General features: G+C 58.9%; 66 protein-coding genes (1 of these 66 running past the window's edge). 41 read left to right on the top strand and 25 right to left on the bottom strand.

From position 1 onward, the window contains the following. A protein-coding gene (locus VHB22_RS12680; RefSeq protein WP_325457343.1) for an N-acyl amino acid synthase FeeM domain-containing protein crosses the window boundary here: on the bottom strand, positions 1-433 show its 5' portion. It extends 320 nt beyond the left edge of the window; the window shows 433 of its 753 coding nt (coding positions 1-433); its start codon is at positions 431-433; the stop codon falls past the left edge of the window. 176 nt (positions 434-609) lie between these two features. Between VHB22_RS12680 and VHB22_RS12675 the strand changes: the two genes are divergently transcribed. The 3 genes from VHB22_RS12675 (at position 610) to VHB22_RS12665 (ending at position 2582) form a co-directional block, all read left to right on the top strand. Beyond that, complete coding sequence (locus VHB22_RS12675; RefSeq protein WP_325457342.1) at positions 610-1422, top strand: class I SAM-dependent methyltransferase; 813 nt, start codon at positions 610-612, stop codon at positions 1420-1422. A 66-nt stretch (positions 1423-1488) separates the two neighbouring features. After that, a complete protein-coding gene (locus VHB22_RS12670) occupies positions 1489-1899 on the top strand; it encodes a metallopeptidase family protein (RefSeq protein ID WP_325457341.1) in 411 nt (136 codons plus the stop codon). A gap of 137 nt (positions 1900-2036) precedes the next feature. Continuing rightward, on the top strand, positions 2037-2582 hold the full coding sequence (locus VHB22_RS12665) for a hypothetical protein (protein WP_325457340.1): 546 nt from the start codon (positions 2037-2039) through the stop codon (positions 2580-2582). A gap of 43 nt (positions 2583-2625) precedes the next feature. Here the strand turns inward: VHB22_RS12665 and nth are convergent, their stop codons facing one another. Further along, on the bottom strand, positions 2626-3393 hold the full coding sequence (gene nth, locus VHB22_RS12660; RefSeq protein WP_325457339.1) for an endonuclease III: 768 nt from the start codon (positions 3391-3393) through the stop codon (positions 2626-2628). Between the two features lie 61 nt (positions 3394-3454). Here nth and VHB22_RS12655 point away from each other — a divergent pair, with 61 nt between their 5' ends. After that, positions 3455-3952, top strand: a complete 498-nt coding sequence (locus VHB22_RS12655; RefSeq protein WP_325457338.1) for a DUF2244 domain-containing protein — start codon at positions 3455-3457, stop codon at positions 3950-3952. Here the strand turns inward: VHB22_RS12655 and VHB22_RS12650 are convergent. The 5 genes from VHB22_RS12650 to hisF all read right to left on the bottom strand — a co-directional run bounded on the left by VHB22_RS12650 (position 3949) and on the right by hisF (position 6663). Further along, entirely contained in the window at positions 3949-4161 is a 213-nt protein-coding gene (locus VHB22_RS12650; RefSeq protein ID WP_325457337.1) for a hypothetical protein, read from the bottom strand. The two genes, VHB22_RS12655 and VHB22_RS12650, sit on opposite strands and share 4 nt — an antisense overlap. A gap of 18 nt (positions 4162-4179) precedes the next feature. Next, positions 4180-4575 carry a VOC family protein gene (locus VHB22_RS12645; RefSeq protein ID WP_325457336.1) on the bottom strand — a complete coding sequence of 132 codons (396 nt, stop codon included), beginning with the start codon at positions 4573-4575 and terminating at the stop codon, positions 4180-4182. 141 nt (positions 4576-4716) lie between these two features. Beyond that, on the bottom strand, positions 4717-5325 hold the full coding sequence (gene leuD / locus VHB22_RS12640; RefSeq protein ID WP_325457335.1) for a 3-isopropylmalate dehydratase small subunit: 609 nt from the start codon (positions 5323-5325) through the stop codon (positions 4717-4719). 18 nt (positions 5326-5343) lie between these two features. Further along, entirely contained in the window at positions 5344-5775 is a 432-nt protein-coding gene (locus tag VHB22_RS12635; RefSeq protein WP_325457334.1) for a hypothetical protein, read from the bottom strand. 111 nt (positions 5776-5886) lie between these two features. Further along, the gene (gene hisF / locus VHB22_RS12630) at positions 5887-6663 is read right to left on the bottom strand and encodes an imidazole glycerol phosphate synthase subunit HisF (RefSeq protein WP_325457333.1); all 777 of its coding nucleotides are present in this window, start codon (positions 6661-6663) and stop codon (positions 5887-5889) included. A gap of 177 nt (positions 6664-6840) precedes the next feature. On the opposite strand from hisF, the gene VHB22_RS12625 reads away from it, so the two are divergent. Beyond that, positions 6841-7152, top strand: coding sequence for a hypothetical protein (locus VHB22_RS12625; RefSeq protein WP_325457332.1), 312 nt, complete (start codon positions 6841-6843; stop codon positions 7150-7152). 5 nt (positions 7153-7157) lie between these two features. Here the strand turns inward: VHB22_RS12625 and VHB22_RS12620 are convergent, their stop codons facing one another. Genes VHB22_RS12620 through hisA form a run of 3 tightly spaced genes read right to left on the bottom strand, consistent with a single transcriptional unit; the run spans position 7158 to position 9733 of the window. Further along, the gene (locus tag VHB22_RS12620; RefSeq protein WP_325457405.1) at positions 7158-8771 is read right to left on the bottom strand and encodes a peptide chain release factor 3; all 1614 of its coding nucleotides are present in this window, start codon (positions 8769-8771) and stop codon (positions 7158-7160) included. Positions 8772-8783: 12 nt separating this feature from the next. Further along, entirely contained in the window at positions 8784-9008 is a 225-nt protein-coding gene (locus VHB22_RS12615; protein ID WP_325457331.1) for a hypothetical protein, read from the bottom strand. After that, positions 9005-9733 (bottom strand): 1-(5-phosphoribosyl)-5-[(5-phosphoribosylamino)methylideneamino]imidazole-4-carboxamide isomerase, encoded by a 729-nt coding sequence (gene hisA, locus VHB22_RS12610; RefSeq protein WP_325457330.1) that lies wholly within the window; start codon positions 9731-9733, stop codon positions 9005-9007. Before hisA ends, VHB22_RS12615 begins: the two co-directional genes overlap by 4 nt. A 222-nt stretch (positions 9734-9955) precedes the next feature. Here hisA and VHB22_RS12605 point away from each other — a divergent pair, with 222 nt between their 5' ends. From VHB22_RS12605 to VHB22_RS12595, 3 genes are all read left to right on the top strand, one after another. Next, on the top strand, positions 9956-10270 hold the full coding sequence (locus VHB22_RS12605) for a hypothetical protein (RefSeq protein WP_325457329.1): 315 nt from the start codon (positions 9956-9958) through the stop codon (positions 10268-10270). Between the two features lie 179 nt (positions 10271-10449). Continuing rightward, entirely contained in the window at positions 10450-10818 is a 369-nt protein-coding gene (locus tag VHB22_RS12600; RefSeq protein ID WP_325457328.1) for a hypothetical protein, read from the top strand. A 223-nt stretch (positions 10819-11041) separates the two neighbouring features. Beyond that, the gene (locus VHB22_RS12595; RefSeq protein ID WP_325457327.1) at positions 11042-11398 is read left to right on the top strand and encodes a hypothetical protein; all 357 of its coding nucleotides are present in this window, start codon (positions 11042-11044) and stop codon (positions 11396-11398) included. Between the two features lie 57 nt (positions 11399-11455). On the opposite strand, the gene hisH is transcribed toward VHB22_RS12595, so the two are convergent. From hisH to hisB, 3 genes are read right to left on the bottom strand one after another with little or no spacing between them, the layout of a single operon-like run. After that, positions 11456-12109 carry an imidazole glycerol phosphate synthase subunit HisH gene (hisH, locus tag VHB22_RS12590; protein WP_325457326.1) on the bottom strand — a complete coding sequence of 218 codons (654 nt, stop codon included), beginning with the start codon at positions 12107-12109 and terminating at the stop codon, positions 11456-11458. A gap of 12 nt (positions 12110-12121) precedes the next feature. Then, positions 12122-12601: a DUF2628 domain-containing protein gene (locus tag VHB22_RS12585; protein ID WP_325457325.1), complete on the bottom strand. Its 480-nt coding sequence runs from the start codon at positions 12599-12601 to the stop codon at positions 12122-12124. A gap of 50 nt (positions 12602-12651) precedes the next feature. Next, complete coding sequence (hisB, locus tag VHB22_RS12580) at positions 12652-13248, bottom strand: imidazoleglycerol-phosphate dehydratase HisB (RefSeq protein ID WP_325457324.1); 597 nt, start codon at positions 13246-13248, stop codon at positions 12652-12654. A gap of 154 nt (positions 13249-13402) precedes the next feature. Between hisB and hslV the strand changes: the two genes are divergently transcribed. From hslV to VHB22_RS12550, 6 genes are all read left to right on the top strand, one after another. Beyond that, positions 13403-13975, top strand: coding sequence for an ATP-dependent protease subunit HslV (gene hslV / locus VHB22_RS12575; protein WP_325457323.1), 573 nt, complete (start codon positions 13403-13405; stop codon positions 13973-13975). Between the two features lie 23 nt (positions 13976-13998). Next, positions 13999-15075 (top strand): hypothetical protein, encoded by a 1077-nt coding sequence (locus tag VHB22_RS12570; protein ID WP_325457322.1) that lies wholly within the window; start codon positions 13999-14001, stop codon positions 15073-15075. Further along, the gene (hslU, locus tag VHB22_RS12565) at positions 15072-16379 is read left to right on the top strand and encodes an ATP-dependent protease ATPase subunit HslU (RefSeq protein WP_325457321.1); all 1308 of its coding nucleotides are present in this window, start codon (positions 15072-15074) and stop codon (positions 16377-16379) included. Before VHB22_RS12570 ends, hslU begins: the two co-directional genes overlap by 4 nt. Before the next feature lie 201 nt (positions 16380-16580). Then, entirely contained in the window at positions 16581-17774 is a 1194-nt protein-coding gene (rlmN, locus tag VHB22_RS12560) for a 23S rRNA (adenine(2503)-C(2))-methyltransferase RlmN (protein WP_325457320.1), read from the top strand. Positions 17775-17874: 100 nt separating this feature from the next. Continuing rightward, on the top strand, positions 17875-18567 hold the full coding sequence (locus tag VHB22_RS12555) for a hypothetical protein (protein ID WP_325457319.1): 693 nt from the start codon (positions 17875-17877) through the stop codon (positions 18565-18567). A 314-nt stretch (positions 18568-18881) separates the two neighbouring features. Further along, positions 18882-19190, top strand: a complete 309-nt coding sequence (locus tag VHB22_RS12550) for a hypothetical protein (RefSeq protein WP_325457318.1) — start codon at positions 18882-18884, stop codon at positions 19188-19190. Positions 19191-19242: 52 nt separating this feature from the next. On the opposite strand, the gene VHB22_RS12545 is transcribed toward VHB22_RS12550, so the two are convergent. Further along, positions 19243-20013, bottom strand: a complete 771-nt coding sequence (locus VHB22_RS12545; protein WP_325457317.1) for a hypothetical protein — start codon at positions 20011-20013, stop codon at positions 19243-19245. Between the two features lie 175 nt (positions 20014-20188). Then, entirely contained in the window at positions 20189-20821 is a 633-nt protein-coding gene (locus VHB22_RS12540) for a 2-hydroxychromene-2-carboxylate isomerase (protein WP_325457316.1), read from the bottom strand. A gap of 147 nt (positions 20822-20968) precedes the next feature. Between VHB22_RS12540 and VHB22_RS12535 the strand changes: the two genes are divergently transcribed. The 18 genes from VHB22_RS12535 to VHB22_RS12450 all read left to right on the top strand — a co-directional run bounded on the left by VHB22_RS12535 (position 20969) and on the right by VHB22_RS12450 (position 37697). Continuing rightward, positions 20969-22198: an argininosuccinate synthase gene (locus VHB22_RS12535; RefSeq protein ID WP_325457315.1), complete on the top strand. Its 1230-nt coding sequence runs from the start codon at positions 20969-20971 to the stop codon at positions 22196-22198. A 47-nt stretch (positions 22199-22245) separates the two neighbouring features. Continuing rightward, positions 22246-22461, top strand: coding sequence for a hypothetical protein (locus VHB22_RS12530; RefSeq protein WP_325457314.1), 216 nt, complete (start codon positions 22246-22248; stop codon positions 22459-22461). A 137-nt stretch (positions 22462-22598) separates the two neighbouring features. After that, on the top strand, positions 22599-23627 hold the full coding sequence (locus tag VHB22_RS12525; RefSeq protein ID WP_325457313.1) for an agmatine deiminase family protein: 1029 nt from the start codon (positions 22599-22601) through the stop codon (positions 23625-23627). Beyond that, complete coding sequence (aguB, locus tag VHB22_RS12520) at positions 23627-24493, top strand: N-carbamoylputrescine amidase (protein WP_325457312.1); 867 nt, start codon at positions 23627-23629, stop codon at positions 24491-24493. Before VHB22_RS12525 ends, aguB begins: the two co-directional genes overlap by 1 nt. A gap of 190 nt (positions 24494-24683) precedes the next feature. After that, a complete protein-coding gene (locus VHB22_RS12515) occupies positions 24684-27092 on the top strand; it encodes a TonB-dependent receptor plug domain-containing protein (RefSeq protein ID WP_325457311.1) in 2409 nt (802 codons plus the stop codon). Between the two features lie 17 nt (positions 27093-27109). Next, entirely contained in the window at positions 27110-27316 is a 207-nt protein-coding gene (locus VHB22_RS12510) for a TOBE domain-containing protein (protein ID WP_325457310.1), read from the top strand. A 1-nt stretch (position 27317) separates the two neighbouring features. After that, positions 27318-27845, top strand: a complete 528-nt coding sequence (locus VHB22_RS12505) for a hypothetical protein (protein ID WP_325457309.1) — start codon at positions 27318-27320, stop codon at positions 27843-27845. A 55-nt stretch (positions 27846-27900) separates the two neighbouring features. Then, positions 27901-28644 (top strand): site-2 protease family protein, encoded by a 744-nt coding sequence (locus VHB22_RS12500; RefSeq protein WP_325457308.1) that lies wholly within the window; start codon positions 27901-27903, stop codon positions 28642-28644. A 168-nt stretch (positions 28645-28812) separates the two neighbouring features. After that, the gene (locus tag VHB22_RS12495; protein WP_325457307.1) at positions 28813-29604 is read left to right on the top strand and encodes a hypothetical protein; all 792 of its coding nucleotides are present in this window, start codon (positions 28813-28815) and stop codon (positions 29602-29604) included. Positions 29605-29733: 129 nt separating this feature from the next. After that, entirely contained in the window at positions 29734-31572 is a 1839-nt protein-coding gene (gene typA / locus VHB22_RS12490) for a translational GTPase TypA (protein ID WP_325457306.1), read from the top strand. Between the two features lie 103 nt (positions 31573-31675). Further along, a complete protein-coding gene (locus VHB22_RS12485; RefSeq protein WP_325457305.1) occupies positions 31676-31933 on the top strand; it encodes a hypothetical protein in 258 nt (85 codons plus the stop codon). Positions 31934-32040: 107 nt separating this feature from the next. Next, positions 32041-33369, top strand: a complete 1329-nt coding sequence (locus VHB22_RS12480; protein WP_325457304.1) for an ATP-dependent DNA helicase — start codon at positions 32041-32043, stop codon at positions 33367-33369. A gap of 259 nt (positions 33370-33628) precedes the next feature. Beyond that, a complete protein-coding gene (locus VHB22_RS12475) occupies positions 33629-34105 on the top strand; it encodes a phasin family protein (RefSeq protein ID WP_325457303.1) in 477 nt (158 codons plus the stop codon). Between the two features lie 149 nt (positions 34106-34254). Continuing rightward, complete coding sequence (locus tag VHB22_RS12470; RefSeq protein ID WP_325457302.1) at positions 34255-34761, top strand: GNAT family N-acetyltransferase; 507 nt, start codon at positions 34255-34257, stop codon at positions 34759-34761. Positions 34762-34898: 137 nt separating this feature from the next. Beyond that, on the top strand, positions 34899-35429 hold the full coding sequence (gene ppa / locus VHB22_RS12465) for an inorganic diphosphatase (RefSeq protein ID WP_325457301.1): 531 nt from the start codon (positions 34899-34901) through the stop codon (positions 35427-35429). Positions 35430-35552: 123 nt separating this feature from the next. Next, positions 35553-36359, top strand: coding sequence for a 4-hydroxy-tetrahydrodipicolinate reductase (gene dapB, locus VHB22_RS12460; RefSeq protein WP_325457300.1), 807 nt, complete (start codon positions 35553-35555; stop codon positions 36357-36359). 49 nt (positions 36360-36408) lie between these two features. Next, the gene (locus VHB22_RS12455; protein WP_325457404.1) at positions 36409-37071 is read left to right on the top strand and encodes a 2,3-bisphosphoglycerate-dependent phosphoglycerate mutase; all 663 of its coding nucleotides are present in this window, start codon (positions 36409-36411) and stop codon (positions 37069-37071) included. 29 nt (positions 37072-37100) lie between these two features. Then, the gene (locus VHB22_RS12450; protein WP_325457299.1) at positions 37101-37697 is read left to right on the top strand and encodes a DUF4337 domain-containing protein; all 597 of its coding nucleotides are present in this window, start codon (positions 37101-37103) and stop codon (positions 37695-37697) included. A gap of 3 nt (positions 37698-37700) precedes the next feature. Here the strand turns inward: VHB22_RS12450 and VHB22_RS12445 are convergent, their stop codons facing one another. Beyond that, entirely contained in the window at positions 37701-38783 is a 1083-nt protein-coding gene (locus VHB22_RS12445) for a M23 family metallopeptidase (RefSeq protein WP_325457298.1), read from the bottom strand. A gap of 46 nt (positions 38784-38829) precedes the next feature. Between VHB22_RS12445 and leuB the strand changes: the two genes are divergently transcribed. Continuing rightward, entirely contained in the window at positions 38830-39945 is a 1116-nt protein-coding gene (leuB, locus tag VHB22_RS12440) for a 3-isopropylmalate dehydrogenase (RefSeq protein ID WP_325457297.1), read from the top strand. 93 nt (positions 39946-40038) lie between these two features. Here the strand turns inward: leuB and VHB22_RS12435 are convergent, their stop codons facing one another. Then, positions 40039-40485 carry a hypothetical protein gene (locus VHB22_RS12435; protein ID WP_325457296.1) on the bottom strand — a complete coding sequence of 149 codons (447 nt, stop codon included), beginning with the start codon at positions 40483-40485 and terminating at the stop codon, positions 40039-40041. 195 nt (positions 40486-40680) lie between these two features. Here VHB22_RS12435 and VHB22_RS12430 point away from each other — a divergent pair, with 195 nt between their 5' ends. Further along, positions 40681-41709, top strand: a complete 1029-nt coding sequence (locus VHB22_RS12430; protein WP_325457295.1) for an aspartate-semialdehyde dehydrogenase — start codon at positions 40681-40683, stop codon at positions 41707-41709. Between the two features lie 56 nt (positions 41710-41765). Here VHB22_RS12430 and VHB22_RS12425 read toward each other — a convergent pair whose 3' ends face one another. From VHB22_RS12425 to dapF, 6 genes are all read right to left on the bottom strand, one after another. After that, entirely contained in the window at positions 41766-42242 is a 477-nt protein-coding gene (locus tag VHB22_RS12425; RefSeq protein WP_325457294.1) for a MarR family transcriptional regulator, read from the bottom strand. Between the two features lie 246 nt (positions 42243-42488). Continuing rightward, positions 42489-43094 (bottom strand): septation protein A, encoded by a 606-nt coding sequence (locus tag VHB22_RS12420; RefSeq protein WP_325457293.1) that lies wholly within the window; start codon positions 43092-43094, stop codon positions 42489-42491. 8 nt (positions 43095-43102) lie between these two features. Then, positions 43103-43765: an inner membrane-spanning protein YciB gene (locus tag VHB22_RS12415; protein ID WP_325457292.1), complete on the bottom strand. Its 663-nt coding sequence runs from the start codon at positions 43763-43765 to the stop codon at positions 43103-43105. Between the two features lie 23 nt (positions 43766-43788). Further along, positions 43789-44856 carry a signal recognition particle-docking protein FtsY gene (ftsY, locus tag VHB22_RS12410; protein ID WP_325457291.1) on the bottom strand — a complete coding sequence of 356 codons (1068 nt, stop codon included), beginning with the start codon at positions 44854-44856 and terminating at the stop codon, positions 43789-43791. Continuing rightward, positions 44853-46121, bottom strand: coding sequence for a tRNA (N(6)-L-threonylcarbamoyladenosine(37)-C(2))-methylthiotransferase MtaB (mtaB, locus tag VHB22_RS12405; protein ID WP_325457290.1), 1269 nt, complete (start codon positions 46119-46121; stop codon positions 44853-44855). Before mtaB ends, ftsY begins: the two co-directional genes overlap by 4 nt. Positions 46122-46169: 48 nt before the next feature. Beyond that, positions 46170-47039, bottom strand: coding sequence for a diaminopimelate epimerase (dapF, locus tag VHB22_RS12400; RefSeq protein ID WP_325457289.1), 870 nt, complete (start codon positions 47037-47039; stop codon positions 46170-46172). 529 nt (positions 47040-47568) lie between these two features. On the opposite strand from dapF, the gene VHB22_RS12395 reads away from it, so the two are divergent. Next, positions 47569-48129 carry an acyloxyacyl hydrolase gene (locus VHB22_RS12395; RefSeq protein ID WP_325457288.1) on the top strand — a complete coding sequence of 187 codons (561 nt, stop codon included), beginning with the start codon at positions 47569-47571 and terminating at the stop codon, positions 48127-48129. 33 nt (positions 48130-48162) lie between these two features. Here the strand turns inward: VHB22_RS12395 and VHB22_RS12390 are convergent, their stop codons facing one another. Continuing rightward, positions 48163-49455, bottom strand: a complete 1293-nt coding sequence (locus tag VHB22_RS12390; RefSeq protein ID WP_325457287.1) for a DUF2130 domain-containing protein — start codon at positions 49453-49455, stop codon at positions 48163-48165. Positions 49456-49974: 519 nt separating this feature from the next. Between VHB22_RS12390 and ffh the strand changes: the two genes are divergently transcribed. The 4 genes from ffh (at position 49975) to rimM (ending at position 53053) form a co-directional block, all read left to right on the top strand. Further along, the gene (gene ffh / locus VHB22_RS12385; protein WP_325457286.1) at positions 49975-51570 is read left to right on the top strand and encodes a signal recognition particle protein; all 1596 of its coding nucleotides are present in this window, start codon (positions 49975-49977) and stop codon (positions 51568-51570) included. Positions 51571-51612: 42 nt separating this feature from the next. Next, entirely contained in the window at positions 51613-51981 is a 369-nt protein-coding gene (gene rpsP, locus VHB22_RS12380; RefSeq protein ID WP_325457285.1) for a 30S ribosomal protein S16, read from the top strand. Positions 51982-52342: 361 nt separating this feature from the next. Beyond that, positions 52343-52480 carry a hypothetical protein gene (locus VHB22_RS12375; RefSeq protein WP_325457284.1) on the top strand — a complete coding sequence of 46 codons (138 nt, stop codon included), beginning with the start codon at positions 52343-52345 and terminating at the stop codon, positions 52478-52480. Between the two features lie 24 nt (positions 52481-52504). Then, complete coding sequence (rimM, locus tag VHB22_RS12370; protein WP_325457283.1) at positions 52505-53053, top strand: ribosome maturation factor RimM; 549 nt, start codon at positions 52505-52507, stop codon at positions 53051-53053. On the opposite strand, the gene VHB22_RS12365 is transcribed toward rimM, so the two are convergent. After that, entirely contained in the window at positions 53050-54291 is a 1242-nt protein-coding gene (locus VHB22_RS12365) for an FAD-dependent monooxygenase (protein ID WP_325457282.1), read from the bottom strand. The genes rimM and VHB22_RS12365 overlap by 4 nt on opposite strands. A gap of 107 nt (positions 54292-54398) precedes the next feature. Between VHB22_RS12365 and tesB the strand changes: the two genes are divergently transcribed. Beyond that, positions 54399-55295 carry an acyl-CoA thioesterase II gene (gene tesB / locus VHB22_RS12360; protein ID WP_325457281.1) on the top strand — a complete coding sequence of 299 codons (897 nt, stop codon included), beginning with the start codon at positions 54399-54401 and terminating at the stop codon, positions 55293-55295. A gap of 226 nt (positions 55296-55521) precedes the next feature. After that, a partial coding sequence (locus tag VHB22_RS12355; protein ID WP_325457403.1) for a P-II family nitrogen regulator occupies positions 55522-55661 on the top strand: 140 nt, incomplete at its 3' end.

Below are 55661 nucleotides of genomic sequence, written 5' to 3'. Positions count from 1 at the left end.
AAAGCGTCGTCCGATAAGATATATTGCTGAGACTCGGCTCGATCGAGAGCCGCGAAATTTCGACCAGACCGTGACTCTGCTGGCGATGGATCTCCTTCAACGCCGGATAGTAGGGCGCACATGGGAGCGTAGAAAGCGGTTGATGCGGCTGGGCGAAGCAGAGACGAACGCAACCGACGAGCCGGTCCTGATCGTAGGCACCCAAGAGGACCGTCGTCGGCAGGCTGTCGAAGCGGTCGGTATATTCTCCGTCGACGGGATCGATATCGTATCCGATGGCCTTGTAAGCTCGCCCGCGCAGACGAAGCGCCTCGCGCACCTCGTTTTCGCCATCAAGAATGCGGAGTTCGAACGACTTGGTGTTGCCGTACCAAGAACCCTCTTCCGTCGGCAATGAGTCTTGCCGAGGACGAAACGCCAATGTCTGCGACATCTATCAACTGCTCGACTGAATTGTGGGAAGTGCCCGTAAAACGTCGGTGACACATAAGGAATGCACCGCCCGAGAACGATGCGGCAAATGCTCTTGCCGGACCTTAAGATCGCCCAGCGAGCCGCTGAGTACAAACGGAATTTTAGGAAACCGTTAAGCAGAAAAACGAGGTTAGAGTGACGAAAGATCAGACCCGACTCGTGCAATCACAGTTTGGTGTTGCAGCTGCCGACTATGCGACCTCCGACGTCCATGCGAAGGGCGAAAGCTTGGGCCGGATCGTGGAGCTTGCTGCGCCGCAAAAAGGCTGGCGTGCGCTCGATGTAGCGACCGGCGCAGGCCACATGGCGGCGGCCTTCGCACCGTTTGTAGAAAGCGTCATCGCCAGCGACATCACCGATCCGATGCTCGCGGAAGCCGCAAAGCTCGCAGCTTCCCGCAACCTTACCAACATGACCACTGCGAGGGCCGAAGCAGGCGCGCTTCCCTTTCCCGATCAAACATTCGATCTCGTCTGCTGCCGCTTGGCAGCCCACCATTTTCCGGACCTGAACGCCTTCGTTTCAGAGGTCCGTCGTGTTTTGAAATCCGGCGGACGCTTCGCACTCGTCGACAACGTAGCACCGGATGCCCAACAACTCCGCGATGCAACGGCAGCCGAACGCGAAGAGGCAACGGCTGCATACAACGCATTCGAAAAGCTGCGCGATCCAAGCCACGGCTTTGCACCGCCGCCGAAGGCCTGGGCCGATTTGCTGCAAAAGACGGGCTTTACGATCGTCGCTCGCGAGCAGTTCGGCAAGGAGCTTGATTTCGAATCGTGGGTCACGCGCATGCGTTGCACACCCGATACGGTTGCGGAACTCGACCGCATCCTGACCGCTGGACCGTCGCATCTGAGGACATTCCTTCAGCCGCGGCGCGACGGCACAGGCGCCTTGCACTTCACGCTGCAGGAACTGCTGCTCGTTGCCGCCAAAACGGCCTAGGCCTTTTGTTTTCGACAGGTCCGGACACTATCTCAGTCCTTTGCGGAACCTGAGGAGCGCCGGCACATGTCAAAGAATTGGAAAAACGCAACCGCGCCGACGCTCGCCGATTTCGAAGCGTTGGCGATGGAGGCCTGGGAGAAGCTGCCCGCCGAATTTCGCTCGCTGGCCGGCGATCTCCTGATCCGCGTCGAGGATTTCGCAACCGATGAGGTCCTTGATAGCCTGGATATTGACGATCCGTTCGAACTGACCGGCCTCTATCAGGGCATCAGCCTCGATCGGCAAAGCGTGACAGATACGGTGCGGGAACCGGACATGGTTTTCCTATACCGGCGCGCCATCCTGGATGAATGGGCTGAGAGCGAGGAAGAATTGGGCCATCTGGTCGCGCATGTGCTCATCCATGAAATCGGCCATCATTTCGGCTTTTCGGACGAGGATATGCACGCTGTCGAGGCCGAGGCTATGGGTTGATCCATATGTCAGCGACACGCCAGATTAACCTCCTTGGTGCCACAAGTTAGCTATGGTTGAGACATAAGGCGTTTCGCGCCATGTTGTAGTGACAGGTGCGAACCAGTTGGGGCAGTTCTGGAAAACGGATGCGGGGGATGGCAGCGCGACGATTGTTTCATCGATTCGTCCTGAGCTTCGGACTGGGCACGGCGCTGATCGTTGCTCCCGGCGCTGATGCACAGGATGCCAAAAACCTCGGCGACGGTATCCCGACGCCCGAGCAATATGTCCAGTCGGCCGGGGGTGACAGCCGCGTGCTTCCGCCTGGCCAGTTCAAGCTCGATGGGCGCCGCCAGCTCTGCGGTCAGCGCCCGACCGTCATCGACAACAAGCTCGACGATTACGGCGCAGCATATCCCGGGTTCATCATCATGAATCCGCGTTATCTGTCCAAAGTTTCGACGCCGGTGAAGCAGTGGATTTATGCCCACGAATGCGGTCATCAGTTCCGCGGGCCGGATGAAGAAACCGCCGACTGCTTCGCCGTGCAGCGCGGCCGTCGCCAGGGCTGGCTGACGCATGAAGGCCTCGACGAGGTTTGTTCATTCATCTCGCCTGCCAAAGGCGATGCGATGCACTTCTCGGGTTCGTATCGCTGTGCCTACATGCGCAAATGCTACGAAGACCCAACGATCAAGTAGCGGTCCCGGTCGAAGGCTCGCCGCGGCGCGGCCTGAACCGATCCTAGGTGGTCGGCGCCGGCGTTTTATCGGGATAGAGGCAAATGTCGTTGATGAGGCAGCGCCAGCACTCGGGCTTTCGCGCCTTGCAGACATAGCGCCCGTGCAGGATCAGCCAATGATGCGCGTGCAGGGCATATTCCGGCGGAATGACGCGCAAGAGATCAGCCTCGACCGCCAGCGGTGTCGTTCCTTGTGATAATCCGGTTCGGTTCGCAACGCGAAGAACGTGGGTATCGACGGCCATCGTCGGCTGCCCGAAGGCGATGTTCATCACGACGTTCGCCGTCTTGCGGCCGACGCCCGGAAGCGTTTCCAGCACGTCGCGATCATCGGGAACCTTGCCGCCGAATTCTTCGACAAGACGTTTCGACAACGCGATAACGTTCTTCGCCTTCGTACGATAAAGCCCGATCGTCCTTATATAATCGCGCAACTTGTCCTCGCCGAGCGCCACCATTTTCGCGGGCGTATGCACGACTTTGAAAAGTGCGCGGGTCGCTTTATTGACGCCCGCGTCCGTTGCCTGGGCCGAAAGCACAACCGCAATCAAAAGGGTATAAGGATTAACGTACTCCAGTTCGCCTTTGGGCTCCGGGCTTTCGGCATGAAAGCGGCGGAAGATCTCGCGGATTTGAGAGTCAGACAGTCTTGAAAGACCGACGGTTTTTGGCCGGGGCTTTGCGACACTTTCTGCCTTTTTTCTGGGCTTGCGATTCAACCTGGAACTGCGGATGCTTGACGGGCTTATATCGTGGGAAGCTTTGACCATCGGAAGTCCGTATCTGCAGAATCAGGAAGTGTGAGTAAAGGCGGGATCAAGAAGCCAACAGATGAGCGACACTCTGACAGAAAAGCAATCGGCAAAAGAAACGCGGTTCGTGTTGCACCCTTATCGCTCCTTGCAGCCGCGCGGCTTTCTCATTTTGATGGTTGCCATCAGTCTGATCAGCTTTATCGTCGGCATCGTCTTCATGCTGATGGGGGCCTGGCCGGTGTTCGGGTTCTTCGGCCTCGACGTGGCGCTGATCTATTATGCATTCAAGAGCAATTATCGGTCGGGCAGGCTCTATGAAACGATCGAGCTCTCACCGGAGCTTTTGAAGCTGACGCGCGTGCACCCCTCGGGCGAGCGCGAGGAATTCGAGTTCAATCCCTATTGGGCAAGGGTTCGTGTTTCTGTAGACCACCCAGATGGGCGGACGTCCATGCGGCTTGCTGCAAGGGGCAAGGAAGTTTTGTTCGGGCAGTTCTTGACGGATGACGAGCGGCGCGATTTCGCCGATGCCTTGACCGGCGCGCTCGTCACAACGCGCGGGTCGCGATTTTAATCGTTCAGCATCGTCAGCGCAGCGCGGCGGTCGCCGGGTTTCAAGCGCAAAAAATGCGTGCGCGCGGCTTTGATGTCTTTTTCCAAGCCCGTTTCCGACGCGGCCTTCAAAGCCTTCGTCGCCGGATGGTCGGCACCGACAATAAATGCTAGGGCGCCGGCCAAGCGACCCATCATGGCCGCATCGAACTTGAAATCGTCGTCGGCCACCTGCGCTGCACTCCGTCGCTATTGGAACCGGCCGCCGCGCTGCAGGACCTCGATCTTGTAGCCGTCTGGATCATCGATGAAGAAGAATTTGCCGAACGGTTTGCCGTCGTGGCTCATAGTCTTGATGTCTTTCGGCTGATAACCGGCGGCCGCAATCTTGGTGCGCATTGCTTCGAGATCATCGACGACGAACGCAATATGGCCGTAGCCGTTGCCGAGATCGTAGGGTTCGGCGCGTCCCTTATTGACGGTCAGCTCAATCTCGAAATCGTTCTCCGGATTCTTCATGTAAATGAGCGTGAAGTCCGGCCAATCGCGGCGATCGGAAACTTTGAGGCCGAAGCAGTCTTCATAGAACTTCACCGAGCGCGCTTCGTCCTGCACGCGCACCATCATGTGAATTGCCTTGGCCATCGTTACTCCTTCCCGTTTCTATTCTTCTACCCTCAACGCCATGGCCGGGCCTGACCCGGCCATCCAGAGCCGCACGACCGAGGGCATTGCTTGTGGCCCTGGATGGCCGGATCGGAGGGCGGCGATGACGTCACGTAGATCTTAAAGCCAAGGGCGCGATGAGGCGGTCGAGGTTTCGAACGACGAGATCGCGTTCGCCTTCTCAAGCGTCAGGCCGATGTTGTCGAGACCGTTTAGCAGGCAGTGCTTGCGGAACGGATCGATGTCGAATGTGATGACACCACCGTCGGGACCGCGAATTTCCTGCTTTTCGAGATCGACCGTGATCGTCGCATTGGCGCCGCGGCTTGCATCATCCATCAGCTTGTCGACATCGCTCTGCGGAAGCTTGATTGGCAGAATGCCGTTCTGAAAGCAGTTGTTGTAGAAAATGTCGGCGAAGTCCGGCGCGATCACGCAGCGTATGCCGAAGTCGAGCAATGCCCATGGTGCGTGCTCGCGCGAGGAGCCGCAGCCGAAATTTTCACCCGCGACGAGGATCGTTGCGTTGCGATACTGCGGCTTATTCAGCACAAAATCGGAAATTTCTTTGCCGGTCGCCGGATCATAACGCATCTCGTAGAACAGCGACTTTCCAAGCCCGGTCCGCTTGATCGTTTTCAGAAACTGCTTCGGAATGATCATATCGGTATCGACGTTGCGGATCGGCAGAGGTGCCGCAACACCGGTCAAAACCGTGAACTTATCCATGCTTTCGTCTCCAATCGGTCAGGCGCGCAGCGTATCGGCCAGCGCCCGGAAATAGCCCTCCGCCGAGGTCAGACGCCGCGCGTGGCGGAAGGCGCCGAATTCCCGGATGGCGGCTTCGAGATCGAAGGGCTTTAGATACTCTAGCCGCCGTTTAACGCCAGCCCGCTTGCGTCCGTCAAGATGAACATCGAGCGCAGCCATGATCGTTTCGAGATAGCCTGAGATACGTCCGAGCTCGCGGGTGGCCGTCAGGAGGGCGGTGCGGTCGCCAGGAGCAGCCTCCAGCGTACCGAGCGCGATGGCCGCTCTTGAGAGCGTGGCGGCGATTTCCTCGGCATAAAGAGCGACCTTCTCGCGCCTGAGGCTGTCCAGCCGGGCGGCGAGCGTCAGCCAGCGCTGGATCGTCTCAGCGAGAGCGGAAAGACGTTGTACATAGGCGGCGAACCGCATGGCAAAATCCCAGACAAACAATCCGGGATTTTACGGCCGCCGCAGGTGCCGGGGATAAGATTTTCGTTATTCGGAGCTCTCGGCTTTCCGCAAGCGGAACGACGAAGCGACCTACTTATCCAACCGCATCGCAAGTCCGGCATTGGCCATGTAAGCTTTGGCCTCCGGGATCGAATACGTCCCGAAGTGAAAGATCGAGGCCGCAAGCACCGCGCTCGCATGGCCGTTGCGCACGCCATCGACCAGATGCTCAAGCGTACCGACGCCCCCGGAGGCTATGACCGGTATAGAAACGGCGTCCGCAATCGCGCGCGTCAACGCAACGTCAAATCCCGACTTCGTCCCATCGCGATCCATCGACGTCAGCAAAATCTCACCCGCACCGAGATCGGCAACTTCGCGCGCATACGCGATAGCATCGATGCCCGTCGGCTTCCGCCCACCGTGCGTAAAAATCTCCCAACGCGGCGTCTCGCCTTCAGCTGAAACTTTCTTCGCATCGATCGCAACGACAATGCACTGCGCGCCGAACTTCTCGCTCGCCTCCCTGACGAAAGCGCGATTGGCGACGGCCGCGGTATTGATCGACACCTTGTCGGCGCCAGCTTCAAGCAGCTTGCGGATATCTTCGACCGTCCTGACACCGCCGCCGACCGTCAGCGGCATGAAACAGCGATTCGCCGTTCGCTCGACGACATCGAAAATCGTATCGCGATTCTCGTTGCTGGCGGTGATATCGAGAAAGCAAAGCTCGTCCGCTCCTGCCGCGTCATATGCCGCCGCCGCTTCGACCGGATCGCCTGCATCGATCAGATCGACGAAGTTCACGCCCTTGACGACGCGGCCGTCCTTAACGTCAAGACAGGAGATGATGCGGACCTTCAGCATGTCAATCTGGAGCTAAATTCACTAAGGGATGTAGGAAATTGCCGCTATCATGTTGCAGCAGGCTCCGTCGAGGCATAAACCAAGTCTGCGGGGAACTCTTTACGACAGATAGTGTTTCGGGATTTTGCGTAGCTACGTAAACTCTCGAGTTGCACTTGCATAAAGGAATATCTTTCGATGGCCGACGAATTCGCCCCATTGAACCTCCGCGCCCGCTTGTCAGCCTTGCAGGATCGGATTGCTCAGGCACGCACGCAACTCGAAGCCAACGGCATGATGGACGAGCATTCGGACGCGTTGAGCCAATTCATCGAACAGCACGAAGCGATCCGCGGATCGCTCGACAGCGAAGCGACAATCACCGAGCTGCAGCACAGCAAGGTTTCCGCCCAGACGGATGCCCTCGAAAAGTCGTTGCACAGCTGGCTTGAGAAGATTGAAGGCCGCTTCAATGACCCTCGGCCGCGCGGACCGAACATTTCGGTCTGATACCGTCATTCGCCGCGTTCTCTGAGCGCGGCGAACTTGATGTCGGGAAACTTCTCGCTTTTGTATTTCAGCATCCAGGCGCTCTCCGCAAGGAACACCATCGCGCCGTCGCGGTCGGTTGCAATCTCGCCGCGGTGAGCGTTGACGAACTTTTGCAGCACCGCCGGATCGTCAGCGGAAATCCAACGCGCCAGTTCAAACGGCGACTGCTCCAGCGTGACCGGTACGCTGTACTCGTTCGCAACACGCGATTGCAGAACCTCGAACTGCAGCTGACCGACCACGCCGAGAATTTGCCGTCCCCCCGCGATCGGCGTGAACACCTGCACGATGCCTTCCTCCGCAAGATCGTCGAGCGCACGATTAAGTTGCTTCGCTTTCATCGCGTCTTGAATGACGACGCGGCGCAAAAGCTCTGGCGCGAAATTCGGGATGCCTGTGAATTTCAACGCCTCTTTTTCGGTCAGCGTGTCGCCGACCCGCAGCGTGCCATGGTTCGGAACGCCGATAATGTCGCCTGCCCACGCCTCATCCGCCGTCTCGCGACCCTGCCCGAAAAAGAATGTCGGCGATGAAATCGTCAGCGGCTTGTTATCGCGAACGTGCAGCATCTTCATACCGCGCTTGAAGCGTCCCGAGCAAAGCCGCATGAACGCAATCCGATCGCGGTGGTTCGGGTCCATGTTGGCCTGCACCTTGAAGATGAAGCCAGTGACCTGATCTTCGCCGGGCTGAACCGTCCGCTGTGTCGCCTTTCGGGCCAGCGGTCCTGGCGCCCATTGCGCCAAAGCATCCAGCAATTGCTCGACGCCAAAGTTTTTCAGCGCGCTGCCAAAGAACACCGGCGACAAATGTCCTTCACGAAACGCTTCGAGATCGAACGACGGCAACGCTCCTTGCGCGAGTTCGACGCCTTCAAGCGCCCGGTCGGCGATCCGCTCGTCGATACCGTCGATTTTGCGGATGTCGGAAAGCTCTGAAAGCTGCTCGGTGCGTCCGAACGAAGCTCCGCGTTCGGCGCTCTCAGGCAACAAAATCCTGTTCTGCATCAGATCGAGAACGCCGCGAAAATCCGATCCCATGCCGACCGGCCACGCCATCGGCACCAGATCGAGCGCAAGATCGGCCGCGATCTGATCGAGCAGCGTCAGTGGGTCTTCCGCTTCCCGGTCGATCTTGTTGATGAACGTAATGATCGGAATATCGCGCAGCCGGCAAACCTCGAACAGTTTACGCGTCTGGCTCTCGATGCCCTTCGCGGCGTCCATCACCATGACCGCCGCGTCGACCGCCGACAGCGTGCGATAGGTATCTTCGCTGAAGTCGGAGTGACCAGGCGTATCGAGCAGATTGTAGACGACACCGTTGCGTTCGAATGTCATCACCGACGACGTTACCGAGATCCCGCGCTGCTGCTCGATCTGCATCCAGTCGGAACGCGTGCGCCGCCGTTCGCCGCGCGCCTTGACCGCGCCCGCCATTTGGATTGCTCCGCCGAACAGCAGAAGCTTTTCCGTCAATGTCGTCTTACCGGCGTCGGGATGCGAGATGATCGCGAACGTGCGGCGCCGCGCAATCTCAGGGGGCACCCTCGGTTCCGCCGCCATGTCTTGCGTCATGACGTTCAAGGTTCAGACCTCGACCAATTTCACCTGGCTCGGTTCGAGCCAGATTTGATGATGCTCGGCGGGCTTGCCGAAGACTTCGCCGACGTGTAGTTCGACAAGATCGCCGTCGAACGCGACGATCGGAAAAGTCTTGCCGACGCAGCCGCCAAACAGCGTCTGCAATTGTTTGTTGTCGGGCGGTAGCCCATCCGGCATCCGCTCCACGCGAACCTTGTCACCGATTTTCATGCTGTTTCCAGAAGTTGGAGTGCCTCTCTCGGATCGAGTCGCCCATCATAGAGGGCGCGCCCCGTAATTGCGCCTTCAAGCATCCGATATTCGGGCTTCGTCAGTTCGCGCACGTCGGCAATCGACGCCAATCCACCCGACGCAATGACGGGAATACCAGTTGCTCGTGCCAAAGCTGCCGTCGCCGGCAAATTGAGACCCTTCAGCACCCCGTCGCGCTCGATGTCCGTATAAATGATCGCCGCGACGCCTGCATCCTCAAAGCGCTTTGCGAGCTCGACGGCTGTGAGTTCAGAGCTCTCGGCCCAACCTTCAACCGCAACCTTACCCCCCTTCGCGTCAATACCGACAGCGATGCGGCCCGGAAAGCGCTTCGCCGCCTCGCGCACCAGCGCCGGGTCGCGCACCGCGACCGTACCGAGGATGACGCGCCGAATGCCCTTGTCGAGCCACATCTCGATCGTCGCCAGATCGCGAATACCGCCGCCGAGCTGTGCCGGCATCTTGATCGCCTTCAGGATCGCGTCGACCGCCGCGCCGTTCACCGGCCTGCCCGCGAATGCCCCATTCAAATCGACGATGTGCAAATATTTGAAGCCTTGGCGCTCGAACGCAAGCGCCTGCGCCGCCGGATCGTCGTTGAACACCGTCGCGGCATCCATCTCGCCGAGCTTCAGCCTTACGCACTGCCCGTCTTTGAGATCAATGGCTGGGAATAGGATCAATGCAGTCTCTCGTGCTATTCGGAGCGTCGGTTGCCGATGTCTTGGCCTTGCTCCCTTGCGCCGATGATTCGACGGGGCGGCCATCAGTTTGCTATGTTCGATCTCTATGTGTTCTGGGCGCGATCAATCGCGTATCGCAAGCTACGTCAAGCGCGCATTGCTGCCGGCTCTGCGAAGGGGAGTCGCAATGCGTAAACAAATGCGCAAACATAAGAGACTTCCATGGCCGTCGCGTTTCTCGTAGAGCCTCCGCCAGCCGTGGCTCGGCGCCCCCTGACCGAGAACGACGCCATCGATATCTGGATTGCCCGCTGGCTCCGAATCCGGCCGGTCGACCTCAAGCGCCGCTACGCCTGCGACCCTCGGCGCCTCTATGAAATCTGGGAAGAAACGCGCTTTCCGGGTAGCCGAGCGCGCGCGCTCGAAGAATTCCGTGCCCGGTTTCCGGGCCTTGAAGCCCGTTTCGACCCCGGTCCCCACCGGCGCATCCCGACCGCCCCGGATCCCGCCCAATTGAGCCTCTTTTCCGATGCCTGACGGTACGTTGCGCGTACCACAACGTTAAGAACCTCACAAGAACATTTTTAGAACAATAGCTGGACAACGGCGATGAGTCGTGGCATGTTCTTCCTATGTTCACGGCGCCCTAAATCAGTCGCCGTCCCGGGTCAATGTAGCGTACCGACCTTCCCCCCTTGAATGCCTAGGAGAGCCCGATGCGCACTTACCTGATCTCGTACGATCTCGCCAAGCCGAACCGCAATCAGCACGTTCTCGCTCAACTTATTATGGGGCTGGGCGACAAGTGGGCACGGCCGCTCGTAAATACCTGGTACGTCATGTCCGATCGCGACGAGGTCGAACTCGAAGCCGACCTCCGGGAACTCCTGACGGAAGAGGACGGGCTGCTGATCCAGGCGACCAAGCGCGATGCCGTTATGACCAACACCTCGCTGCGCTGGTTCCGCCAGCGCCGCCCCGGCCTCGATCTCGCGCCGGACGGCAACATCATCGCTTTCCCCTCGCCACAGGCAACGGTAAGCGAGCCGCTGGAACCTGAATTGCCGTTCGCAAAGGCCGGCTGATTTGGCCAGATGTTCGGGTCTTTGGGCGGGACGGGCCGTCTCCCCCTTCGTTCCACTCAGTCCGTCCTGCTCAAAGACCATGACGGAGCGCCTGCGGATCACCCCCTTGATCCCAGGCCTCCTTTTCTAAAGCCCGGTCCATTTGCCCTCAGGCGATCAGGCTTTTGCGTTTGTAACCAGTAGCGTTCCGCGTACCCCTCCCCCCATCGCCGGAATGTCCGCCATGAAAACGTTTCTCGTCCATCACACACCGAAATCCCCCGACCAAGACACCTGGGCCGTTTCTTTTTCACTCCCCTATATCGCCTTCGAATACGCACCCATCAGCAATGGCATCTGGTACGTGCGCACCTGGCTCAGCGCCGAGCAGATAAAACGCCGCCTCGCGATCCTGTTCGATCATCCCGACGAGCTTGCCGTGCACGAGCTTAGCCGCGCCGATCAAGCCATCGCCGCACGGACGCGTTGGCTGCGGGGGCGTCTCGAAGACGAGGAACCGGAAGCGTCGTGGCAACTGCCGCGCGGCGTCTGGACAGCGTTTCAATCGGCGATGAGTGCCGTCGCCCGCCCTTCTCATTGAAACGCTGATCGTAAATCGCCATCCAGATCGATGTGGGAATGGCGCCGGAAAAAACGGCTACGGCTTCCAGCTCAAGAAATTCGAGATGAGCTTGAGGCCGAGCTTCTGGCTCTTTTCGGGATGAAACTGCGTCCCCGCGATATTGCCATCCGCGACCAAAGCCGTGAGCGGACCGCCGTAGTCCGTCTCGGCAATAACCACGCGGCGCTCTTTCGGCGCCAGCTGAAACGAGTGCACGAAATACGCGTGCCACCCCTCCGGGCCTGTCGGGATTTCATCAAGCAGGGCGTGCTCGTTGACAACATTTAGAGTATTCCAGCCCATGTGCGGAATTTTGAGCGCGGGATCGTTCGGACGAATTGCGCGCACCTCGCCCTTGATCCACCCGAGCCCAGGCGTCTCGACGAATTCGAGCCCGCGTTCGCTCAAAAGCTGCATCCCAACGCAAATACCGAGAAACGGTCGTCCCTTACGCCGGACACCATCTTCCAAAGCCTCAATCAATCCCGGCACGCGTTCAAGTCCCGCCTTGCAATCGGCATAGGCGCCGACGCCCGGCAATACCACTCTGTCGGCAACCGACACGTCCTCCGGACGCGGACTGACAACGATCTTCGAAGGCGTCGAACTCTGCCGCGCTGCGCTCTCGAAGGCTTTGGCGGCAGAATGAAGATTCCCCGACCCATAATCGATGATGACGACGGTCTGCATCAGGCGTTCGGCTTAGCTCCGCTGGCCGAACGGCCAGAACCGCGATCCGCGCCGCGGAAAAGCGGATTTGCCGCCTGGAACATCAGCCGTCTCGCTTGCGATGATCGGTTGACCGGGAAGCCAACCCTCGAAGAACCGCCGCTCGCAATCCGCGATCGACTTACCAGTCACGACGCCGAGCGCCCGCCATCCGGTCTGCTCCAGCATCCACCGCTTCAGCGTCGAAATTTCAAATCCGAAGTAGATATTGATCGCGAGGAAAATCCAACCGATCCACTGCGGAGCGACCTTTGCCGCGCTCAGCGCCCAGCCGAGCGCCCCCGCACCGACGAGATAGGCGAGTGCGAAAAGCCAAAGGCCGTTCGCGGCAAAACCCAAAGGCGGGCAGATCGCGGTCAGCCACGAAAAGCCGTCTTTGATGAATTCGAGCTCGACGCCGCGATCGACGCGATCGGAACCGGGGTCCGGCGGTTCATGAACGGTGTAGGTCACCACGACCGTAAAACTCCTCCACACGCTTCAACGAAAACTTCAGCCCGCAACTAACCTTGCAGCATGCCCTTCGTCGAGGGAATGCGGCCCGCTTGACGCGGATCAAGCGCGATGGCCGCCCGAAGCGCCCGCGCCAGCCCTTTATAGCAAGTCTCCGCAATATGGTGATTGTTCTCACCATAGAGGTTTTCGACGTGCAGCGTGATTCCGGCATTCTGCGCAAATGCCTGGAACCACTCGCGGAAGAGCTCGGTGTCCATCTCGCCGACCTTGGGCCGGGAAAATTCAGCTTTCCAGATCAGAAACGGCCGCCCGGAAACGTCGACCGCAACGCGCGTCAGCGTTTCGTCCATCGGCAGATGGACGTCGGCATAACGAACGATACCCGCCTTATCGCCAAGCGCTTTCGCCAGTGCCTGCCCAAGGACGATACCGGTATCTTCCGCTGTATGATGAAAATCGATGTGGAGGTCGCCCTTCGCCCGGAGCGTGATGTCGATCAGCGAATGCCGTGCCAATTGCTCCAGCATATGGTCGAGAAAGCCGATTCCGGTCGAAATGTCATAAGCTCCGCTGCCGTCAAGATTGACGGTCGCCGAGATTTCGGTCTCCTTCGTCTTGCGCGTTATCGTCGCTTGGCGCTTCACGTGAATCAATCTCCGCCGGCTATCGTTGCGGCCTGCCGCTGCGAGGCTTTATCAGCTACCTCTCCGCCGGACCAGATGGCCTGAGGGCCGGAAAGCCGCACAACCTTCCGTTATGCTTGCAACTTAATGGCAAAAGCTTAACTGACGCGTACCCATGACCCAAAACAACCCAAATGCCCCCGATTCGTCCTGGCACGCCACCACAATCCTGACCGTCCGCAAGGGCGGCCGCGTTGTCGTCGCCGGAGACGGCCAGGTCAGCCTCGGCCAGACAATCATCAAATCCAACGCCCGCAAGGTGCGGCGGCTCGGCAAAGGCGACGTCATCGGCGGCTTTGCAGGCGCCACGGCCGACGCCTTCACCCTGTTCGAGCGTCTCGAAGCCAAGCTCGAACAATATCCGGGGCAGTTAACCAGAGCCGCCGTCGAGCTTGCCAAGGATTGGCGCACGGATCGCTTTCTGCGCCGCCTTGAAGCGATGATGATCGTCGCTGACGCGACAACCACTCTGGTTCTGACGGGAACAGGCGACGTGCTCGAACCGGAAAACGCCATCGCCGGAATCGGCTCGGGCGGAAATTATGCGCTCGCCGCCGCACGCGCCTTGATCGATCAGCCGCTCGACGCCGAGGCGATTGCACGCAAGGCAATGGCCATCGCCGCCGAAATCTGTGTCTACACAAACGCCAACATCGTCGTCGAATCCATCGACGCGAAAACGTTATAACGGCGCACCCGATGCCAAGCCCCATGTCGCCCGACGACCTGCAAGCCGCCGTTGAAGCGGGCGTCATCGACGCCGCTCAGGCCGAAAAACTGCGAGCGATGCGCGCCGCCGCGAAACCCGTAGTCGGTCCTGACGGCGAACCCGCACTCGCGGATGAGGAACGCTTCCGCTTCCTCAACGGTTTCAACGACGTCTTCCTGACGATCGGCGTGCTGCTCGTTGCCGGAGCGTTCCTCGCGGCAACATCGACAACGTTTTTCGGACTCGGATGGGCCGCGACACTTGCCGCCGGCTCGGCTGTCTTTTGGGTACTGAGCAAAATACTTGTCAGCCGTCTCCGCGCCGTGCTGCCAGGCATGGTGCTGTCTCTGCTGTTCGTTGTTTTCGCTGCCTCCGCTGCCGTGGTCGAGCTTCATTGGGATAATTTGAAATCGTCGAATTGGGATGTCGCCCAGGAGCTGGCCTTCTGGCGAAATCCGACGCTGGTTTTCGCCGTCCCGGCACTTATCGCCTCGCTGATCTATTATCTACGGTTTCGGTTACCTTTCGTCCTCACGCTGATCGCCTGCTTCGGTTACGTCGTCGCTGCAAGGACCCTTTTTAATATCGGGATCGGTCCGTCGTTAGTCGCACTCGGCTACGGTCTTCTCGTGCTGATCGTTGCGCTGGTCTACGATTCGCGCGACACCCGGCGCGTCACGCGCCTCTCCGACTGCGCTTTTTGGCTGCATCTCGTTGCAGCACCCATGATCGTCTCGCCGGTCTTTATGTTGATCAAATACTCGATCGGCGGCGTTGCGACATCGGCCGTGATCCTGCTGACGGTTTTTCTGCTCGCACTTTTCGCACTGGCCATCGACCGCCGCGCGTTACTTGTCTCGTCGCTCGCCTCGTTCACCATTGCCGTCTACAATCTGCTGAGCGGCGGAGTTCGCCTTCCGAATAGCGGTGGCGCGCCGATGTCGTTCATTCTGACCCTTGCCCTCGTCGGCGGCTTCGTTTTGGTTCTCGGAGTCTTCTGGCATCCGCTGCGCAATCGCCTGATGCCCATCCTGCAATCGACCGCAATCGGCCCTTATCTTCCACAAGCGAGATCATGACTAACTTTTCTCCCCGCGAAATCGTCTCCGAGCTCGACCGCTACATCGTTGGCCAGCACGATGCCAAACGCGCCGTCGCGATCGCACTCCGCAACCGCTGGCGCCGTCAGCAGCTGACGGGCGAGCTGCGCGACGAGGTCCTGCCGAAAAACATCCTGATGATCGGACCGACCGGCGTCGGAAAAACAGAAATCTCGCGGCGCTTGGCGAAGCTCGCGGGCGCGCCATTCCTGAAAGTCGAAGCCACGAAATTCACCGAGGTCGGTTATGTCGGGCGTGACGTTGAAAGCATCATTCGCGATCTCGTCGAGGTCGGCATCGCCCTCGTCAAGGACGTTAAGCGCCAGGAAGTACGCGCCCGCGCCGAGAAGGCCGCCGAAGAACGCGTCATCGATGCGCTCGTCGGCAGCGCCTCGTCGCCTGCCACGCGCGAAAGTTTCCGCAAAAAACTGCGCAACAACGAGCTGAACGACAAAGAGATCGACATCCTCGTCGCCGATACGACGCCGCAGATGCCGATGTTCGAGCTGCCGGGCGGCGGCTCGATGTCGACGATCAATCTCGGAGAAATGTTGGGCAAGGCGCTCGGGCAACGCACCAAGCCGCGCCGCGTGACAGTAAAGGACAGCTTCGAAATCCTCATCGCTGACGAAAGCGACAAGTTGATCGACGGCGATCAGATAATCGCTGAGGCGGTAACCGCGGTCGAGAACAACGGCATCGTCTTCCTCGACGAGATCGACAAGATTTGCTCGCGAGGCGACGGCACGCGCGGCAGCGCCGAAGTTTCACGCGAAGGCGTGCAGCGCGATCTCCTGCCCCTGATAGAGGGCACCACAGTCGCAACAAAGCATGGTCCGGTAAAAACCGACCACATTCTGTTCATCGCCTCCGGCGCCTTTCACGTTTCGAAGCCGTCCGATCTTTTGCCGGAACTGCAAGGACGCTTGCCGATCCGCGTCGAGCTCAGCGCGCTGACGCGCGATGACATGAAGCGCATCCTGACCGAGCCGCAGGCAAGCCTTATCAAGCAGTACATCGCTTTAATGCAAACCGAAGGCGTCACACTAGACTTCACGCCCGACGCGATCGATGCCGTCGCCGACGCGGCTGTCGAGGTGAACTCGAACGTCGAAAACATCGGCGCGCGCCGGTTACAGACCGTCCTCGAACGCGTCCTCGACGACATCTCGTTCGAAGCTTCGGATCGCGGCGGCCAGACACTTTCAATCGATGGAAAGTATGTAACCGAGCGTGTCGGCCAGCTCTCGAAAAACGCCGACCTAAGCCGGTTTATATTGTAGTTCGTCCCCTCGCCGCCTTGTATGAGGAGAGGGCTAGGGTGAAGGGCAGCCGCTTATATTGTCGTCTATTGCGGCCGCACACCCCGATCCATTCCCGCTTGCGGGGAGAGGGAACCGCTAGCGCGGCATCCCGCGGCTATCCATCGGACTCAAACGCCTGTAGAAGTGCGCATTCCCGAAGCTCGAAGCCATTTTTTGATTATGACCGCCGCGCCCTTAGTTAAAATCGACCTGCAATCGCCAGCCGCGAAACCGTCTCTCGCAGGTATGACGCGCGCCGGCTTGAAAACGGCGCTCGCAGATGCCGGCGTTCCCGAAAAACAGCTCAATATGCGCGTCGCCCAGCTGTGGAGCTGGATCTACGCACGCGGGCTGACACGCTTCGAAGACATGACGGACGTCTCGAAGGATCTGCGCCGTCAGCTCGATGATCGTTTCACGCTCGACCGCCCGGAGATCGTTTCGGAGCAAGTTTCTGTCGACGGGACATGCAAGTGGCTTCTGCGGCTGCCGAAACGTGGCCACGAAGCCCGCCCGCCCGAAATTGAAACCGTCTACATTCCCGAGAGCGACCGCGGCACGCTTTGCATTTCAAGCCAGGTCGGCTGCACGCTGACGTGTTCGTTTTGCCATACCGGCACCCAGCGCCTCGTCCGCAATCTGGAAGCCGAAGAGATCGCCGGCCAGATCCTTCTCGCGCGCGACCGCATCGGCGATTGGCCGGGCGCCAAGGGGCCGGAGGACGGCCGTTTGCTTCCCTCAAGCGAACGCAAGATCACCAACGTCGTCCTGATGGGCATGGGCGAGCCGCTCTACAATTTCGACAACGTTAAAGCCGCGATGGACGTCGCCTCCGACGGCGATGGATTAGCGCTTTCGAGACGCCGCATCACGCTTTCGACGTCCGGTGTCGTTCCGGAAATTCCGCGTTGGGGCGAACAAGCCGACACGATGCTCGCAATCTCGCTGCACGCAACCAACGATGATCTGCGCAACGAGCTCGTGCCGATCAATCGCAAATACCCAATCGCCGAATTGATGGAAGCCTGCCGCAACTATCCCGGCCTTTCGAACGCGCGCCGCATCACCTTCGAATACGTGATGCTGAAAGACATAAACGACAGCCTCGCCGAAGCGCGTGCTCTGGTAAAACTGCTCTCCGGTATTCCTGCCAAGATCAATTTGATCCCATTCAACCCGTGGCCGAATTCCCGCTATGAATGCTCCGATTGGGAAACCATTGAGCGCTTTGCCGAAGTCGTAAATCGCGCCGGCTACGCGAGCCCCGTGCGCACCCCTCGCGGACGTGACATCCTCGCCGCCTGCGGGCAATTACGCTCCGAAAGCCTGCGCCTGAGCGCCAGCGAGCGCCGGGCTGGTGCCGAGAAGGCATAGCCAGCCTTGTCGCGTGGCCTCAATCTGACAATCCTGTTGAGGCCAACGGCTTAGGCCCTATAGATTGCAGCACGAACATAAGACGGGTAGGGGCGGAGACGTGCTGAAGTTCCTGGGGACATTGGCCCGGGTGGCCTTCGGGTTTGCACTGGCAAGCATTGCGGCGGGCTTCGTCACGGTGCTGTTCGTCAACACGCCGACGGACGTTCTGACCCAACCCGTCAGCCGCTTGCCGCGGACGGCCGACGAAACATTCGAGCTTGCCATGCTGACGGCTACACACGCCGCCATTTTTGGCATCGTCTTCACGTTGATCGTGGCAACCATCGGCGAAATCTTTTCAATCCGCAGCATAGCGTTTTATTTGCTTGGTGGCATCTTGATCGCACTGCTCGGCTTCGTCGCCCAGTACGCCAGCGAGGTTTCGGGCGAACCGACGATTTTCAACAATTACGCACTGAAGGCGTTCCTAACGACCGGCTTTTTCGGAGGTTTTGTCTATTGGCTGGCTGCTGGTCAGTTCGCGGGCCGCGCCCCGCCGCCGGCGGCAGAACCATTCGAAACCCCAACCGAGACGACGACACCCTCCGCGAAGCGTAACGAAGAAACGAGCGTTGTCATTCGCAAGTCCATTCCCGTTGCGGAGCCCAAACCTACCCACCGCACCTTGCTCAACCGGCTGAGTTTCAGATCGCGCCCCAAAACACTCACGCTGGAATCGGAAAATAATAATTCGGCCTCATCACTCGATAACGCCCTGTCGGCGGACAGAGAAAGCGATCCCAAGGGCTAAGCTCACCTGCCCTCGCACGCCGTCTTACGATTGCTGCGACGCAGCACATCTGCTACAATGGGGTTTTTCGGGGGCCACCCGTGTTCGATGTTGCTTTGCATTTTCGTTGCCTGCAAAAGGCGACCGAGGCCTATTTCGAGTTGGCGCAGGCAACGCTTGCAGCCAGCCTTGCATGCCAAACCCGTCTGAACGACGAATGGTCGGATACCGTCCGCTCCGCAGGTCATGATGACTGGAGCGCAATAGATCCTTCCCTGCTTTGGCAACGCTGGGCCCAGTACTGGAGCCTCCCTCCTGCTCCACGCCGAAGTCCAATGGACGCATGGCAGGCGGCATGGACGTCCCCCGCCGCGGCCGCATCGGCCCTCGCATCCGGAGCATCGAACTGGCCGGCGGTCATGTTTTGGAACGCATCGCCTTGGACCCTTTATCAGGGCCCCCTAATAGCAATGATGCTGACCTATGGCGTACCCTATTCCGTCGCTGCGCCGACAGCACGGGCAAGCACATGTGCCATGGATGCCGCCGACGCCGCCTGTACGCAGTGGCGCTTACTCTTCGCGAGCGAAGATCAACCGCAAACGGCAGTGCAGTGGCCGGGCCGGTCAGCCTACCTCCACTGATCGCACGCGACGCCAGGTCTACATAAACGCCAGACCCAAGCCGCCTTTTAGTTTAATTCCCTGGCTTAGGCTTTGATGCAGGTTGCGCTGCGGCTGCACTCGTGCTGCCCGTCGTCGTTGGCTTGGCCCAGGGAAGAACCTCCGGCTTATCGGACTTGTGCGCTTTGCGAGCCTTTGCGGTCTCTCTTTTGAGAACTGCAAGCGAGCGGCAACGAGGTTTTGTCGCCTTGTTCGTCGCATCGGCGACCGTTCCGACCACCCAAATGCATGCGCTGTTGGCGCCGCACTTATTTTCGTCGAGCCCCTTGCACGACGCCGTCTTTTTTTTCTTTTTGGCCGTGTGCTTTGCTGCCGCCGTCTCTTTTGTAGCTGCCGGCTTCTCGGCGGACGCCGCCGAAGGTTTCGCAGCCGGCACTGCCTTTTTAGCCGTCGCGGTGTGCTTCTTCGCCGAGTGGGCTTTTGCAGGAGCGGTCGTTTTCTCGACGGCCGTCGAAGCCGCAGGCGGAGCTTCGCTTGCCGGACTTGGCGCCGGAGCGGCGGCGGGAGCAGCAGGAGGCGGCGGGGGCGCTGCTTCCTGTTGCGGAGCTTGATCGCCGGTAGGAGACGTCGTGTCCTGCGCGACGGGAGTCTTTGTAGTCTCTTTCCCAGCCACGGGCGGCACGGGCTGAGCCGGAGGAAGAGATGGCGGCTGTGGAGGCGCTGCGTTCGGATCGAGCACTTGATCGGGCGGCACGGTAACCGTGATTTCCTCGGCCGAAAGAGGCAACGCTAGAGCCCCGCTCGCCAAAAAAAGCAAAGCTAACAATCGATTCGATTTGGCCACGTCCGTTCTCCCCCGAACAGAATAGTTCCCGACTCCTTACCATCCCCGGCCGAGACGAAACACGCCAAATAGCGCCCATGTGCCTTTTTTATGTTTATGGAATTGATGCGCTGCGAAAGCCAATTCGGCGTGGCTCAAATGCACGGAATTTGAATGCGATAGAGTCGATTAACGCCTATCCGGGCGAGTCTGCAGAATTAGGTAAAGCCATGGGCGCAGAGGCCCAGCGAAGCGCTTCGGCGAGGCGATCGTCTCCCCAGAAAAGCTCATTATCTGCCGTCGTAAAGCTCGGCGCCCCGAAAATGCCGAGCCCTTGCGCCATTTCGGTATTGCGTTTGAGCGCTGCTTTCACGCTATCGTCCATGATCCGTGGCCAGACTGATGCCGGATCGAGGCCGACGCGCGTCAGGCACGCAGCCAGCACGTCATCGTCGGAAATATCCTCGCCACCGGCGAATTGGGCCTCGAAGACCGCACGCGAGAATGCAGCCGTCGCCCCCCAACCGCGCGCCGCGATCGCGAGCCGGGCAGCCTTGAGCCCATTTGCCGGAAAGGTCTCGGGCATCCGGAAGGGTAAACCGCGTTCCGACGCAATGCGCGTAATATCCCGAACCATATACCGGCCTTTGGCGGGATAGACGTTGAAGGGCGATGTGGTCCAACCTTGCGACTTGAAGATCGGCCCGAGCAGGAATGGGCGCCATTCGATCGCGACGCCGGCGCGCGCTCCTTCGGCATCGATCCGCATAGCCGTCAGATACGAATAAGTCGAAGCAAACTCATACCAGAAAATGAGTGTAGGTTTCATTCCGGCTCCCGCTTTTATTAAAGCGTCATATTCGGAGGGAAGCAGCGTGTCGCGTTGCCGCTTCGACTGCCCTTGCGAGGCGCGCCGTCCCCCCTATAGTGCCGCGCGTTTCCGATCTGAACCACAATTCTCGAAAGTCAGCCCTGCATGAGCGCCGCGCCCAAATCCGTGAAGAAAGTCGTCCTCGCCTATTCCGGCGGCCTCGACACCTCAATCATTCTGAAGTGGCTGCAGGAAACCTACGGCGCCGAAGTCGTGACGTTCACCGCCGATCTCGGCCAAGGCGAAGAGTTGGAACCGGCGCGCAAAAAGGCGCTGATGCTCGGCATCAAGCCCGAGAACATCTTCATCGAAGATCTGCGCGAAGAATTCGTGCGCGATTACGTCTTCCCGATGTTTCGGGCCAATACCGTCTACGAAGGCGTCTATCTGCTCGGCACCTCGATTGCGCGTCCGTTGATTGCGAAAAAGCAAATCGAGATTGCAAAGAAAGTCGGAGCCGATGCCGTCTGTCATGGCGCGACGGGCAAAGGCAACGACCAGGTCCGCTTCGAACTTGGCTACTATGCTTGTGAGCCCGGCATCAAGATCATCGCGCCCTGGCGCGAATGGACGTTCAAGGGCCGCGAGGAACTGCTGAAATTCGCGCGCGATCATCAGATTCCAGTCGCCAAGGACAAGGAAGGCGAATCGCCGTTCTCGGTCGACGCCAACCTGCTGCATTCGTCGTCCGAGGGCAAAGTCCTCGAAGACCCTGCAAAGAAAGCTCCCGAAATCGTTTATCAGCGTACGATTTCGCCGATGGCCGCGCCGGATAAGGTGACGACGATCAAAATCGGCTTCGAAAAAGGCGATGCTATTTCCATCGACGGCAAGAAGCTGTCGCCCGCAACGCTGCTCAAAGCCCTGAACGATCTTGGCCGCGACAACGGCATCGGCCGCATCGACCTCGTCGAGAACCGCTTCGTCGGCATGAAATCGCGCGGCGTCTACGAAACACCCGGCGGCACGATCCTCCTTGCCGCGCATCGCGCGATGGAAAGCATCACGCTTGATCGCGGCGCCGCACATCTGAAAGACGAGATCATGCCGCGCTACGCTGAGCTGATCTATAATGGTTTCTGGTTCGCCCCCGAACGCGAGATGCTGCAGGCGCTGATCGACAAGAGCCAGGAGCACGTCGAAGGAGAGGTGACGCTCGAACTCTACAAGGGCAATGTTATCGTCGCGGGCCGCGAGAGCCCGAAATCGCTCTATTCCCCGACCCTCGTTACCTTCGAGGACGACAAGGGCGCCTACGACCAGAAGGACGCGCAGGGTTTCATCAAACTCAACGCACTCCGCCTCCGGACACTTGGACGGCGGAACAACTCTTAAACTGGGAGCTTGAGTCGCGTCAAAGAGCGGACATTCAGGAGCAGTCCATGATCGTCATCACCAGGAATGGACGGACAACCGTCATCACCGGATGGCGCGAGTGGCTGCTCCGCGCCATCGTATTCGTCGTGGCTATCCTCGTGCTGGGAATCGTATTTTTCTTCATGCTTGGATTAGCCGTGACGCTCGGGGCAATCGCAATGATCGTCATTCCAGCAGCTATTATCGTGGCGCTATTAAGCTCGATGTTTTCGCGTCATTAACGGTTTACCCGCGGACGTTACATCACCGGGCGGGCGTAAGATAATCTCGCCCTTGACTTCAAAGGGGCCGTCCACGACATGGCGGTTTCGCGGAATAGTCGCGTATAGCGTTTTGATTGAGCAAAACTCGGAAAATAATGACAACTGCATCCGCCAGCATCGCGATCTCGATACCCGCTGAATGGGCTCCGCAGAAAGCGATCTGGACCGCCTGGCCGGCCGATCCCGCTGAGTGGAATGGCGACCTCGAAACGCCGCGTCGCGACGTTGCGGCGCTCGTGCGCGCATTGAGCATGGCCGGCAATAAAGTCCGCCTGCTCGCCAATGGCGCAGAAGCCGAGGCCTCCGCCCGCGCCGCGTTACCGATAGACGTCGCCGAAGTCATTCCGGCGAAGTATGGCGATATCTGGCTGCGCGATACCGGACCAATCTTCGCCAGAATGGACTCCGATGCTGTCGCGCTGCGCTTTAAGACCAACAGCTGGGGCGGCAAGTACGATCTGCCCGACGACGCAACCGTCGGCGACGTCGTTGCCGATCTCGCCAAGACGCCGGTCCGCCGCTTCGATTTCGTGCTCGAAGGCGGCGCCGTCGATCATGACGGCGAAGGCACGATCCTGACCACACGTCAGACGTTGCTCAATCCGAACCGCAACGGCTGGACGAAGGAAGCTGCCGAGGCCGCGCTTCGCCAGGCCCTCGGCGCGCGAAAAATCATCTGGATCGATGAAGGCCTGAAGAACGATCACACTGATGGCCACATCGACAACATTGCGCGCTTCGTCGGACCGGGCCATGTCGTCTGTCAGGCTCCGGCCGGACCCGACGATCCGAACGCCGCGACCCTCGACGCGATCGCCGCGACATTGGCGCGCGAGACGGACGCCGCAGGCCGCAAGCTCGAAGTGATCCGCATTCCAGGCGTCGGCCTCTATCACAACGCCTTGGGCGAGGTTTCGCCCGCATCGCATATGAATTTCATAATCGCAAACGGCGTCGTGGTCGTTCCGATTTACGGCACGCCGACGGAAGCCGCTGCATTGCAAGCCTTGCAGAACGTTTTTGCCGATCGCGCCGTCGTCGGCGTATCATCGCGCGGATTGCTCGGCTGCGGCGACGCGGGCGGCGGATCGTTTCACTGCATCACCCAGCAGGAGCCCGTCTGATGTCCAAGCCGAAACGAGAGATCACCGTCGGCGCCATCCAGACGTCCTACGGACACGACCTCAAATCGAACATTGCCAAAACCGAAGCATTCGTGCGCGAAGCGGCGAGAAAAGGCGCGCAAATCATCCTGCCATCGGAGCTGTTCCAAGGCATCTATTTTTGCACCCGCCAAGATCCGAAGTGGTTCGAGACGGCGCATCCTGCAAGCGCGCATCCGGCTGTGTTGGCGCTCAAGAAAGTTGCGAAAGAGCTAGGCGTCGTGATTCCGATCTCGTTCTTCGAGAAAGACGGCCCGCGCTATTATAATAGCGTCGCGATTGCCGACGCCGATGGCGAAATTCTCGGCGTCTATCGCAAAAGTCACATTCCCGACGGCCCGGGCTATCAGGAGAAATACTATTTCCGTCCCGGCGATACCGGCTTCAAAGCCTGGACGACGAAGCACGGGCGCATCGGCGTCGGCATCTGCTGGGATCAGTGGTATCCCGAGAGCGCGCGCGCCATGGTTCTGCAAGGCGCCGAAATTCTATTTTATCCGACCGCGATTGGATCGGAGCCCTACGATGCGACGCTCGACACGCATCTACAATGGCAACGCGCGATGCAAGGTCACGCCGTATCCAATGCCGTCCCGATCGTCGCCGCCAATCGTATCGGCCTCGAAGACAACGACGGCGCCAAACAGAAGTTCTACGGGCATTCCTTTATCGCCGATCATCGTGGAGAACTCGTTGAGCAATTCGGCGCTGGCGACGAAGGCGTGCTGGTGCATTCCTTCGATCTCGATCTGATTGAAATCTATCGTGCCGATTGGGGATTTTTCCGCGATCGCCGCACGGACCTTTACGCCAAAAGCATCGTCTGAATTCATCGCATCCGCTTCTTAGCAAATTCCACGCGAATGCTCGCTTTTCGCCGCGCCCAAATGCGCGATCAATTAGCCACACTCCCGACATGAATCTTAATATGCGGTTGCCTTACGATATAGTCATGTGAATATATCGATATCGAGTTAAGGCGCGGGGGGCGCCTGCTAGGGAAGTTGGGGCATATCGATGACGAAATTGGTTGTGGTCGCGACAGCGGCCGCGTGCGCTGTGTGCTGGCAATATGCGGACGCCGTCGCTCAGGAACCGCCGACGCCCGGCGGCAACGTCACGGCAGAGGAAGCGGCGGTGTTGCCGCCGGTCGTTGTATCCTCGCCGAACGAACCGATTGGCCGCCGCTCCGGCGTCCATAAGGGCTCCACGACGAAGGTAAAGGCGTCAGGCACTGCTAAAAACACGACAGCCGAGCCCGACGGCTCTGATCTGTCCGTGAACAGCACTGATCTCGCTGCGTCCTCGGCCGGCGAGGGCGTGGGCAGCGGTGTACCGAGTAGTGTCGGCGTTTTCTCGCTGGGCCAGCTGGATATGATCGGCGGCAGCACCGTCACCAACGAAGCCATGTGGACCTTCAATAAGAAATCGTTGGGCCAGGCCGTCAATCTCTTACCAGGCGTCTCATCGACGAACAGCGGCGGCGCCCGCAATGAGGGCGACATTCTCGTCCGCGGCTTCAACCGCCTCGAAGTGCCGTTATCGATCGACGGCGTGCGGGTTTATCTCCCCGCGGACAACCGCATCGATATGAACCGCTTCCTAACCGACGACCTCGCCGAAATTCAGGTCGCGAAGGGCTACGTCTCGGTTCTGAACGGACCCGGCGCGATGGGCGGCGCCATCAACCTCGTCAGCCGCAAGCCGACCAAGGAAATCGAACTTGAAGGTCGCGCCGGCATCGTCGTCAACGGCGACGTCGATGATCTGAATTCCTGGAACAGCTATGCCTATGCGGGTACACGGCAGAAAGGCTGGTACGCTCAGGTCAGCGCCAACATCGTCGACCAGTATCATTTCAACCTGTCGCACGACTTCACGCCGTTTGACACATCTTCGGCGAGCTATTTGCCGGGCTTTCCTTATCAGGACTCCGGCAACCGCGACCGTTCGGATTTCCGCGATTGGCGCATCAACACAAAGGTCGGCGTCACGCCTAACGCCACCGACGAATACAGCATCAACTACACCAATCAGGAAGGCCAGAAAGGCGCGCCGCTGCATGTCGATCGCCAGATCGTGCAAGGCTATTTCAACGGCAGCAATATTCGTTACTGGGATTGGCCGGAATGGAATACGTCATCACTGTCGTGGTTATCGAAAACCAAACTCGGCAGCGCATCATACATCAAGACGAACGCCTATTATAATACCTTCGACAACGCGATCTCGTTTTATCCGGACGGCACCTACACCAATCAGGATACGGACAGCATTTACGAGGATCATTCCGTCGGCGGCTTCGTCGAAATGGGCACGGATCTCATTCCGATGAACACGCTGAAAGGCGCCATCCATTACCGCGAGGACGTGCATTCGGAATACGACATCGATTACACTTACGGGCCCTACACCAGCACACACGGGCCTAAATCGACGGAATCGGAACAAACCACATCGTTCGCCATCGAGAACACATTCCACGCGACTCCGTTCCTCGATATCGTTGGCGGCCTCAGCTACGACATGAACGAGGTCTTGAAAGCCGACCCCGGGGTCGAAAAGCCGTTCTCCGATGCCTGGAATTGGCAGACGGCAGCGATTTACAGCTATAGCAAGACAGGCAAGATTCACGCCGACGTTTCGAGCCGCACGCGCTTCCCGACCTTGTTCGATCGCTACAGCACGCGGTTCGGATCAAAGGATCAAGATCCCGATATCGCACCGGAACGTGCTACCAACTATGAGATCGGAATCAGCGATACGGTTTTCCGCAACGTCCGCGTCTCGTCGTCGGTCTTTTATTCCGATATCGAAGACAGCATTCAGAACGCCTTCACCGCCGCAAACGGCAAAAGCTCGATCGTCGGCTTCAACGCCAACGGCCACAACTACGGCTTCGAGCTTTCGGCCGACTGGGACGTTTCCCCGACGGTGCGCATCGGCGGCAACTATACTTATCTCGAACGCCATCTGAACTTCACGGGTGCGGCTGCAGACCTGGCAGGAGCGACCGAACCTCAGCAAGATGCAATCGCCGCATCTCAGATTGAAGGCTCGCCGCGCAACAAGGCATTCGTTTATCTCGCCTGGCGCGTCAACGATAAGCTGACGTTCACGCCAAGCCTGGAACTCGCCACGGACCGCACCGCGCTTGTCACTGGATGCAGCTCTACGCTGGTGGCGATCACCGGAAAGACCACGGCAACCGGCAACTGCAACAAGACAGGCGGCTACACGGGCAAGCCGAACTACGTCGACATCGGCGCCTATGCGCTGGTAAACTTTCAGGCCGAATACGCCTTCAACCCAAACACGTCTCTGACGATCGGCGGCATCAATCTGGCCGACGAAAATTATTCCTTCGCCGAAGGCTTTCCTGAGCCAGGACGTCAATTCTTTGCTAATCTGAGGGCCCGCTTCTAAGTTGCGAAGGAGGTCCCGTGAAAATCAGCGCGAGAAACGTCCTCAAGGGCAAGGTCGTCGATATCGTCAAAGGCGCAACGACAGCACACGTTATGATCGACGTCGGTGGCACGATCGTCACCGCGTCGATCACCAATGAATCGGTGGACGATCTGGGTCTGGTGAAGGGAATGACGGCATCAGCCGTGATCAAATCCTCCGACGTTATGGTGGCAGTCGAATAAAATGAAACTCAAAAAATCGATTTGGGCAGCAACCGGAATAGCGGCACTTCTGGTGCCGCTAGGCGCTTATGCCGATGAAACCGGAGGCTGCCAGAGTTTCGCATGGTCAGTAACGAAGGAACTGCAATGGCTGAAGTCCGCCGATAGCGAACCCGTCGCCTCTGGCTCGACGCTCAAGGAGCCGCCGGCTAAGGCAATTGCACTGTCCTTGCTGCCGATGGACAAGGTTTCCTTTCCGGTCGCAGCGACAAGCCGTTTAAAAAAAACCAACAGTGATCGGCATGGCGGCTTCGTGACCTTCGATACAATCGGGGAACCCGGAATCTATCAGGTCTCCCTGCCGATGGCAGGATGGGTCGACGTCATCCAGGACGGCAAGGCCATCAAATCGGCGGCCCACACCGGGAAAATGGACTGCGACGGCGTTCGCAAGAGCGTACGCTTCAACATCGGCCCGGGCCCTGTCACAATCGAAATCAGCGGCATTCCGAAAGACACCGTCAAATTCGCAATTCGGCGCGGCGAGTAAGCGCAAAATCACTTCGGCATTGACGAACGACATCGTCTTGCCGAAGGCTGCTCCGATGAACTTCATCGATGATACGCCTCGGCTGGAGCTGTTTCGCATTGCGGGCATACCGGTCAAAATCGACGCGACCTTCATTCTTGTCCCGCTCTTCCTGATTAGTATCCTGCAGCAGGCGCCGCTTGCTGCGGCGATCCCCATCTTTGCAACCATCGTCCTCGGGGTATTCCTCTCGGTTCTGTTTCACGAGCTAGGTCATGCCGCGCTCGCGCGACTCTTCCGCGTGCCCGTCGGCGAAATTCTCGTCGGCGGCTTTTATGGCTATGCCCGAATGCTCGAAAGCCCCCGATCAACCTTCCCCAACATCATCATCCTATTTGCAGGCCCCTTGGCGAATGCCGCACTGTTCCTCGCGCTGTGGCGTCTGCTTGGTTCGCCCGAGGTCACTTGGGGAGGATACTTTCACTACGTCGAAAGGCCGGACTGGCCCGATTGGATGACAACTCGCCCCTGGCTGATACAGGCGCTGATAACGCTCGCGCGCATCAACCTCGCCATGGCGATTTTCAATCTGCTGCCCGCTTTCCCGCTCGATGGCGGACGCATCTACCGCGACATTATTGCGACAGTCGTCTCGCGTGCCTCGGCAGCCAAGATCATTGCCGGGCTTGGCGTTGTGGTCGGGCTTTGGGCCGCCGTCACCGGGTTGCGCATTGATCTTGTGCTGATGTTGATCGGCGCCCAAATCGCCATCATGAACTGGGCTGTCCTCAAACAACCGAAGGACGCCGAAGAGCTGTAACACTGCTCTTGCTGCAACGCCTCGCCCCTATTTGCCAAAATGCGCGCGCCCGGCCATATCTCGGCCCACTTGCTGGCCGACTTGCCACCTCCACCGCCCCACGGTCGGAAAGCCTGAAAAGCTTTCGTGATCCCAACGATTTCGTTCGCCCCTTGTACGGCTGATCCGATGACACGCGTTTCCGTCAACCGCACGCTCACCCGGCTCTATTGGCTGCTGACGATCGTCCTCGTGTTGCTGCTCGCGTCAAAATTCGCCGACGACATCCCAGGCCTGCCGCCGTTCGTCGTCTCGGCTGCCAACAAGGTCTACGAATTCATGCGCGACATGTCGCTGCTGATCGCAACCGGTGGCGTCGCCTATCTGTCGAACGTCTTCCAGAAGCGCTCGAAGTTCGTCGAAAGCCTGGAAGAAGAATGGCGCAACATCGTGCGCACGAAATCCGTCCTGCTTTCGACTTGTGAGAAACCCTATCTCGCCACCGACGATTATCTCTCTGCGTTCTACAAAATCAGCGAGACGATCGACACCATGCGTATCGTCTATAAAAACTCGGGCGAGACGGACGGCTTGGTCGGGCTCTATCCTTACGCACCGCTTCATGACATGCGCCGCGCGCTGCAAACTCTCGACCCGCGCGTCAATCCCGAGGCGCCGCTCGAACAAAAAAACCTTGTCCGCGACGCCATTCTTCAATCATTTTTCGCACTCCGAGAGACCTTCCTCGAAGAGCTGGACCTCGAAGAACCCCGGAGCCCGCTGCTCATTTCCGGTGCCCGCCGCCTGAAAAGTCCAGGTGCGGCCGTGGCAGCGCGCATCATGCACGATCGCCAACGCCATCGCCTCGAACGGGACCGCTCCGCCCGGCCCGACATCGATAAGCTTCTGACCACCTTGAGAACCCTCGAAGAAGAAAGCGGCGCAGCCGGTCCCGACAACCGCGCGAGCCCCGGCGCATAAACCTTCGACTGTTAAGCCGCACCCGTGCCAAAACCCCTGCCCTAGCCCTCCGGCCACCGAACATGCTAGGTGGCGGGCGATATTGCGTCGCGGCAAGCGACGCCCAGCGCTTCCAGCACCAGGTTTGAAATGGCACTTCGCAACATCGCGATCATCGCGCACGTCGACCATGGCAAGACGACTCTCGTCGATGAGCTACTAAAGCAATCCGGCTCCTTCCGCGAAAATCAGAAAGTCGCCGAGCGGGCAATGGATTCCAACGACCTCGAACGCGAACGCGGCATCACCATTCTGGCGAAATGCACGAGCGTCGAGTGGAAAGGCACGCACATCAACATCGTCGATACGCCCGGCCACGCCGATTTCGGCGGCGAGGTCGAGCGCATCCTGAATATGGTCGACGGTGTTATCGTGCTGGTCGACGCTTCCGAAGGCCCACTACCGCAAACGAAGTTCGTCGTCTCGAAGGCCCTGAAACGCGGCCTTCGCCCGATCGTCGCAATCAATAAGATCGACCGCCCCGATGAACGCCACCTCGATGTGTTGAACGAGGTCTTCGACCTATTCGCTAATCTCGATGCGACCGACGAGCAGCTCGATTTTCCCGTGCTCTACGGCTCAGGGCGTAACGGATGGATGGCACGCGACCCGTCCGGGCCGCAAGAAAATCTCGCACCGATGTTCGACCTGATCGTCGAGCATGTCCCGCCGCCGGTCGTCGATGACGGCCCTTTCAGAATGCTGGCGACGACGCTCGATGCCGATCCGTTCCTCGGACGCATTCTGACGGGACGCATTACCTCCGGCACGGTTAAGCCAAACCAGCAATTGAAAGCGCTGGATCGCGACGGCAAGGTGCTCGAGCAATTCCGCGTGCAAAAGGTCTTGGCATTCCACGGCCTTGAGCGCGGCCCTGTCGAGTCGGCCAGCGCCGGCGATATCGTCGCTCTTGCCGGCATGAGCGAAGCCAACGTCGCCGATACACTCTGCGATCCATCGGTCGAAGAGCCGCTACCCGCGCAACCGGTCGATCCTCCGACCTTGTCGATGACATTCCGCATCAACGACGGTCCCTTCGCCGGTCAGGAAGGCGACAAGGTGCAAAGCCGCGTCATCCGAGATCGCCTGCTCAAGGAAGCCGAGCGCAACATCGCCATCCGCGTCATTGAGAACGAAGATAAGGATAGCTTCACCGTTTCCGGACGCGGTGAATTGCAACTCGCAATCTTGATCGAAAACATGCGTCGGGAAGGTTTTGAACTGACCGTTTCCCGTCCGAAAGTCGTGTTCGAAATGGATTCCGAGACAGGGCAACGCCTTGAGCCGATCGAGGAAGTCATCATCGATGTTGATGACAATTATACCGGCGTCGTTGTTCAGAAGCTTTCCGAACGCAAAGGTGACCTGCTTGAAATGCGCCCCTCGGGCGGAGGCCGCACGCGCATGGTCTTCCACGTGCCGACTCGCGGTCTCTTGGGTTATCAGTCAGAGCTTTTGTCGGACACGCGCGGCACCGGCATCATGAACAAGCTGTTCCACGCTTATAAGCCGTTCAAAGGCGAGATTGCAGGACGCCGTACCGGCGTGCTGATTTCGAACGGCACGGGCGAAGCCGTCGCCTATGCGATCTTCAATCTTCAGGATCGCGGGCCTTTCATGATCAATCCGCAGGATCGCGTCTATGAAGGCATGATCGTCGGCGAGCACACCCGCGACAACGATCTCGAAGTGAACGTCCTCAAAGGCAAGAAGCTGACGAACGTCCGCGCCTCCGGCAAGGACGACGCCGTGCTCCTCACGCCGCCGATGCGCCTCACCCTTGAAAAAGCCATGAGCTACATCACGGACGAAGAGCTCGTCGAGGTCACACCGAAGTCGATCCGCCTGCGCAAGCGCTGGCTCGATCCCAACGAACGCAAACGCCAGGAGCGCAAACGCGAAGCGGAACGCACCAGCGGCGCAGCGTAAGTCGTTGGCATTCCGATAAAATTGCCAAGACTATTTCCTCGGTTGAAGTAAATGATTGGAACACTATCTGACGGTGAGTTCCAGACCATCAGAGGAGATACCAATGAAACGCTTCGCACTGGCAGTCTGTGCGGTATTCGCACTGTCGCTTCCTGCATTCGCTGACGCGCCGCTTTCGGCCGACGAGCAGAAGAAAGCTACTGAAGCCGCTGCCGGTTGGGGCTGCGAAGGCGGCAAATGGGAGAAGGAAGTCGAGGCGACTGGCGTCTATGAAGTCGATGACGCGAAGTGCAAAGACGGCGCCAACTACGATCTGAAGTTCGACAAAGACTTCAAGCTGCGCAGCATCACCGCAGACTAAGAGTTGCGTTATCTGCAACAGGAAAAACGCACGGAATCGCGCGATTCCGTGCGTTTTTTTGCGTTGATTGACTCGCGGCACCTCGTTTGGTTTGTGGGTCTCAGTGAATGACGCGGGGAGCGGACAACGCCGTGATTTGGCCAAAGGGCGTAACTCCGACACCGGCTTTCGAGCAGGCCGCACGTTTTCTGGAACAGCCCGGCGGCAATCTTTTTGTCACCGGCCGCGCTGGCACCGGAAAATCGACACTCCTGAAAGCGCTTCGGGATGCATATGCCGACCGCATGGTCGTACTCGCGCCGACCGGTCTCGCGGCCATTAACATCGGCGGCCAGACAATCCATTCATTCTTCGGCTTTCCGCCGCGGCTCATCCAAGACAGCGATATCAAGCGGAGCCGCAACGGCCGGGTGATGCGCAAGCTTGAGTTCCTCGTGATCGACGAGGCCTCGATGGTTCGTTCCGATCTCATGTGGGCCATCGATCGTGCCATGCGCGTCAACCGGGGCCGCCCGCGCGAGCCCTTCGGCGGCGCTCGCGTGCTCCTATTTGCCGACCTGCATCAATTGCCACCGGTCGTCCAGGAGCCCGAAGTGCTGGCGCATCTCGTCGAGACGCACGGCAGCCCGTTCTTTTTCCTGATCGAAGCTCTGCGCGAAGGCCAAGGCACGGCGCTCTTGGAGCTCGATCAAATTTTCCGGCAAACGGATGACGATCTGATCCGTGTTCTGAACGCCGTCCGTGAGGGCAACGTCAGCGACAGCGATCTGGACTTCATCAACAAACGCGTCAGCCCGATACGCACCCTTGCCGAAGGTGAGCCCTACGTCATTCTGACGACGACCAATGCGGCCGCGAAGCGTATCAACGCCCGTTATGTCGAGTCTCTCCCCGAGCGCGCCGTTCGCTTCAACGCAACGATCACAGGAGACTTTAACGCCAATCTTGAGCCGGCCGATCCAGCCCTCGAACTAAAACCCGGCGCCAAGGTCATGATGCTCCGAAACGACCCCGACAAACGCTGGGTCAACGGCACCATCGCTCGCATCTCGCGACTGACCGAGAAACAGGTTTTCGTCGAGATTGCCGGGCGCGAATATGAAGTTGAGCCGGTGGCTTGGGAGCACCGTCGCTACGCTTTCGATCAGTCGCAGGAAAAAATCGTCGAGACGGTCGCCGGCACCTTCAAGCAATTTCCGCTACGGCTCGCGTGGGCTCTGACGATACACAAGGCGCAGGGTCTGACCCTGGACAAAGTCTACGTTGACCTCGGTTCTGGGACCTTCGCACACGGACAGACGTATGTCGCGTTATCGCGCTGCCGGACGCTTGAAGGCCTCGCGCTCGCCCGCCCGCTGACAAGGCGCGATGTAATGTTCGACTCCGAAGCCCTTCGATATCGCGATGTATTTCCGGAGCTTCCGGCACAACCTTAAGACAAGGAATCGGTTTCGCACATGCGAAGTAGAGGATAGGTATTTACCTACCCCTTAAGGTTGACGTAGGATAGTTTAGAGACATAAGGCCGCGCTTCAAAGGCCTGACTGAGGCCATTTTTTGAACGCGCCGCAAAAAAGATGTTGCGGCGCACAAAATATGCGCGTATATAAGAATTCATGGTTTCGCTACGAGCGCCAACCGCATTGCCTAATTTAGAAGCACGTTTCGCATTTCAAAAAAGCTCAGGAGTCCCCCATGAACGATGCCTTCACCCGTCAAGTTCAAGATTTTACCCGTCAAGCGCAGGAGATGTTCACCGCTGGCAAGGACGCCAAGGTGCCGGAGAATGTTTCGGCGTTCGCCGAGGACGCCATCGCGAAATCGCGCGACGCGTATCATAAGTTTACGAGCTTCGCGAAAGACAACGCCAAGGTTGCCGAGGAAGTCTTGCTGACGACCCAGGCCGGCGCGAAATCAATCGGCGAGAAGATCGTCGCCAATACGCTTGCCAACACGGAAGCTGCTTTCGAAGCCGCCCAGGCAATGGCCCGCGCGCGGACTTTCCCGGAAATCGCCCGCCTGCAAGCAAACTATTGGCAGCAGCAGTTCGCAGTCGTCGGTTCCCAGTCGAAAGAACTCTTCGAACTTTCAAACAAGGTTACGAAGCAGGCGCTTGAGACGGTCGGCGCGGCGACGACGAAGTCGTTCGATCAGTTCAAGTCCGCAAACTGACTTGCGGCGGGTCACGATTTAAGACGCGCCGATACGTGGGGCACTTCCTCAGATTAAGCTATTGCGCGAGGCGAAAGTCTCGCGCTTTTTATTTTCTATGACGTACGAGACTAGGTGCGTTCCGCTGCAGATCGCGCTAAACTCCGAGTATGTTAAATCAGCGTCTCGAAGTTTCGATCCGTAATGCTCGACCGAGCGACGCTCCGGCACTCGCTCGGATTTTTCGCGAATCCTGGCGTTTAGCATATACCGGGATCTTACCCGGACAGCATCTCGAACACGAAATTCAACGCCGCGATACCACATGGTGGCGACGCGCGATCACCGCCGAGCACAATCTGCTTGTTGTTCTGCACGACGATCACATCGCCGGCTACGCGACCTGCGGCCGGGCACGCGGGGGCCGCCGCGACACGGGCGAGATCTATGAGCTTTATCTGTCGCCGATCTATCAAGGTATCGGCATCGGCGAGCATTTGTTCGAGGCATGCCGCGCGACACTCGACAATCTCGGTCTCGAACGTTTGATCGTCTGGGCGCTCGCGGAAAACGAAAGAGCCCGCGCCTTCTATCTGCGCTGCGGAGGTCGGCCCACACGCCGCTCCTGCGTCCGTTTCGGCAAATCGGTTAATGCTCGCATTGCCTACGAATGGTGATTTAGCCGCTTGTCATTCGGTTGCGGCCGCGCACGCCGCAAAACATGTCGCGGTTCATGCGACGTAAGCCGCGTTGTGCATCGTCGCGTTTCCGGGCAAGTGTCGTCACCGATTCCCACCTACCTTAGAGGTCGCTCATGCGTCTCGACGCAATCAAACCTGGCAATAATCCGCCGGAAGACATCAACGTCGTCATCGAAGTTCCGGTCGGCGGCGAGCCGATCAAATACGAGATGGATAAGGCCTCGGGCGCGCTCGTCGTCGACCGCTTCCTCTACACGCCGATGCGCTATCCCGGAAACTACGGCTTCGTTCCGCACACGCTGTCGCAAGATGGCGATCCAATAGACGTTTTGGTCTGCAACACGCGCGCGATTGTACCCGGCGGCGTCATTAACTGCCGTCCGGTCGGCGTCCTAGTGATGGACGACGAAAACGGCGGCGACGAAAAAATAATCGCGGTCCCGTCGAGCAAGCTGACCAAGCGCTACGATAATGTGAGGACATATACCGATCTTCCCCAAATCTCGGTGGAGCAGATCGAGCACTTCTTCGCGCATTATAAGGATCTTGAAGCCGCCAAGTGGGTCAAGATTAAGCATTGGGGTCATGCCGACGAGGCCAAAGCCATGATCGTCGATGCGGTGGAACGCGCGAAGTCCGCCTGAGGCCGTTCCCGTTGACCATCTAGGCTGCAAATCCGATTTCAGCCTCTCTCCACTTCCTCTCCCCCGATGCGGTTGCTATATCGGCCGCGCCGGATGCTATCCTCTAACCAGCTGGGAGACGAGATGAAGATCGCAGTCATGGGCGCGGCGGGCCGCATGGGCCGCCAGCTGATCGCCGCGATCGCTGCGGAACCGGGTTGTACGCTCAGCGGCGCCACGGAACCCGCTGGTTCATCGATGCTTGGCAAAGACGCCGGCGAACTTGCAGGACTTGAGCGCCTGGGCGTAGCGGTGTCGAGCGATACAGCCGCCGTCATCGCCGCTGCCGATGCCATCGTCGATTTCACCATTCCGAAGGCGAGCGTTGAATTTGCGGAACTCGCGGCTCGGTCGGGGACCGCGCATATCATCGGAACCACGGGCTTCGACAAAGTCTCCGAAGCGGCCATCGCCGCTGCCGCAAGGAAGATCGCCATCGTCAAAGCCGGAAACATGAGCCTCGGCGTCAACTTGCTGGCAGCGCTGACACGGCAAGTGGCAGCGGCTCTCGGGAACGACTTCGATATCGAAATTGTTGAAATGCATCATCGCATGAAGATCGATGCACCATCCGGCACGGCGTTGATGCTGGGAGAGGCGGCCGCAGAAGGACGCGGTATTTCTCTCGCTGAGCGTTCAGTGCGCGTCCGCGACGGACACACCGGCCCCCGCCAAAGCGGCGATATAGGCTTTGCAACTCTCCGCGGCGGCACCGTCGTCGGCGATCACACCGTCATCTTCGCGGGCGAAGGCGAGCGCATCGAGCTGACCCATCGTGCAACCGACCGCGGCATTTTTGCGCGAGGGGCCGTCAAGGCGGCAATGTGGACGAAAGATCGCGCTCCCGGGCTTTATGCCATGACGGACGTACTTGGTATTCGTAACTCTTGAGAACGGCCAACATGGCCGGAAACCCACAGACGAGCACATGACAGACGCGCTGACAGATAACATTCTCGTGCTCGTGCGCCACGGCGAAAGCGAATGGAACAGACTGAACCTGTTCACCGGCTGGCGTAATCCGGATTTGACCGAAAAGGGATTGATCGAAGCCCGAGTCGCTGGCCGGATGATCCGCGATCATCGCGTCAAGTTCGACATCGCCTTCACCAGCAATTTGAAACGCGCCCAACACACCCTTGATATCATTCTCGCCGAACTCAATCAGCCGGACGTTCCAATCATCCGCGACGCTGCCCTCAACGAACGCGATTACGGCGAGCTATCAGGCCTCAATAAAGATGAAGCCCGTAAAAAGTGGGGTGAATCTCAAGTCCAACTATGGCGGAGGTCCTATGATGTCCCGCCGCCCGGCGGAGAGAGCCTCAAAGACACGCTGGAGCGCGTGCGTCCCTACTACGACAAAGCCATCTGGCCACAGATCACACAAAGTAAGAATGTCATCATCGCCGCGCATGGCAATTCATTACGCGCACTAGTAATGATCCTGGAAGGCTTGAATAAAGACGAAATCCTCGAGCGTGAACTCGCGACCGGGGCGCCGATTTTGTACCGGCTCGGAGCCGACGGCCACGCGATTGACAGGAAGGATCTCCTCCCGGCACGCTCCTTGGCAGCGCCTCCTGAAGACAGGATCATGTAGAGCGCGCTCGCTTACGGGGGAATGAATGCATGGCGTGGGAAGAATTAGGCCTCGAAGCCGACCGGGAAAATAGCAGAAATCGCGACAAGCTCGTCGGCGTCTATATCGGCATTCTTGCCGTCATACTGGCGATTTGCAGCATGGGTGGCAGCAATGCCGATCAGGATTCCACTCAGCAGAATATTGCCGCATCGAATGTGTGGGCCTTTTTTCAAGCCAAGAATGCCCGGCGCCAAGCCCTCCGTCTGACGGCTGACGAATTCGACATCATGCTCAAATCGAACCCTGCGATGCCTGACGACGTGAAGAAGTCTATCGAGACCAAAATATCCGACTATCGCGCACAGGATAAACTGCTCACCACCGACCCCAAGAGCGGCGAAGGCCTAGACGAGCTGTTCAACAAAGGCAAAGCACTCGAAGCCCTTCGCGATGACGCGCTGAAACGCGGCCCGTACTTCGATTACGGCCAAGCTCTCTTGCAAATCGCGATTGTCCTCGCGTCCGTCGCGATTATCTCGGGCGGCAATTTTCTTCTGTTCGCGAGCTTCATTTTGGGAGCACTCGGGACCGCCGCGACCGTCGGCGGCTTTACGCTCGCGTTTCCCCTGCCGTTCGCAGGCTGACGCTCATTTCAGATCGTACGCCGCGAGAGCCGTCGCAATGACAGCTTCGTCGCGCAGGAGTTGCACGCGGCCGTCATAATGTCCCGCCGCCCATTTGGCTTCGCCTCGCCGCTTTCCCATGAACGGCACATAGGTCGCCATATTCCGCGTCAACGGAGCGGTCGTCTCATTGAAGACCTCACCTTGCGGGCCGGATGCCTCGAAATGAATCCGGTCGCCTTTCAACACATTGATGAAGCGGCCATAAAGCACGAAAATATCGGACTTCGGACTGAGCTGCAGGATATCCCGGTCATCGACCTCAAGCGCATCCGCGCTGGGTGGCGCACCGGCAAATCCGATCGCCAGCAACTCACCGTTTCGATACGGAAATGCCGCCGCGGCCGAAGGCTCCCAAAGACTGCGGCTTCTCGGATCTTTGACGCACGCACCATCGCTGCTTTCCGGCAAAAACGGATCGACGATTTTCCCGTCGTGGCGCACCGTCAAATGAACGTGTGCGAAGCTCGCCATGCCAGAGAACCCCACATCGCCCAGCCGGTCGCCGCGTTTAATCGCCTGCCCCTTCGTCACGCGAATACTTCCCCTTCGCATGTGGCAGTACTGCGTTTCCCAACCCGATCCGTGATCGAGAATGACGCCGTTGCCGCATTCGCGCCCCGTCAGGTCGGCGCCCTTGCCAAGCTTGAAGAACTTATCTTCGACGCCGTCGCGAAGAGCTTTGACCGTGCCGTCCGCAGCGGCGACGACTGGAACGCTGGATTCAGCCCGCTTCGCAGACAGGATCCGAAAATCGACTCCGCTGTGCTGATCGTAGGTCGCCGACCCGCAAGCGTAATCGCGGAGGCCTGGGCCGGGATCTACATCGACGTAATTCTGAATAAAGCAGGTCTTGTGGGGTTCACAGACAAGCGGCAACGACAGAACCGGGCGGTCGTCGGATAGCGCGGGAACCACAGTCGACCCCACCACCCAAAAGGTGCAAGCGAACGGTAACCATCGCGCTCCAACCGCCATCGCATCCTCTGCGCCAAAGTGCCTTTTTCCCGTCTGCCGCTTGCCCGGCGGCAGCTGGAACGTTAGCACTCCGGCGATCGATTTCCCTAACGTCACCGCTCAAGGATAGCCGCCCATGACCACGCATTCGCTTTTACTCCTCCCCGGCGACGGGATCGGCGTCGAAACGATCGCAGAGGTCGAGCGGCTCATCACGTTCTTCAATGCCAAGAGCAACACGGCCCGCTTTCACGTCGAACGCGATCTGGTTGGCGGCGCGGCTTTCGATGCCCACGGCGTCGCAATTACAGATGAAGCTATGGCCAAGGCGCAGAAAGCCGACGCCGTCATGTTCGGCGCCGTCGGTGGCCCGAAGTGGGCGAGCGTCCCCTATCAGCATCGCCCCGAGGCCGGTCTCCTGCGCTTGCGCAAAGACCTGGACCTGTTCGCCAACCTCCGGCCCGCAATATGCTATCCGGCGCTTGCCGACGCTTCGAGCCTCAAGCGCGAGCTTGTCGAAGGCCTCGACATCATGATCGTTCGCGAGCTGACCGGCGGCGTTTATTTCGGCGAGCCGAAAGAAATCGTGACACTTGAGAACGGAGAACGCCGCGCCGTCGATACGCAGCTCTACACCACACACGAAATCGAACGCATCACCAAGGTCGCGTTCGACTTGGCCCGCAAGCGCCGTAACCTCGTGCACTCGGCCGAAAAGCACAATGTCATGCGCACCGGGGTCCTCTGGAAACAGGTCGCGACCGAGGTGCACAAGTCATATGCCCCCGACGTCAAGCTTGAGCACATCCTGGCCGATAACTGCGCGATGCAGCTCATCCGCAATCCCAAACAGTTCGACGTTATCGTCACCGACAATTTGTTCGGCGACGTGTTATCGGACGAAGCCGCGATGATGACCGGCTCGCTCGGCATGCTGCCGTCGGCGTCACTGGGTGCACCCGATCCGAAGACTGGCCGCCGCAAAGCTTTGTACGAACCCGTTCACGGCTCTGCACCCGATATTGCCGGTCAATGCCTCGCAAACCCCATCGCGACGATCGCGTCTTTCGGCATGGCGCTGCGCTATTCCTTCGACATGGCCAAAGAAGCCGATCTCGTCGATCAAGCGATCGCGCGCGTGCTCGATAAAGGCCTGCGCACGGGCGACATCATGCAGCCTGGCATGACCAAGGTCGGCACGGGCGAGATGGGCAAAGCCATCGAAACCGAGCTCAAAACACTCGCGGCCTAAGCGCCGGGAGCCTGCGCCTAGAGGCCGGTTCCCTCAGTACCGCGCCTTCTAGCCGGCTCTGCGAAGCGGAGTCGGAAGGCGCAAAGAAAGAACCTAAACGCTCGGAGCGTCTCGACAGGCGCTGGCCTTGCCTTGCAAAGCGCCTCGCGCCGTCCAGCTTGGCTTGCTGCCGCGAGGTCCCGGCGCCGCTGCCTCGGTCCGCGAAACGAAATAGAATTCATAGCAATTGGTATCGACGCGAGCGACGCGGTAGCAGCCACCCGACGCGTCGAAATCATAAATGGTGCAAAGCGTCCCGCCGGTAACCGACCAATGGCCGCCGAGCGTCAGCCTTGCTTCCCTATAAAAAAGCCGTCCGTCTACCGCGTAACGTTCCGTAAACGCTTTGCCGCTGGCATAACGGCCGTCGATTGTCGCCCCGTTGAATTGCTGCAAAATCTCGGTCTGCGTAAGCCAACGGGCCTGCACGGCCCATACCGGTTGCGCGACAAGGCCCGCCGCCACCGGCAGTATAGCAAAGGCGAATCTCGCGAGGTGCATCTTGGTTCAATTCCAAACTGATGCGATCACAGCAAAGAATGGTCAATAGAATGTGACCCGAACATGCCCGGAGCGTCGAAATAGCTGGCTAACCTTGAAACTTTGGGGTGAGCCGCGTATGTGATCGCATTGGGACCATCCGCCGCGCAGGCCGACGCTCGTCGCCAACACCGGCAAATTATTCAAGGATACCGAATGGGCTACAAGGTCGCCATCGTCGGCGCTACCGGCAACGTAGGCCGCGAGATGTTAAACGTTCTCGCCGAGCGTAAATTTCCGATCAGCGAATTGTATCCGCTAGCGTCGCGCCGCTCGATCGGCACCGAGGTTTCATTCGGCGATTCCGTCATCAAATGCCGCGACCTCGAAACGTTCGACTTTAAGGGCGTCGATTTTTGCCTGATGTCGGCAGGCTCGACCGTCTCGAAAGAATGGTCGCCACGGATCGGTGCGCAGGGCACGATCGTCATCGATAATTCTTCGTGCTGGCGCTACGACCAGGACGTCCCCCTCGTCGTGCCGGAAGTCAATAGCGACGCGGTACGTGGATTCACCAAGAAGAACATCATTGCCAATCCGAATTGCTCGACCGCGCAACTCGTGGTGGCGCTGAAGCCTCTTCACGATGCAGCAATCATAAAGCGCGTCGTCGTCTCGACCTACCAGTCTGTCTCCGGCGCCGGCAAGGACGCAATGGACGAGCTGTGGCATCAGACCAAAGGCAAGTACGTCCCCGGTCAGGAAGTCGAGCCGAAAAAGTTCACGAAGCAGATCGCATTCAACTGCATTCCTCAGATCGACGTCTTCATGGAAGACGGGTACACGAAAGAGGAATGGAAGATGCTGGCCGAGACGAAAAAGATTCTCGATCCGAAGATCCGTCTGACAGCGACGTGCGTCCGCGTGCCGGTCTTCGTCGGCCATTCCGAAGCAGTGAACATCGAATTCGAGAAGCCGATTAGCCCTGAAGAAGCGCGCGAGATTTTACGCTCGGCGCCGGGCATTGAAATCATCGACAAGCGCGAGCCCGGCGGTTACATCACGCCGGTCGAAGCTGCCGGCGAATTTTCAACGTTCGTCTCACGAATTCGCGAAGATTCGACCGTCGAGAACGGTTTGACGATGTGGATCGTCTCGGACAATCTGCTGAAAGGCGCTGCTCTCAACGCAGTCCAGATCGCGGAAACGCTCGTCCATCAGCGGCTCGTTCCTCAGGCCGCCTAGCCGAAGCACCCTCGCCACAAAACTTGCAAACGAATTTGTTCCGGCTGGCGGCAACGTCAGCCTGAATGCTTTGCAGCCTCTTTTTCCTTGCGGCGCGCAAGCGCTTCGACGATCGCATTCAGATCCTGCAGGAAGCGGTCCCGCTGCGTCCCCGGTAAGCTCGCCAGAATCCGCTCGTCGACACGACGTGCCAGCGGATCATGGCTCTTCAAGACGCGCATGCCCTCGTCGGTGAGTTTAACCGAATACGCGCGCGCATCCTCGCGCGTTCGCCGGCGTTGAAGCAGACCCTTCTTCAGCATCCGCCGAACGACGTCCGCGAGCGTCGAGCGATCGATGCCGGTCAACTCGACCAACTGCGTCTGGCTCAAACCCTCGTTGTGGGAGACGGTGAGAAGAACGGCATACTGCCGGGGTGTGAGATCGTCGCTTCCGAGCTCGATCTGGAACATCTCGGCAGCACATTGCCCTGCCCTATGCAGAAGATGCAGCGGCGAACGCTCAAGGCGATTATTTGCGGATTCTTTTGCCATTCCGTGTCCTAGCGAAAACGTCCCCCCATTCGCGGAATGGAAATGCCCCGAATACCGCGCATTTGGCACAGTGTTCGTGGCGACGACTCGCTTCGTGCTAAAGTTTAATGCTGACCTCAAAACACGATAGGCAGCATTTCGTCCAGCAGAAATGCTGATCGATTGGCAAAAATTTAGTAAAGACCGCGCACAATTGAACGTATACAGATTATATCACAAGAAATATCGCAGTAATGCTTAAATTGATCATCCACGCTCGGAGGTTGAAACCTCGTATTTCTTCAACAGCCCGATTTGCGACAGCGCGAATACAAACGTGATGGGCATAATCCCAAAGACTTTAAAAGCGACCCAAGTATCAGTCGAAAAGCCTCGCCACATCACTTCATTGAGCAAAGCAAGGAAAACGAAGAACAACGCCCAGCGCAGCGTCAGAATACGCCAACCTTCTTCGGACAAACGCATCACGTCGCCGAAGACAATCTTTAGGAACAGTCGCCCGGTCGCCAATCCGGTGAAGAGAATAGTTGCAAAGAGCCCGTTGACGATCGTCGGCTTGATTTTGATGAAATGATCATCCTGCAACCACAATGTTAGACCGCCGAACACCAAAACGAACACACTGGTGATAAGCGGCATAACCGCGATCCGCCCCAGCAGAAGCTGCGAGGCAATAAGTGAGACAACCGTCGCCACCATGAATGCGCCGGTTCCGGTGTAGATTCCATAATGACTGTTCGCAAAAAAGAAGACCAACAGCGGGCCGAACTCGACCACGAGCTTGATCAGCTGCTTGCGATCGAATTGCTGTCCATCTTCCGTTGTCTCAAGCGTCTTGTTCTCGTCCGACATGCTGGGCCTCAGTCGTGCGCAGGGTCAGGAAGGCGATACTTTTGCATGAGGCGCGTCAGAACCCAAGCATAGAGCCCTGAGACCGGAAGCACGATCGCGATCTTGAAGAGAATCCAAACGTTCACGCCGCTCATCTCGTATCCCATCAATAGATAGGACTGATCGTCATGAAACGTCCGTCGGACGTATTCGTTCGCGATTGCCGTTAAGATGAAGAAAAAAGCGAAGCTCCAAGTAAACTTGTTCCAGCCTTCGTCGGTATAGCGAAATGTCTTCTCGAAGACATACTGGAAGAAATTGTGCTTCACGAACAAGCCGCCGATCAAAAAGACGGCGAACAGCGCGTTAAAGATCGTGACCTTAATCTGAACCCACATGGGATCGCCCGTGAGGAGCGTCAGGGTTCCAAAAGCAATTGTCACGCTCGAAGCGATCAAGGGAAAGATCGGCGGCCGGTGAAACATATAAAACATCACGCCTATCGCCATCAGCGTCGTGACGATCAAAGCCCATGTTCCAGCCTCTATGCCTGCCACGGCGTTGACGACAAACATCGTCACCAGCGGCCCGAATTCGCTTAGGATGTTGATGGTCTGTTCGGCATTGAACGGATACCAACCCTTGCGCGCTTGCATTGCCGGAGTAGTGCGAACATTCACGTCTTGCGTCATCGAACGATCCATCCCCCGAAATTTCAAATTCCAGCAATAGCCTGAGCGAACTCCGCGGCCGAAAACGGTTGCAAATCGTCGGCCCCTTCGCCGACACCGATCGCATGCACCGGCAATTTATGTTTTGCCGCGATCGCGACGAGGATGCCACCGCGGGCCGTACCATCGAGCTTCGTCATAACCAGGCCCGTCACGTTTGCACGATCACGAAAGACCTCGACCTGCTGCAAGGCGTTTTGCCCAGTTGTGGCATCGAGCACGAGAATGACGTCGTGCGGCGCAGTCGAATCCAGCTTCTTTAAAACGCGTATGACCTTTTCGAGTTCTTCCATCAAGGCTTGTTTGTTTTGCAGACGCCCGGCGGTATCGAGCAAAAGCACGTCCGCACCAGACGTTTGCGCCTCCTTTAAGGCGTCGAAGGCAAGGCCGGAGGCATCTTCGCCAACTTTACGCGCGACAACTGGACACCCCGTCCGCTCGCCCCAGACTTTCAATTGATCTATCGCTGCAGCGCGAAACGTGTCGCCCGCGGCAAGCACAACCGACTTACCCTCGGCTCTCAGTTTCTGAGCGAGCTTCCCGATCGTCGTCGTTTTACCGGTTCCGTTGACCCCGACCATCATGACGACGTGTGGCTTCCTCGACGGATCGATTTCGAGTCGTTTCGCGACAGGGGACAGCACGCGCTCGACTTCCTTCGCAAGAATGCCGCGAACCTCGTCAGCCGAAATTCCTTTTTCAAACCGTCCTTTGCCGATCGCCGCGGTGATGTTTCCGGTCGTAGTGATGCCGAGATCCGATTGAATCAAAAGATCTTCGAGGTCATCGATCGTCGCCGCATCGAGCTTGCGCTTGGAAAAGAGATCCGTGATGCCGGAGGAAAGCTTCGCCGAAGTCTTGCCAAGTCCTGATTTAAGCTTCTGCAGCCAACCGCCTCTGCTCGGCGCTGGTGCTTCAGGTTCGGACGGCACGGCGACTGCAACCGTTTCGGACTTCTGCGATGTCTCAGCAGGAGAATGTTCCGACGCCGTCTGTGATCCGCCGCGAAACCGCGCAAAGAATCCCTTGCCTTTTTCGTTCTTCTCGCTCACGCGCAAACCTCACCGATCAAACGCGCTGGCGTAGCGCCCGTGATACGGGTACGCACGATTCGACCGGCCGTCATACGCGCGTCGGCTCTGTCTCGCACATCGACCTCGGCAAACTGCGGCGTTCGGCCCTTGCCGTCCCCTTCGATCAGCACATCGATGATGCGTCCGTTCTGTTTCGCCAAATAAGAGGCAAGCACTGCGTTGCCTTTTGCGCGCAACTCCGCTGCGCGCTCCTTGATCACCGGGCCAGGCACCTGCGGCATGCGCGCGGCGGGCGTACCGCGCCGCGGTGAAAACGGAAACACGTGCAAGTACGTCAGCCCGCATTCATCAACGATTTTGCTTGAGTTTGCGAACATCTCATCCGTTTCTGTTGGAAATCCAGCAATTAAGTCGGCACCAAAAACGATATCCGAACGAAGCGCCCGCGCCCTTTCGCAAAACGTAAGGGCATCGCTCCGGCTGTGCCGCCGCTTCATGCGTTTCAGCGTCATGTCATCGCCCGCCTGCAACGAGAGATGCAAATGCGGCATCAGACGTTCTTCTTCGCCCAGCGCGATCATCAAATCCCCGTCAACTTCAACTTGGTCGATGGATGAAAGGCGCAGTCGTGCGAGGTCCGGCACGTGCTTTAGAATTTGGCGCACCAGCTTACCAAGCGTCGCAACACCCGGAAGATCGCGTCCATAGGATGTGATATCGACGCCCGTCAGAACGATTTCCGCATATCCGTTCTCGACGAGCTTACGCACCTGCGCCACGACTTCGCCGGCCGGCACCGACCGCGAAGGTCCGCGTCCGAACGGAATGATGCAAAACGTGCAACGATGATCGCACCCGTTCTGGATCTGCACGTAGGCGCGCGTACGCGAACCGAACCCGTCGATCATGTGCAGCGCCTGCTCGCGCACGGCCATGATATCGTTCACCTGGACGCGTGCACTCGATGCCGTCGACAATCCTCCGAATGTCGAAGCGTGCATTTTTTCCGCGTTGCCGATAACGAAATCGACTTCGGGCATGTCGGAAAAACGGTGCGCTTCCGTCTGCGCCGCGCAACCTGTCACGATGATGCGCGCATCCGGCTTGTCGCGGCGAAGGCGCCGGATCGTCTGCGCAGCCTGACGCACGGCCTCGCCCGTGACGGCGCACGTATTGACGATCACCGCGTGCTCAAGGCCAGCATCCCGCGCATGCCGGCGCATCACCTCGGACTCGTAAGCGTTGAGGCGACAGCCGAGCGTAATAACTTCAGGTTCAGACATAGACCAATGTCACACTTTCGGTGGAATCAGGTGGATCAACGCCGCATTCTACACCGGCGCGGCAGCAAGCTTCGTTAGATCGAGGACGTCCTCGTATTCAAATTCGACAGGACCCGTCATCAAGATACGATTGTTTGCAGTCCATTCGATGGTGAGCGTACCGCCCGGCAGCGTCACGTCGACCGTCCGCTCCGTCAGACGCTTCCGTGCCGCCGACACAGCTGTACCGCATGCCGCCGACCCGCACGCTTGCGTCAGACCCGCGCCCCGTTCCCACGTTCTGACCCTGATTGACTTCGGCGACGTGACCTGCGCCAGCGAAATATTGGCGCGCTCCGGAAACACGGGATGATTTTCGAGCAACGGCCCGAAACGTGCGAGATCGAACGCATCGACGTCGTCGACCCAGAAAATCGCGTGCGGATTGCCGACATTCACCACCGATGGCGAATGCAAGACCGGCTTGTCGATCGGACCGACCTGAAGCTCGATCGCGCGCGTGTCGCGGAACTCTTCCGCAAGCGGAATGTCCTGCCAGTCGAAACGCGGCTCACCCATATCGACAGTAATCGCCGTTTGATCGCGAACGACCGTATCGAGAATCCCAGCGCGCGTTTCGACTTTGAACCGCGGGCGTCCAAGATCCTTTGCCAAAAACCAAGCGACGCAACGCATGCCGTTACCGCAAGCCCCGGCTTCCGAACCGTCCGTATTGTAGATGCGCACCAGCGATTCCGTCCCGCGTGTTATCGGCGCGTGCAGAACCATCATTTGATCGAAATGCGATCGCTCCTCGGCCGCGATGGCGGCAACCTCTGCCGCCGTAAAAACTGTTGAGCTGCCACGCAAATCCACCACGACGATCTCGTTTCCGAGGCCGTTCATTTTAACGAAAGGAAGAGACCGGGTGCCGTTCATGCCGCCTTATATGGCGAGAACCGCACGAATTGACAATTCGCGCGACGCAGCGTGGAAATTATCCAATGAAATGGCCCGGCCGGATGTCCGCCCCCCGGAACAAAGACGGAAGCTGAGCCGTTTATCGACACTGTCCCGCCTTGCCCTGAACCTTCCGTGACCGCCCATGCCCAGCGTTTCCGTCCGACGCACGCGCCCGCGCCAGCGACCCAACCGGCTTCTCTTCCGGATCGCGTTCGCTCGGGCGCGTCCCTGCTACTGTTATGGCTGCATTTGCCTCACCAAGGAGGAACGCGCTTACGAGCGGCGCGTCTTCCGGCTTGCCAGGGCTTGGGGGCACTATCTGAACCAGGAGCGACGACGCCTGGAGCAAGAGCAACAGACGGGGTAGGCATGGCCAGGCGGCATATCCGAACATTAAAACCTGTGACCCCGGCGCACGCTTGTGAGATTTTCGAACGCAGATAGCTTGTCGCTGATCGCAAAAAAGCGCACACGTGTCCTCCCCTTGGTGGGGACTTGGCGGACAATGAAATCTTTAGCTCGCGCAGCAGCTATCGCTGGCCTCGCAGTGGCGTTTGCCGCAGGCGTGGCCGGCGATGCCTTCGCCAACGATCTGCTTTATGCGTTGAAAATCGGCGCCTTGGCCCACGACGTTCCCGATCTGTGGAGCGGGTTTCAGGTCGAGCACAACGCTGTCGACATTAACATCGAGGCGCAGTTCAACGCGGCCTGGGCTTTGCCTTGGGGCGCAATCCGTCCCGTCATCGGAGGTTCGATCAACACCCGTGGCGAGACGAGCGACGGCTATATCGATGCCCGCTGGCAAGGCGATCTGCCGTCCGGCATCTTTTTCGGACTAGGCTTGGGCGCGGCAGTGCACGATGGAGAAATTGGCGGCGTGAACTCTGATCCGGACCGGAAATGGCTTGGCTCGCGCGTCCTGTTCCACATTCCGATGGAAGTCGGCTACCACCTCGACGAACACAACGACGTCGCGGTCTATTTTGAGCACATGTCGAACGCCTACACTCAGAAATATAATGAAGGTATGGACCGCATCGGCGTGCGTTACGGATACCGCTTCTAGCGCCGGCAGAACCCCGACGCCCATTCTATCTCCTTACTCAGCCGCAATCGGCTCGTCGCTATCATCGCGCTTGTCTTCGATGCCGGGCAGTTCGAAGCCATCGATCTCTTTCAGAGCCTTGCCTGCGATGCCTTGAAGATCGCCCATCATGCCCGCAGTCGCATCAAGCACGACGGTAATCTGTGCCTCGCGCTTCGCCCAAAGCTTCTGCATTGCCTTGCGCTCTTTCTCGAGATCGGCGCGCATCTCTGTGAACTTCTCGACGATCGCTCCGACACGCCGCCGGAAATGCGGCCCTGTCAGATACTCGTAGATGAGTTCCATCTTGCTTTGCTGGCCTTCACCGGCGGTGCGCGCAGCCGAAACATCGACGAGAAACTGGCGCAGCGCGAAGGCAACCGGAACGGCGCAGCGAAAATCCGTTACCCAAACGCCATCGACCAGATCGAAAGTCTGCACATCTTTCGGTAGCGTGGTCGAAACTATGATCGATACATCGGCTTTGGCACGGCGCTGATCCTCCCGCAGCTTCGGAATCCAATCCTTTGCCCAGCCCTTCGTACGTTTCGTCTCCCACAAAATCGTGCCGCACGGCGCACCCGACAAACCCGCCACGCGCTGAACGAGGTCGCCGCCGAATTCACCCTTCGGAACCGGCTCGATGCTGTCGAACGGGAATTTCGCACGCAGCAGGTTCTCGAACTCCAACTCCAGAACCTCGCCCTGCAATTGCTGCGAGCCCTGCTCCGCCTTGCGCTTCAGGTCCTCGATCTGCTTTGCCATCGAAGCGATCTGCTCTTCCCGTTCCTTCACGCGAAGACCGAGCGCCTCCTCTGCTTCCTGCTTGGCTTTCGCCCGCTCTGCCTCGAGGCCCGCATTGATCCCCTTTTGGACGTTCAACGCCGCTTCACGCTTGGCGTCCTCAAGCTCGCGCGTCTTTTTCTCGAACTCCGCCTGCGCCTTCTGCGCCTCCGCCAGCTTCTCGTCGCGCGCCTTTAAAACGCTCCGCAACTCCGCCAATGCCTTATTCTTCTCTTCGAGATCGCTTGCCAGAAGCTGCTTCGCCTTGGCCGCCTCTTCGCCCGCAATGCGCTGACGCTCAGCGGCGAGCTTTTCCGCGACTGTGGCTTCGACGGACGCGCGCGCCTTTTCCAAGGCCCCGGCCTGATCCCGCAGCGCCGCTTCACGAGCCGCGATCTCACGATTCCTTTCCGCCGCCTCAGCCTCATACTGCTGCTTGGTCTGCGCGATCAGCGGCGCCGCCAGCGACTCCGTGAGCGGGAATTCGTGTTTGCACTTCGGGCAAGCAATGATGGTATCGGTCAACGCGAGCGTCCTTTTCGAAAAGGCCTCCAACAATCCAGGGACTTTAACCTACTGTTCGTGTTATGTCCATGATTTATTCTCATAATATTCGCGTAATCCACCTTTTTCACGTGAATCGGCCGACAGCATCCAATCCGACTCGCGCCCCGGACTTGAAGAGGACCGTCCGTTTTTCGACCAGTTCGCTGGGGATAGCGACTCTCGCGCCGCGCCCTCGTTGACTTCGCCCCCCTTTTCCCGCATACCCACTCCATTCCGACGGCCCTGATCCTCAGAGCCGCCGCCCTGCACATGGCTTTTCTCCAGGGATAGCCGGGAGGCAGGGGGGTCAACATCCGGCAGCGCGTTGCGCTCCCGGGTGCGTTTATGCTTTGCGCCTTGAACAAGGGAGAAAGGCGACGACATCACTTCGACGAGCGCAGCAAGGCAAGCGGCCAATGGCCGCCAACGCGTTGCGCCACCTCCCCCAAAGACTTCGGGCCGACGGGGAACGAAGCGACCTCGCCGCGAGCGTATAATATGTTTCAATCGCTCTCAGACCGCCTCTCAGGCGTCCTCGACAAGCTGACGCGGCGCGGCGCGCTGACGGAAAGCGACGTCGTCGAGGCGATGCGCGAGGTGCGCCGTGCGCTGCTTGAAGCCGACGTGGCGCTCGATGTCGTCAAGGACTTCACCGAGAAGGTCAAAGCCAAGGCTGTTGGTGCGGAAGTCTTGCGCTCCGTCACGCCCGGCCAGATGGTCGTCAAGATCGTCAACGACGAACTCGTCGCGATGCTCGGCTCCGACGCACAGCCGATTGACCTCCACGCCGCACCGCCAGTCGGCATTCTGATGGTCGGCCTGCAAGGCTCTGGTAAAACGACCACGACCGCCAAGATCGCTTATCGCCTGACGAACCGCGATAAGAAGAAAGTGCTGATGGCGTCGCTCGACACGCGCCGCCCGGCAGCGCAGGAACAACTGCGCGTGCTCGGCGAGCAGACGAATGTCGCGACCCTTCCCATCATCGCAGGGCAGACTCCACTGCAGATCGCGCGCCGAGCCGAAGACGCCGCCAAGCTCGGCGGTTACGACGTCATCATCTACGACACGGCCGGTCGCGTCACCGTCGACGATGAGTTGATGGATGAAGTCCGCGACGTCAAAGCCGCGATCCACCCGCATGAAACGCTTCTCGTTGCCGACTCGCTAACCGGCCAGGACGCCGTCAACACGGCCAAAGCCTTTGATGGACGCATCGGCGTCTCGGGCATCGTCCTGACGCGCGCCGATGGCGACGGCCGCGGCGGCGCAGCGCTCTCGATGCGCGCCGTCACCGGCAAGCCGATCAAGCTTATCGGCGTCGGCGAAAAATGGGATGCGCTCGAAGATTTCCATCCCGGCCGCATAGCATCCCGCATCCTCGGCATGGGCGATGTCGTCTCGCTCGTCGAAAAGGCGGCGCAGACGATCGACGTCGAGAAGGCGACGAAAATCGCCGAAAAGATGAAGAAGGGGTCGTTCGACCTCGAAGACTTATCTGACCAGCTCGCTCAGATGCAGAAGCTCGGCGGCATGGGTGGCGTGCTCGGCATGTTGCCCGGCGTCGCCAAGATCAAAGGCCAGATTAACGAAGCGGGCCTCGACAAAAGCCTGGTGCATCAGCGCGCCATCATTTCTTCGATGACACCGAAGGAACGCCGCAATCCGAAAATCCTCGATGCCAAGAGAAAGCGCCGCGTTGCAGCCGGCTCGGGCACCAAGGTCGAAGACATCAACAAACTTCTGAAAATGCACCGCCAGATGGCGGACATGATGAAAACCATGGGCCGCAACGGCGGCATGCTGAACAAATTCCTTGGCCGCACGGGCGGTGGCCCGTCCGAAGCCGAGCTTCAATCCATGCAAGCAGAACTCGCGAAGCTTGATCCGAAAGCGCTCGAACAGCTTCCGGCCGATCTCAGAGAGCAGCTGGCCCAAGGCATACAGCCGTCCGTCAAAGGCGCGGGAAGCGCGCCCCAATTGCCTCAGGGATTGGGAGGTTTGCCGGGATTGGGCGGCGGTTTGCCGAAAGGTTTGCCCGGATTGGGTGGAGGAATGCCGAAATTCCCGGGGCTACCCGGAAAGAAACGTTGATCTTTGGAAATCACATTTTTCGAACACACAGGAGAACTCAAAATGTCGGTAAAAATTCGCCTCTCGCGCGGTGGCGCCAAGAAGCGTCCTTACTATTACGTTGTCGTCGCCCACAGCACGAGCCCGCGCGATGGCCGCTACATCGAACAAATCGGTACGTTCGACCCGATGTTGAAGAAGGATGACCCCAACCGCGCGAAATTCATCGAAGAGCGCGTCAAGCACTGGCTCAGCGTGGGCGCGCAGCCGACCGATCGCGTCCTCCGCCTCCTCGACGCGAAAGGGCTCGCCAAGCGCACACCCTCGAACAACCCGAACAAAGCAAAGCCGAAAAAGAAGGCTCAAGAACGCGCCGCCGCCGCTGCGGAAAAGGCGAAAGCTGCCGAAGGCGCCCAGGGCGAAGCAGCTTAAATCGTTAACAACTGTTACAGTTTGCAAAGCCTCCCCGGCTTTCGCCAGGGAGGCTTTTGTGTTGCCGATCGCACTGGCCCAAGATTTGGAGCAAGCTGCATCCTACAGTTGAAATGATACAAGTTCGTAAGAAATGATGTGCGCCAACGGACTCTATGAAGTCGCCCTAGTGGGACAAAGAAGATCGCGCGGCCCGCGGGGCCGCGCTCTGCTGGTCTGCCAAGACGGACGTTTGTTTGGCGCAGACCCGCGTGGTCGCCTCTATCGCGGCCGACTGCGCCTTTACGCCAAGCATGCTATCAGACGTGGCTTTGTAAATGCGGTCTGCGAAACACCGCCGCGCGCCAAGGTTGCCCCCGGCATGACAACAGAAATGTTGAGCGTCGTCTCGATCGCCGGCGAAATTGACCCCCTCGCACGAACGCAGAGCACGACTGTTCTGGTCGGTCGCAAGGCGGTCAACGTCGAGATTAAGTATCTTGGCCCCTTGCTGCCCTGAACTTTAAGCGCCATCAGACCAACCATGAAAATTGATGGTGACAAGCAAAGCGTTCTTCTCGGCGAGATCAGCGGCGTCCACGGCATTCGCGGCGACGTCCTGATCCGCACCTATACGGGAACGCCCGAAGCGATCGCGGACTATGGTCCGCTGTCCGATATAGCCGGCGAGAAAACTTTCACGATAAAAGTTGTCCGCACGACGGACAAAGGCGTCGTCGCACGCATCGACGGCGTAAATGACCGCACGGCTGGCGAAGCCTTACGCGGCACGAAACTGTATGTTGCGCGCAGCAAGCTTCCCGAAACAGAAGCCGCAGAATTTTACCACACCGATCTCATTGGAATGAAGGCCGTGGCGGAAGACGACACGCCGATCGGCAAGATCATCGCCGTGCAAAATTTCGGCGCGGGCGACTTGCTCGAATTGGAGCCGGCAACCGGCGGCGCAACAGAGTTCATTCCTTTTGACGATCGGTGGGTGCCGCGCGTCGATCTCGACGCAGGCGTCATCGTCGTCAACCGTCCCGAACCGAGCACCGAGACGGACGATGGCGAACCGAAAGAAGACTAAACCGGACAACCGCGCGCGAGCTTGGGCAAGTCGCCCGTCACGCCTGCGGCTTCTGCGATAATCAAACTTTTCGCCCCTCCGACCCGATCGAGAAGGCCCAGCGCCGCGCCGCGTCCGGCGCGCAGCAGGCTATTGTCGATACCGAAGATGCGATTAAGTCCGTCATAGAGAGACGCGGACATAAAGGAATCGAACCGCCGCCACTGTTGATAGCGTTCGAGATGAACGCCTGCGCCCAGGTCCAAACCGAGTCGCGCCGCGTCAGCCACGGTTTCGACAAGCGCGGCAGCATCCCGCAAAGCCAGATTGACGCCCTGCCCCGCAATCGGATGCACGCCATGCGCAGCGTCACCAATGAGCGCAAATCGATGCGCGATAAGCTGACGAGGCATGACGATATCGAGCGGCCAAGATTGTGGGCGACCGATAAGCGAAAGGTTGCCGAACCGGCCGCCGACCCGCAAATCGAGTTCGGCGAGAAAGCCAGCGTCGTCGAGTGCCATGACGCGGCGCGCTTCATCTTTGTTCGCACTCCACGTGATACATGCGCGATTGTCTTTAAGGGGAAGGATCGCAAACGGTCCGCCAGGAAGGAAATGCTGAATGGCGACACCGTGATGCGGCGCGCTGAATGCAACAGTCGCGACGATTCCGGTCTGACCATAGGCCCAGCCGACGGTTTTGATCCCAGCAGCGTCGCGCAGCTTCGAATGACGGCCGTCGGCCGCGATGCAGAGTGGCGCGCGAATGATTTCTCCGCCGCGAAGCGTGATTTCGGCCGCAGGTGCAGTGAGCGCCAACGCGTCGGCCTCTGCCGGGGCAATCCATGTCACCGAAGACTCAGTCTTGATCGACTCATAAAGCGCCGCACTCAATACACGCGCAGGCACCATAAATGCTGCGGGCTTGCCGTCGGGCGTTACCGCGTCATAGGTCACACGCGTTGGCCGGATGCCATCGGACAAAGCCGAATCCGAAATCTCGACGGACGACATAACCTGCGCCGCCGGCGCGATAGCTTCCCACACACCGAGACATTCGAGCACAGTTTTCGCCCCCGCCCAGATTGCGAAGGCGCGTCCATCCGAAGTTGCTGGTCCGCGCGACCGATCGATAATGGCAATCCGCAGGCCCGGTCCCAACGCCTGCAGCAAACCGCGAACAACTGCCAATCCGGCAAAACTCCCGCCAGCGACGATTATATCGAAAGAGCGGTTTGAAGGCTGAGTTGCAGACACGTGGGATGACCTCGACCCGGTTTTCAAGCTATGGGTGCGAGCTTAAGCCGTCTGGCAGTCGTTGTCTTCGACGGCCCGCCTGTCCCAATTTCTGAGAACTTTCCTCCATGCCAGCTCAACCGGAAGGCTCCTCTGCCCTTCAAAATCTGATCGCGACGCTCAACCTGGAGCCGCTGGAAGACAACCTGTTCCGTGGGCCGCGCTCAAATGAAGGCTGGCAGCGTGTCTACGGCGGCCTCGTTCTTGGCCAGTCGCTCGTTGCGGCAGCGTTAACGGTGGACCCGAACCGTCCGATTCACTCGCTACATGGCTATTTCTTGCTGGCAGGCGATCCCGAACGCGAGATCGTTTATGATGTCGAGCGCATCCGCGACGGCGGCAGCTTCACGACACGCCGTGTTCGCGCCATCCAGCATGGCCGCGCGATTTTTTCGATGAGTGCGTCCTTTCATAAAGCGGAAGACGGTTACGAGCACCAATCGACGATGCCGGAGGTTCCACCCCCCGAAGCACTGCCGAGCGCCAAAGAGCTGATGAGCGGCGTGATGGCGAACCTGCCGGAAAACATGCGCGGATATTGGCGCCGCGAACACCCGATCGACGTCCGTATTGTCGATGCGTCCCGCTATGCCAGCCGCGAGCCGCAACCTCCTGCACAGGCCATTTGGCTCCGGGCGAATGGTACGCTGCCCGACAGCCCGTATCTGCATCAGGCTGTCCTCGCCTATGCCTCCGATTTTACCCTCCTCGACACGGCGTTGATCGCGCACGGCAAGCTGCTTTTCGATCAAGACATCCAGCTCGCCAGCCTCGACCACGCCATGTGGTTCCACCGGCCATTCCGGGCCGACGACTGGCTTTTGTATGTCCAGGACAGTCCGAGCGCCTCAAGGGCGCGCGCTTACTGCCGCGGTGCCATTTTCGATCGTAGGGGTGGCCTTGTCGCGTCAACGGTCCAAGAAGGACTCATGCGGCCACGCGAAACGGCCTTTCCGATTAAATAATAGGCACGAACAAACAATTGCATATATTTTGTGCTCGATATCTGAGCGCGATGCCGCGCTCATAATCGCCGACGTCAATTTTCCATAGCCTAATCAATAGCCTGAGCAATCGAAAACGAGTTGGCACGTCTCTTGACTCCCTTGCGAACGTCTTCGCGGCAACAGCCGGCGAGAAGGTTCGTCAAACATCCGGTTGCGGCCGGTCAGGAAAGGAGGGGGCGTGTCCATGAAGCTCATTACAGCTGTGATCAAGCCGTTCAAGCTCGAGGAGGTACGCTCGGCGCTGACTGACCTCGGGCTGCAGGGCATGACCGTAACCGAGGTCAAAGGCTACGGCCGCCAAAAAGGCCACACGGAAATTTACCG

This window comes from Hyphomicrobium sp. (genome assembly GCF_035548195.1).
Classification (GTDB): Bacteria; Pseudomonadota; Alphaproteobacteria; order Rhizobiales; family Hyphomicrobiaceae; genus Hyphomicrobium_B.
The sequence above is the reverse complement of the archived record's forward strand: the minus strand, read 5'-3'. Positions and strand labels throughout refer to the sequence as shown.

Coding starts and splice junctions, on each gene's coding strand:
- VHB22_RS12670 (WP_325457341.1), top strand. CDS start 1,489: ATGTCAAAGAATTGGAAAAACGCAACCGCGCCGACGCTCGCCGATTTC.
- VHB22_RS12665 (WP_325457340.1), top strand. CDS start 2,037: ATGGCAGCGCGACGATTGTTTCATCGATTCGTCCTGAGCTTCGGACTG.
- nth (WP_325457339.1), bottom strand. CDS start 3,393: ATGGTCAAAGCTTCCCACGATATAAGCCCGTCAAGCATCCGCAGTTCC.
- VHB22_RS12655 (WP_325457338.1), top strand. CDS start 3,455: ATGAGCGACACTCTGACAGAAAAGCAATCGGCAAAAGAAACGCGGTTC.
- VHB22_RS12645 (WP_325457336.1), bottom strand. CDS start 4,575: ATGGCCAAGGCAATTCACATGATGGTGCGCGTGCAGGACGAAGCGCGC.
- leuD (WP_325457335.1), bottom strand. CDS start 5,325: ATGGATAAGTTCACGGTTTTGACCGGTGTTGCGGCACCTCTGCCGATC.
- VHB22_RS12635 (WP_325457334.1), bottom strand. CDS start 5,775: ATGCGGTTCGCCGCCTATGTACAACGTCTTTCCGCTCTCGCTGAGACG.
- hisF (WP_325457333.1), bottom strand. CDS start 6,663: ATGCTGAAGGTCCGCATCATCTCCTGTCTTGACGTTAAGGACGGCCGC.
- VHB22_RS12625 (WP_325457332.1), top strand. CDS start 6,841: ATGGCCGACGAATTCGCCCCATTGAACCTCCGCGCCCGCTTGTCAGCC.
- VHB22_RS12620 (WP_325457405.1), bottom strand. CDS start 8,771: ATGACGCAAGACATGGCGGCGGAACCGAGGGTGCCCCCTGAGATTGCG.
- VHB22_RS12615 (WP_325457331.1), bottom strand. CDS start 9,008: ATGAAAATCGGTGACAAGGTTCGCGTGGAGCGGATGCCGGATGGGCTA.
- VHB22_RS12605 (WP_325457329.1), top strand. CDS start 9,956: ATGGCCGTCGCGTTTCTCGTAGAGCCTCCGCCAGCCGTGGCTCGGCGC.
- VHB22_RS12600 (WP_325457328.1), top strand. CDS start 10,450: ATGCGCACTTACCTGATCTCGTACGATCTCGCCAAGCCGAACCGCAAT.
- VHB22_RS12595 (WP_325457327.1), top strand. CDS start 11,042: ATGAAAACGTTTCTCGTCCATCACACACCGAAATCCCCCGACCAAGAC.
- hisH (WP_325457326.1), bottom strand. CDS start 12,109: ATGCAGACCGTCGTCATCATCGATTATGGGTCGGGGAATCTTCATTCT.
- hslV (WP_325457323.1), top strand. CDS start 13,403: ATGACCCAAAACAACCCAAATGCCCCCGATTCGTCCTGGCACGCCACC.
- VHB22_RS12570 (WP_325457322.1), top strand. CDS start 13,999: ATGTCGCCCGACGACCTGCAAGCCGCCGTTGAAGCGGGCGTCATCGAC.
- hslU (WP_325457321.1), top strand. CDS start 15,072: ATGACTAACTTTTCTCCCCGCGAAATCGTCTCCGAGCTCGACCGCTAC.
- rlmN (WP_325457320.1), top strand. CDS start 16,581: ATGACCGCCGCGCCCTTAGTTAAAATCGACCTGCAATCGCCAGCCGCG.
- VHB22_RS12550 (WP_325457318.1), top strand. CDS start 18,882: ATGGACGCATGGCAGGCGGCATGGACGTCCCCCGCCGCGGCCGCATCG.
- VHB22_RS12540 (WP_325457316.1), bottom strand. CDS start 20,821: ATGAAACCTACACTCATTTTCTGGTATGAGTTTGCTTCGACTTATTCG.
- VHB22_RS12535 (WP_325457315.1), top strand. CDS start 20,969: ATGAGCGCCGCGCCCAAATCCGTGAAGAAAGTCGTCCTCGCCTATTCC.
- VHB22_RS12530 (WP_325457314.1), top strand. CDS start 22,246: ATGATCGTCATCACCAGGAATGGACGGACAACCGTCATCACCGGATGG.
- VHB22_RS12525 (WP_325457313.1), top strand. CDS start 22,599: ATGACAACTGCATCCGCCAGCATCGCGATCTCGATACCCGCTGAATGG.
- aguB (WP_325457312.1), top strand. CDS start 23,627: ATGTCCAAGCCGAAACGAGAGATCACCGTCGGCGCCATCCAGACGTCC.
- VHB22_RS12515 (WP_325457311.1), top strand. CDS start 24,684: ATGACGAAATTGGTTGTGGTCGCGACAGCGGCCGCGTGCGCTGTGTGC.
- VHB22_RS12505 (WP_325457309.1), top strand. CDS start 27,318: ATGAAACTCAAAAAATCGATTTGGGCAGCAACCGGAATAGCGGCACTT.
- VHB22_RS12500 (WP_325457308.1), top strand. CDS start 27,901: ATGAACTTCATCGATGATACGCCTCGGCTGGAGCTGTTTCGCATTGCG.
- VHB22_RS12495 (WP_325457307.1), top strand. CDS start 28,813: ATGACACGCGTTTCCGTCAACCGCACGCTCACCCGGCTCTATTGGCTG.
- typA (WP_325457306.1), top strand. CDS start 29,734: ATGGCACTTCGCAACATCGCGATCATCGCGCACGTCGACCATGGCAAG.
- VHB22_RS12485 (WP_325457305.1), top strand. CDS start 31,676: ATGAAACGCTTCGCACTGGCAGTCTGTGCGGTATTCGCACTGTCGCTT.
- VHB22_RS12480 (WP_325457304.1), top strand. CDS start 32,041: ATGACGCGGGGAGCGGACAACGCCGTGATTTGGCCAAAGGGCGTAACT.
- VHB22_RS12475 (WP_325457303.1), top strand. CDS start 33,629: ATGAACGATGCCTTCACCCGTCAAGTTCAAGATTTTACCCGTCAAGCG.
- VHB22_RS12470 (WP_325457302.1), top strand. CDS start 34,255: ATGTTAAATCAGCGTCTCGAAGTTTCGATCCGTAATGCTCGACCGAGC.
- ppa (WP_325457301.1), top strand. CDS start 34,899: ATGCGTCTCGACGCAATCAAACCTGGCAATAATCCGCCGGAAGACATC.
- dapB (WP_325457300.1), top strand. CDS start 35,553: ATGAAGATCGCAGTCATGGGCGCGGCGGGCCGCATGGGCCGCCAGCTG.
- VHB22_RS12450 (WP_325457299.1), top strand. CDS start 37,101: ATGGCGTGGGAAGAATTAGGCCTCGAAGCCGACCGGGAAAATAGCAGA.
- leuB (WP_325457297.1), top strand. CDS start 38,830: ATGACCACGCATTCGCTTTTACTCCTCCCCGGCGACGGGATCGGCGTC.
- VHB22_RS12435 (WP_325457296.1), bottom strand. CDS start 40,485: ATGCACCTCGCGAGATTCGCCTTTGCTATACTGCCGGTGGCGGCGGGC.
- VHB22_RS12430 (WP_325457295.1), top strand. CDS start 40,681: ATGGGCTACAAGGTCGCCATCGTCGGCGCTACCGGCAACGTAGGCCGC.
- VHB22_RS12425 (WP_325457294.1), bottom strand. CDS start 42,242: ATGGCAAAAGAATCCGCAAATAATCGCCTTGAGCGTTCGCCGCTGCAT.
- VHB22_RS12420 (WP_325457293.1), bottom strand. CDS start 43,094: ATGTCGGACGAGAACAAGACGCTTGAGACAACGGAAGATGGACAGCAA.
- VHB22_RS12415 (WP_325457292.1), bottom strand. CDS start 43,765: ATGACGCAAGACGTGAATGTTCGCACTACTCCGGCAATGCAAGCGCGC.
- mtaB (WP_325457290.1), bottom strand. CDS start 46,121: ATGTCTGAACCTGAAGTTATTACGCTCGGCTGTCGCCTCAACGCTTAC.
- dapF (WP_325457289.1), bottom strand. CDS start 47,039: ATGAACGGCACCCGGTCTCTTCCTTTCGTTAAAATGAACGGCCTCGGA.
- VHB22_RS12395 (WP_325457288.1), top strand. CDS start 47,569: ATGAAATCTTTAGCTCGCGCAGCAGCTATCGCTGGCCTCGCAGTGGCG.
- ffh (WP_325457286.1), top strand. CDS start 49,975: ATGTTTCAATCGCTCTCAGACCGCCTCTCAGGCGTCCTCGACAAGCTG.
- rpsP (WP_325457285.1), top strand. CDS start 51,613: ATGTCGGTAAAAATTCGCCTCTCGCGCGGTGGCGCCAAGAAGCGTCCT.
- VHB22_RS12375 (WP_325457284.1), top strand. CDS start 52,343: ATGACAACAGAAATGTTGAGCGTCGTCTCGATCGCCGGCGAAATTGAC.
- rimM (WP_325457283.1), top strand. CDS start 52,505: ATGAAAATTGATGGTGACAAGCAAAGCGTTCTTCTCGGCGAGATCAGC.
- tesB (WP_325457281.1), top strand. CDS start 54,399: ATGCCAGCTCAACCGGAAGGCTCCTCTGCCCTTCAAAATCTGATCGCG.